This is a genomic window from uncultured Tateyamaria sp., assembly GCF_947503705.1.
Lineage (GTDB): Bacteria > Pseudomonadota > Alphaproteobacteria > Rhodobacterales > Rhodobacteraceae > Tateyamaria.
This window is the reverse complement of sequence record NZ_CANNES010000003.1, coordinates 1-57,240: the sequence shown is the minus strand read 5'-3', so window position 1 is coordinate 57,240 and position 57,240 is coordinate 1. Positions and strand designations below refer to the sequence as shown.

Below are 57,240 nucleotides of genomic sequence, written 5' to 3'. Positions count from 1 at the left end.
AAGCGTGAGGCGGCTTTGCCCGCCCGCGCCTGCGCCCCATCTTTCAATGCAACGTCCCTTGCAAGCAAAGAGGTTACCATGACGGATAAAACGTTCACTCGGCGCACTCTTTTGGCCGCAACCGGCGCGGGCCTTGTCACCGGTGTGACGGGGCTCAAACTGCCCGCACGGGCCGCTGGGCTGGCCCCCACGCCATCCATGCGGGGCGGCTCCAACAACTACCGGCCCGGCGCGCCCATCGTTGACCGCATCGGCGGCGGCGGCTTTTGGATGACCGGCACCGTGCGGCGCGCGGGCGACGGCGCGCCCCTGCCCGGCCAACGCATCCAGATCTGGGCCCACACGACCGAGGGGCACGAGCGCGACGCGCGCAGCCACGGCGCCACGCTCACCGACGCCAATGGCGCATTCCGGCTGGAAATGCCGCAAATCGTCCCCGCCTTTGGCCAGGCTCACGGGCATCTGGCCTATGATGACGACGCGTTCGACACCGTGTTCCTGCGCCCGGTCATGGCCCGCTCCAGCGACACGACGCTGGAGGCGCATTTCGTCCTGCAACCGGCCTAGAGGGCGCCGATGCGGGCCCTTCTCACCTGGGCTGCATTGATCACGGCCATTGCCGTGCCACTGGCCGTGGCCGCCACCAGCCCGCTTCTGGCCTGGCGGCAGCCCATCTATATCGCGGCTGGCTTTGCCGGGGTGATTGCGCTGGCCTTGCTCCTCATCCAACCGCTCTTGGCCGCGGGGCACCTTCCCGGCCCCAATCCACGCAGGGCGCGAAAAATCCACCGCTGGGTCGGTGCCACTCTTGTTGCGGCGGTCCTCGTACATGTCGGCGGGCTCTGGATCACCAGCCCCGGCGATGTGATCGACGCGCTCACTTTCACCTCGCCTACGCCGTTTTCGGCCTGGGGCGTGATTGCCATGTGGGCCGTCTTTGCCGCCGCAGTCCTCGCGATATTCCGCAAAAAACTGCGCCTCCCGCTCTGGCGCGCTTTGCACGGTATACTCGCGCTTATCACGGTCCTTGGCACAATCGCCCATGCCCTGCTGATTGAAGGGACGATGGGCACCTGGTCCAAGACCATTCTTTGCGCCCTCGTCCTCATCGTCACCGCCAAAGTGCTCAGGGATCTCCGCGTTTTTGCCATCCTCAAACGCGGTTGACTTGACAGCATCACCGATCACACCACTCTCCCAGCCATGCGCCTGAACGACCGCCTTCCCAATCGCCGGACCGCCCTCAAGTGGCTGCACTGGATCATGGTCCCGCTGTTTGTCTGGTTCCTGCTGGTCCAACCAAAGGACGTGACGCCCTTCGGACCAACGGCCTTCCAAATCCACTCGATCCTCGCCCTGATCTTCGTCTCGCTCAGCCTTGCATGGTTTGCCGACCTGATGCGGCGCGGGCTGGCCAGCAAACCCGGTCCCAAGCTCAAGGGCAAACTCCGTCCCCTGCACCGCTGGCTGCACCTCACGCTGATCTGGGGGCTGTTCTTCGTGGCGCTCACGGGGTTCCTCTTGGGACTGACCTCGGCGGTGCTGCTCAAGGCCGGGGGCTTTTTGCCCATCGCGCCGCCCATGGGCTGGCGACACGCCAACGAGATCGTGGGCCAGATCCACATCATCGAGTTCTACGCACTCGGCGTCGTCGCGGGCGGGCACGCAGTGTTTCACATCTGGCGACACTACCGGCTCAAGGACAATGCGCTGCGCATAATGGTGCCAAAACGACTGCATAAGTACCTTTAGGCCAAAGGTTTATAGCGGCACGGACCGTCCATGGCTACGTGATCCACCACCCAAGCCAAAGGATGGATCATGACACGCCGCACCACACTCAAAGCCTTGCACTGGCTCAGTTTTCTGCTCATCGCCTATCTGGGACTGGTCGAACCACAAGACGTCGAGGGCCTCGGCGGCGCGGCCCTTGCCACACATGCAGGCATGGGGACGCTGCTGGCCCTTCTGACGACGGGCTGGATCACGATGTACCTGCGCAAAGGACTGGCCAGCCGCCCCGGCCCCAAACTGCCCGCGTGGGCCAAGTGGGCACATCCCGTTTTGCACAAAGTCATGATGTGGGGCTTGCCCGCCATGGTGCTGTCTGGCGCGCTGGCTGGCTTTGCCGCCCCTTATGCGATCAGCGCCTTTGGGGTGATCCCCCTCTTTCCCGGGATCGGAGCAGAGGGGATTCACGACCTGCTGACCAACCTGCACGAGGTCGCCTTTAACGGATTGCTCATCGCCCTTGGCGCACATGTCGCCTTTCACCTCTGGCGGCACTATGGTCTGCGCGACAACGCGCTGCGGATCATGGCCCCCAAGGCGCTGCACAAATACCTGTAAGGAGGCGACATGCGCCGGACCATCACGATCACATTGCACTGGCTCACGCTTGTCCTGCTGCTCTTGCTGATCGCCGGTGGTCCGACGCCCATCCTCGCCTGGGCCTTTGCACTGGCGGGACTGGCACAATGCGCCATGGCACTGGCCATGGGACTGATGAACGGGCCCGGCCCCAAGCTCACGGGCACGCTGCGCAACGCCCACCCGTGGATGTCGCGGGCGATGTATCTGGCGCTCGGCATCGTCTCTGCCGCCACGCTCGCGCAGCTACTGGGATACACGGCCCCCGGCCCCACATTGCCCGAGCTGTACTTTTACCTCTTGTCCGCCTCGGCCCTGCACGGCATCTTTCACCTGTGGCGCCACACGGCGCTGGGGGACGGCGCGCTGCGCCGGATCACGCCGAAATCCATGCACGGGATGTTATGAGCGACCAAACCGCACCACCGCCCATCGCCGAACACCGCTTTCCTTGCGACAACTGCGGGGCGGATTTCCGGTTCGACCCGGGCCAGGGCGGGCTGGTCTGCGACCATTGCGGCAACACCGGCACGCTTGAGGGCACCGGCCCCGCCCCGGTGCGCGGCATTGCCGAGCTGGACTTTCGCACCGCTCTTAACGCCGAACTGCCCCAATCCGAGATCGAGGAAACCCGCGTCTCCAAATGCCCCAATTGCGCAGCCCAGGTGGAGTTTGACAAAGACGTGCACGCCACCGAATGCCCGTTCTGCGCCACGCCCGTGGTCACGGATACCGGCGCGCACCGGCATATCAAACCGCGCGGCGTTTTGCCTTTCGCACTGGCCGAACCTGAAGCGCGCGACGCCATGACCAAATGGCTAGGCAGCCTGTGGTTTGCACCAAACGGGCTACAGGATTATGCCCGAAAGGGTCGCGCCATGCAGGGGATTTACGTGCCCTACTGGACATTCGATGCCGACACGCGCAGCGCCTATACCGGCGAACGCGGCACGGTTTACTATGAAACGCTCACCGTCATGCGCGACGGCAAACGCCAAACCGTCCAGGTGCCAAAAGTTCGCTGGCGCAGTACACGGGGCAAGGTCGCGCGTTTTTTTGATGATGTGCTGGTGCTGGCTTCCACCTCGCTGCCCAAACGGTTCACCGACGCGTTGGAGCCGTGGGACCTCAGCGAGATGGAGCCCTACACCCCCGAATTCCTCGCCGGTTTCCGGGCCGAAGGCTACGCGGTCGAGCTTGAAGACGGCTTCAAAGAGGCGCGCAGCTATATGGACCGTATCATCGCCCGCGACATCAAGTTCGACATCGGCGGCGACCGCCAGCGCATTCACAGCGTCGACACACAACTGGGGGCCATCACCTTCAAACACGTGCTGCTGCCGGTTTGGCTCGCCGCCTACAAATACCGGGGCGATACCTACCGCTTTGTGGTCAACGGGCGCACCGGCCGGGTTCAGGGCGAACGCCCCTATTCCAAGGCCAAGATCGCCATCGCCGTCCTTGTGAGCCTGATCATCGCTGCCGCCATCGGCTTTGTCATGGCAACACAGCAATGACGCAGGACCTTGATGCGCTCCTTGACGCCCGCTTTTCCTGCCGCGCGTTTTTGGCAAACCCCGTGCCCCAGACCACCGTGGCCCAGATCGTCACCACCGCCCAAAAGGTGCCCAGTTGGTGCAACGCCCAACCCTGGCAACTGATCGTGACGGCAGGGGCCGAGACGGACCGCTTTCGTGACGCTCTGTATGACGTCGCCAGCACCACGCCACCCGCGCCCGATCTTGAATGGCCCAAGGGCTATCCGGGCGTATACGGCAGCCGCCGCCGCGCCTGCGGCTTTCAGCTTTATGACGCCGTGGGCGTGGGCAAGGGTGACCGCGCCGCGGGCGCCGCGCAGATGATGGAAAACTACCGTCTCTTCGGCGCACCGCACGTGGCCATCGTCACCTCGCCTGCTGATCTGGGGGCTTACGGCGCCATGGACACCGGCGGCTTTGTCACCGCCTTTTGCCTGGCTGCGGCCTCCCACGGCGTGGCCACAATCCCCCAGGCGGCCATTGCGGCCCAGGCCCCGTTCGTGCGCGCGCATTTCGACATCCCCAGCGACCGGCTGATCCTCTGCGCGATCTCCTTTGGTTACGCAGACAATGACCATCCGGCCAACAGCTTCCGCACCGCGCGGGCAAAAGTCGATGACGTGATGGACTGGCGGTCATGAGGGCGCTCTTGCAACGGGTGACGCAAGCCTCCGTCTCGGTCGAGGGCAAGGTCGTCGGCCAATGCGGCCCCGGCCTCCTGATCCTCGTCTGCGCCATGCCCGGCGATGACGAGGGCACGGCCGAGGCCCTCGCCCTCAAAATCTCCAAACTTCGGCTCTTCAAAGACGGGCAGGGCAAAATGAACCTCAGCCTCGCGCAAACGGAGGGCGAGGCGCTGGTCGTCAGCCAATTCACACTCGCCGCCGACACATCACGCGGCAACCGTCCCGGCTTCTCGGGTGCCGCCAAACCGGACGAGGCCAAGCACCTCTACGAACACTTCGCAGCCGCCCTCAAGAACCTGAACATCCCCACCCAAACGGGCACGTTCGGCGCGGAGATGGCAGTGAGCCTTACAAACGAAGGCCCCGTCACGATCTGGCTGGATACGGATCGAGTTTGAGGCAAGACTGTCGGCTTTGCGGACTTTGCCGACATTGTGCTGACGCAGCAATTTTCCAAACGAAAGGTGTACACGCGCAACACTGCTCGACGGTCAGCATTTGAACCCTGTACCTTAAAACACGCTCTTCGCCAGACAGAGCCAGCCGTGACAATCTCTGAGATGACCGTCCTCCTCTGTGGATCATCGCAGACCCACCTTCCCACATCGGTGCCGTCGGGGGTTGGTATACCATGAAAGCAACGGCGAACCTGAAGCAGATATTCAATCAAATGGAGTTGCTTTCAGCGTAGTCTGCGAGGTCTTGCATCAGGCCATTGAAAGGAGCATTTTGGGTTGGTCCATCGCTATAGCTTCGTCTATTGCAGTGAAGATAGGTAAGTATGCAAAGGCAAATGGCCAAAGGGGGAAGCATGGACATTGAATTAATCAAGGCTCGTCTTCTCCTTCATGAAAACGACCTACTAGACGAACGAGACCGCGACTTGTTGACAAAACTGGTAGAGGCAAGACTGGAAGTTAAGCTGTTGGAACGCTTTGCACGTTCTAGTGACCCGACATCGCTTGCAAGCCAAGTCGACAAACGATTTGAAAATTACCTAAAACAGGTTGCGGTACTCGAGCCTGAGCTTGTTGAACATCTAATAAAGCAAACGATATTTGAAGCCCAGAACAGCCTACGGGAACAAGAAAAATACGAGCGTTCGGCAGCCAGACTCTTTCCGAGGCAGTCTTTCTCTTTTGTATCGCGCACTAGCTATTTGTTAGATGATTTACTTACTTTTATTGTACCTTCTGCGCTGCTAGCGCTGGTGGCTATTGGATGCATCGCCTTTGCAAAATTCGTTCAGTTTGAACCCATTTCGATCACCGCAAACATTTCAATGACAAACATTCCTGCGTATATCGCATTGGGATCATCAGCTGTTACCCTGTTTGTCGGAGCAATATGGCTCTTTGGGGACGACTAAGATGGAGCAGATACTTGCCTACTACGTTGGCATCACAACTTTGCTATTATTTTTGTTCGTCTTCCTAACCATCTTTTTGCTGCGCAAAGACAAGTGTTTCACGCTTGCGCTGTTATTTGCCGAGTTTGCTGGATATGTTGCCATTGCATCTTTCGGCCAGGGAACACTTGTTCGCTTGTCTGTAACGATCCTTGGACTGGACGCTTCATCTGTCTTTGAGACCGGGGCGGAAACTGACCTTAGTATGGCAACCCTGACCATAGCTATTTGCGGCAGCCTCTCCATCGCATCGATGGTCGTGCGTATATTTTCAAGATAGAGATTAACGGCGTCCCAGACTGAGCACTTACAGAAATTTTTGTGCTGCGTGCGCGCGCAGCACAAAATCGCAATGACCGCCTCGGGCTCATTCCAGTCATAGCCCTAATCCGTCCCTAAGGCTCCCGGAACGCCTCGCGCGACTTGTTCAGCGGCTTCATCAGGTACTGCAACACCGTCTTTTCGCCGGTGTGCAACTCCACCTCCGCCTGCATCCCGGGGCGGAAAGCCACATCGCGCTGGCGCTCGGTCAGGTTCGACCGGTCCACGCTCAGCGTCACCTTGTAATGCGGATCGCCATCCGCCGCCCGGGCCCGCTCGTCTTTGAACGTGTCCGCCGAAATCAACCGCACCTGGCCCTTCAACGAGCCATAGATCGTATAATCATAAGCGCTCAGCTTGATGGTCGCCTCCTGGCCCGCGCGCACGCCGGCAATGTCCTTGGGGGCCACGCGCGCCTCTACAAACAGTTCCTCATCCAGCGGGATGATCTGCAATATCTCTTCACCCGGGCGCACAACGCCGCCAATGGTCGTCACGCTCAGGTTGTTCACGATCCCGCGCATGGGGCTCAACAGCACAGTCCGCCGCAACTGGTCCTGCGCGGCTTTGAAATTCTGGCGAAGGGTGCCCAATTCTTTGAGTGTGTCTGAATACGCCTGCGCGCGCTCCAGTTCCGTCTGGGTGATGATCTCGTCCAGCTTGATGCGCGCATCCGCATGGGCCTTGCGGGCGCGGGTCACTTCGATGAGGGCCACGATCTTGCGATCCAAAAGGTCCTCCAACAGGTCCTTTTCCTTGGCCGCCTGATCCAGAACCCGCTGCGCGCCTTCGCGGCGGCTCACGAAATCCAACTGACGGGCCTGCAACAGCGCCCGTTCGCTGGCCACCAGACCGCCCAAACGGCCCACCAAGCCCTGCGGCACGGCAAAATCAAACTGCCCGGCCAGTTCCGCCTCAAGGCGCAATTGGCGCACGGCCAGCGCGGTGATCTGGTCCTGCAAATCGTCGACCTGGCTCTGGAATTTCGTGTCATGCAGGCGGGCCAACACGGCCCCCTGCTCGACCACGTCGCCTTCGGCCACGGCCAGTTCGGCCAGAATGCCGCCCTCAAGGTTCTGAATGATCTGCGGGCGCGACGACGAAATCATCTCGCCTTGCGCGCGCACAATCTCGTCCACCCAGGCAAAGGCCGCCCAAAGGACAAAGACAAACACCGCACCGACGCTCAACCAAATGACCCAGGACGGGCCGCGCATTTCACCTTCAAGCTGGGCACCCAGATTGGTGGGGGCCACGCTCATGCGATTTTACCGCGCACGGGCACAGGCGCGCCGGTCTTGCCGATATGGGCCAGAACCTCGTCGCGGGGGCCGTCAATGGTCATGCGCCCGTTTTGCAGGATCAGCGTGCGGTTGGTCAGCGACAGGATCGGCACGCGGTGGGTGGCAATGATGGCCGTGCGGCCCTCCATCCAGGTCTGTAAACGGCTGACCAGCGTGCTTTCCAGCGTCTGGTCCAACGCCGCGGTCGGTTCATCCAAAAGGCAGATCTTGGGGTCTTGCAGCCACAGCCGCGCCCAGCCAATGGATTGACGCTGGCCGATGCTCAACCCTTGACCGCCATCCAGAATGTCCAGATCAAGGCCCTTGTGATGCCCTTTCACAAACGGCCCCAGCCCCGCAAAATCCAGCGCGGCATAAAGGCGGTCATCATCCCGCTCCAGCATCGTCAGGTTCAGGTTGTCGCGCAGCGTGCCCGAAAAGAGGCGCACATCCTGGCCCAGATAACCGACAAGGCGGCGCAGGTCGCGCGGTTCGATCTGGCTCATCTCGGTGCCGTCAATCAGGATGCGCCCCTTGGTCGGCGCATAGACGCCCGACAGCAGCTTGAGCAGCGAGGATTTGCCCGCCCCGTTCGCCCCCAGAACCGCAACGCGCTGGCCGGGCATGATCTGCACGGCAGGAATATCCAGCGTCGGCGCGCCGTCCTCATCATATTGAAACTGCACCTCGCGCAGCTCGAAATGCCCTTCCAGCTTTTCGCGGCGCAAATAGGTACGACCCGCCTCAACATCCTGCGGGGCAAGGGCCACCGCATCCAGGCCATCCAGCGCCGCCTTGACGTTCCCCCACCGCGCCATCGTGCCCGCCAACTGGGTCAGCGGTGCCAGGGTGCGCGAGGTCAGAATACCCACGGCAATGATCGACCCCACGGTGAACTGCCCGGCAAAAACAAGGTATGTGCCCGCGATCACCGCCGCCACATAGGTCATCTGCTGCATCCCCTGCGACCAGAAGGTCAGGACAGAGGCCAGCCGCCGCTGCTCTGACGACTTCATTGCCGACAGGGTGGTCAACTCTTGCCACAGGCGCATCACCCGGTCCTCGGCGCGCTGGGTTTTCACGGTGTCACGCTCAAATATCGCCTCATGCAGCAAGCGCGAGGACTTGGCCGACGCCCCTTGGGTTTCCTGCGTCAGGCGCAACATCTTCTTTTGCAAAAAGAACCCCGGCACCAGCATCAGAATACCGCCCAGGATCAACACCCAGACCACAGGCCCGGCAATGGACGCCACCAGCAACAGGAAGACAAAGATAAACGGAATGTCGGCAATGGTCCCGATGGTCGAGGCGGTGAAAAATTCGCGGACCGACCCAAATTCGCGCATGGCCGAGAACGTCATCGAGGGCGAATGCCCCCGCAAATCGCTGCGCATCCCGATTACGCGTTGCATCAACAGCGACAGCACCGACAACTCGACCTGTCGCCCGGCCCCGTCCATCAGACGGGCGCGCGCGATCTTGAGGAACGCCTCCATCAACAGCGCCAGGCAGGCGCCTGCGGCCAGAACCCAAAGGGTCGCTTCTGACTGATGCGGGATCACGCGGTCATAGACCTGCAAGGAAAACAGGGCCACGGCGACGGCCAGCAAGTTGGCCACGAACGAGCCCAACGCAATCTCGCCCAAGGCCCGGCGAAAACGGTAAAACTCGCCCCAGAACCAGTGGGCCGGTTTGCTCTCGGTCTTGTGCGTCTCGGCCACACGCGCCAAAGGGGCCTCCGCCTGCACCACAAGACCCGCAAAGAAGGGCGCGAATTCCTGCACAGACACATGGGCGCGGTTGTCCGTGCAGGTCTTGTCGTAAATCACCAGATCGCCGCGCGACTGGTCCAGCACCAAAACCACCTGCCCACTGGTCATATAGGCCAGGGCGGGCCACAGATCGGGGGTCAGATGGGGCACATGGGTGACCTCGGCCAACAGGCCCTGCGCCTTGAGGCCCGACGCAATGGCATTTGCCTCAACCGCGTTGCTGGCACCTTTGCTGGTGGCTCCGTGCAGAGTGTCGAAAATGTCCGTCCGCGCGGTCTCCACCCCCAGAATGCCCGCATAGGTCACCGACAGATCGGCGCGGGCGCGCAGGCGGTCCTCAAAGAGGTTCGAGTTGTCCGCCGTCGGCGTGTCCTTGACGGTCGCGGCAGTGATCTGGGCGCGATTGCCGTTGGTGATGGTCAGGGTAAAGGGGCGTTTCTGGGTCAAATCTGATCTCCATCCGCCAGCACGCCCTGCACGCGGGCCAATTCCACCTGCAAACGCAATGCCTCAAATTTCAGTGTCGTTTCAGCCTCTTGGCGGGCGGCAAAGGTCTCGTAGACGCCGACCACATCCATCACCTGACGGCGGCCCGCATCATATTGTTCCTGAAACAGGTCCAGGTTCGCCTTGGCCTGCTGGGTCATGCCGCGCGCTTCTGCCGCCTGACGGCCTTTGGCGGCCACCTGGCCCTCCAGCTTGCGCAGGGTCCGGTTCGCATCCTCATTCGCCTGGGCCACGTTGCGGCCTGCGACTTCCTTGGCGGCCTCAATGGATTGCAACTGTGCCCGGGTGCCAAGGCCAAGGCCAGGACCACCGGCGGTCAGCCCCGCACCGCCATTTTCACCGATGGTGGCCTGGGCGCTGATGCCGGGCAACTGGCTGGCGCGCGAAATCTGCGCCTGCGCGATGGTGCGCTCTTTCTCCGCCTCCGCCCGGGACACGGTCAGGGGCTGGGCGGCAGAGGCGCTGATGGCCAGGGTTTCAAGACCGCGCACATCGTCCAGAGGGGCAATGGACATGGCATTCAACTCGGCCAGGGCCGTCTGCTCCATCTCGGTGCTGGCCGCAACGGCAGCACGAATTTCGGCCAGCTTTTGGTTGATCACGTTGAGGTCGGACATGTCCGACACGCCACCCTTTACGCGCTCGCCCATGATATAGGCGAAATGCTCCATGTCGCGCAGGGTCGCGCGGTGCAGGCGGCGGGTTTCGCGGCCTTCGGCGGCAGTCAGATACAGATCAAGGCCCGTCGCGGCCCGGTCATTGGTGTCCTCGGCCAGGGCCACGGCGGCCACTTCGACATCGGCCTTGGCAAAAGCACGTTCACCCTTTTTGCGGCCGTTGTCATAGATCACCTGATCCACAACGATCTGCGAGATGATATCGCCCAATGAATTCAATGAGATGCTGGGGCCGATGGTCGGCAACCAGTTTTTCGAGGCAGCCTCCGCCCGCAGTCGGGCGGCGCGCAACTCGGTCTCTGCCGAACGGGCATTGGCCGCCAGCACGGCGGTGGCCACCTCATCATAAGCGCTGCCTTCCGGCAGGACAGAGCGGCGGGCCAACAGGCCCTGAATGACCGGGCTCTGCGCGTTCAATTCGATATCGTTTGATGTGGGCTGCGCCGACAATGCGGGTCCGCCCAGATCGGCATTGATGCCTGTGTTCATGCGCGCGACGACGCCGCGTTCGCCCAGATCCGCCAGACATCCCGCCTGAAATGTCACCGCGACGCACAGTGTCGCAACCTTGTAACCGCCTTGCCCCATAGTCCGTTCCCGTTTCGGGTTATCGTTTTTGGTGTGGGCGCGGTTGCGGGTATCCGGTCCGCGCCTCAATCCTTCTGGTATATGCTCGATTGTTTTTGTTGTTGGTCTTGCCCAGTGATTGTTTCGTTTTTATTCAGCCTGTTAGCCGATGGCCGTGTTAACGACGATGTCATCATCCAACACCACGACACCCTCGGTGCCGAGGCTGTAGATGTCATAGGTCTGGCCGTCGACCGTGGTGCTGCCCGTCTGGATGGCACCGGCGATGGTCACCGTATCGTCACTGCCGCCGTGGATGGTCAGGGTGTTGCTGTCATCCGACAAGGCCACCAGCTCGGCTTGGGTGATTGTCAGGTTGGCCTCTTCGGCGAATTGCAGATCGACGGTGTCGATATTGTAATTGCCAAGGCCCGCATTGCCCAAATCGATGGTGGAATTGGCGCTCTCGTCGTCCAGAACCACATAGGTGCCACGGCTGTTGCCCGCTGCATCCTCGGCCGTCACGATCAGGTGCGACCCATCCGGCACATCGGTCTGGAAGGCAAAGTTGGTTTCGCCCAGCGCATCAATCTCGACCTGGGTGCCCAGCACTTCGGTGATAGAGCCATCGGCATTGACCTGCGACACGCTCAACTCGCCATCGCTCTGCTCGGTCGAGATGCCGCGCACGCCGTCGCCATCGCGGGTATAGCTGGCAATGACGGGGCCTTCGGGGGCCTCGGTGTCAATGCTCAGCGTGTCGCTGATGGTTTCGGTGTTGCCGACGGCGTCGGTGGCCATGACGGTGATTTCCGCGTCATAGGTGCCATCCGGGATCAGGGTCGGCGGAATATCCAGCGACCAGTTGCCGCTCGCATCCACCACAGCCGCCAGAACCGTGCCGTTGAAATCGACCATCACGGTCGAACCCGCCTCGACCTGACCGCCCAGATTGATGCCCTCGCGGGCCTCGGCGGCATTGGCTACGCCATCGCTTGCGGTCTCGGCAATGTCGAGCTGGTTGACCAGCGTATCGACCTGCACCGTGTCGGTGACAGTGGCCACATTGCCTGCCAAATCGGTGGCAGTGACCGACACTTCGGTCATGTATTCGCCGCCCGGCACCTGTTCGGGCGTGTATGGGGCCTGCCAGTTGCCATTGGCATCCACGATGGCCTGCACCGTGACACCGCCCAGGGTGACAAAGACGGTCGAACCGGGTTCGGTCGTGCCTGTGACAATCACGCCATCGGTGGCCTCGGCCCCCGAAATGACGTTGTCGCCTTCAATGATATCGGCAGAAACCGAAAGGTTGTCCACATGGGTGTCGACCATCACCGTGTCAGTGGCCGTGGCCGTGTTGCCTGCGGCATCGGTCGTCGTGGCCACGATATCGGCCTGATAGGTGCCGGGCGCAATCTCATTGGCGCTGTAAAAGGCCTGCCAGACACCGGCCGAATTGGCCACGGCCTGATGGGTTACGCCGCCCATGGTCACGCTGACCAGGGCGCCGGGATCGGCATTGCCCGACAACAGGACACCATCCGCCGCCTCTTCGGCGTTGATCAGGTCGTCGCCCTCGATGGGGCCATTGATGGTCAGGATGCTGGCCTGGGTGTCGACGCTGACCGATTGGGTCACGCTGCTGGTGTTGCCCGCAGCGTCCGTCGCCGTGGCCACCATGTCAGTGGCATAGGTGCCCGATGGGATCTGATCGCCCGCAAAGGTCGCCGTCCACGACCCGTCGGCGGCGACTGTGGCCATCGCTGTGGCCCCGCCCAGTTGCACAAGCACGCTCGATCCGGGCTCAACCACGCCGGTCACAACCAGACCTGCGGCTTGTTCGCCTTGGTTGATGGTGCCGTCCACGCCGCCCGCAGACGAGGTAAAGCCCAGCGCATTGACCAATGTGTCCACTTCGACAGTGCCGGTGGCGGTCGAGGTATTGCCCGCGACATCTGTCGCCGTGGCGGTCACGGTCGCATCATATTCACCCGATGGAAGTTCCGAGGCGAGGAAGGTCACGCTCCACGATCCATCCGCAGCCACGGTTGCCGCATGGGTGACCGTGCCAAAGGTGACCATGACACTCGATCCGGGATCGGCAGAACCGGTGAGGGTCACGCCATCGGCGGCCTCGGCCCCATTGATCACACCATCGGTTTCAACGGTGTCGGTGTTGATCGACACATTCGCATCGGTGTCCACGTCCACTGTTTGAGTGGTGGACAGGGTGTTGCCCGCCGCATCGGTGGCAGTGGCCACGATCTCGGTGGAATAGGTGCCCGCCGCGATGTCGCTTGCGGCAAAGGTGGCGCTCCAGCTGCCATCGGCGGCCACGGTTGCGGTGGTTGTGGCCCCGCCCATAGTGACAACAACGGTCGATCCCGCTTCGGCCAGGCCAGTGACAACCAGACCGTCGGTGATTTCCGCGCTGCTGATGATGCCGTCGCTGCCGCCCGAGGTCGATGTGATCTCAAGGGCATTCACAAAGGTGTCGACGGTCACGGTGCCGGTCGCGGTGGTCGTGTTGCCTGCCGCATCGGTGGCCACAGCCGTCACTTCGGCGTCATATTCGCCCGCCGCAATCTCGCTGGCCGCGAAATCCACGCTCCAGTTGCCATCGGCATCCACAACCGCGTCATGGGTGACGCCAGCCAGGGTGACAACAACGGTCGATCCGGCCTGCGCCGTCCCGGTCAGGGTCACGCCATCGCTGGCCTCTTCGCCATTGATGATGCCGTCGATTTCCACGGTGCTGGTGTTGATGGTCACGTCCACGACGGTGTCGATGACAACGGTGTCGGTGACAGTGGTCGTGTTGCCAAAGCTGTCCGAAGCCACAATCGTCACGGTCGATGAATATTCGCCCTCGGCCAGGGTGCCCGGCTGCCATGTGGCGGTCCAGGTGCCGTCCTCGCCCACGGTTGTGGTGCGGGTGATGCCTTCGATGGTGATCTCAAGGGTCGCGCCCACTTCGCCCGTGCCGGTCAGGGTCAGGCCCCCTTCCAACTCGGTGCCGCCCACGACATGACCAAAGCTGTCCGTGCCGCTGGTAAAGGCAACCTCGGGGCCAACCGTGTCGATAACGACGCCCGGGCCATCCAGGGTGGTTGTTTCCCCATCGGGATGGGTCACAACGACAACGCTTTCATACGTGCCATCATCGGGGAAGGTGTCACCCTCAAGGGTCACACCCCAGGTGCCATCCTCGCCGATCACGGTGGTGACCACAGAGGTGCCAACCGTCACTTCGACCGTATCGCCGGTCTCGCCGGTGCCGGTCACAGTGATCACATGGGTGCTGACATCGTCGCCGCCGATGTCGCTCGTGGTATCAGGATCATCGACGGTCGGCACTGCCGGGGTGCCGCCGCCGCCATCGTCCAGCAGTGTCACACCGCCGACAACAGCCGCCGCACCGCCCAGGCCCAACAGGCTCCCGCCGCCCAGAATGGCAGCACCCAGCATCGACACTTCTTCATCCGCGCCGGTGGCGGCTTGGGCCACCTCGGTGCGTCCCAGGTAAATCAGGTCATCCGAAGGGCTCCACTTGCCCCACTGTTCGGTCGGGCCGAACTGGGCATAAAGCTCGCCCTCGGTGGTCTCAACAAAGGCCACCTCGTTGAGATAGCCATCAGACGAGATAAAGAGGCGGTTCGCCTCTCCCACATCATTGAAATAGTTTTCCAGGGTGATCGTGCGACCATCCACCAGGGTGAGGATCAGATCGTCACCGCTGCGGTTCTGAGACGACAAATCCGTCTGCCGCACATTCAGGGAAATTTCTTGTCCAGAAGAAAGCGTGACCGTCGTGTTGCCCTCTTCGGGCACGACTCCACGCTGCAATGCGCCCGCATCATTGCGGACGACGAAATCAATCGCCTTCATAACACCACCACTCTCGCCTCAGGGCCGCTTATCTGCGGCTCCCTTTGTTTATACGTTTACCGTGTCGCCGGCATTATTCGCCGTGCTGACCAAACTCTACGGGCCTAAGGTAATCCAAACGCGAATCAAGGGATAGAGTCTTTTTTGCTCCGAAATACTATTTCCAGCAACCACAGGTAGGTATTGTGCCCAAAATGACTCAATTTACGACAAAACAGGCCGAAAAGGACCCGAACAGAATGAACAAAGACGCACTTTTGGGCTTGTGGCAGGCCGGTGTCGCGGCTGTTGGCGGGTCAACTGCGGTCGAGACCGCGTTGAAAACGCACGCAATTGCGCGGCCTGACCGGATTGTCGCGGTGGGAAAGGCGGCTGCGGCCATGGCCGCACCGGCCGCCGCACGCTGGCCGGATGTGCCCTGCCTGATCGTGACGAAATACGACCATATCGACGGGGTTCCGACCCATGCGGAAGTGATCGAGGCGGCCCATCCGGTGCCCGATGATGCCTCTCTCAAGGCCGGGCGTGCCATGCAAAAGGCCATCGCGGATTGCGGGCCCGAGACCCATCTTCTGGTGCTGGTTTCGGGCGGGGCCTCCGCCTTGGCCGAAGTGCCGGCGGAGGGCCTCGACCTCGCAGGGCTGCGGGACGAGACAAACGCGCTTCTGGCCTCTGGCGCGGATATTGGTGCCATGAACGTGCACCGCACGGGCCGGTCCCAGATCAAGGGGGGCAAGCTGCTCGCCGGGTTCGGGGGCGCTCAGGTCACAACGCTGGCCCTCTCGGATGTCGAGGGGGACGCGCTGGCCACCATTGGCTCGGGCATCGGCGACGCCCCAGACGAACGCAGCTTCGACTTTACCGCCCATATCGTGGCGAGCAATGCCATCGCCCGCGCCGCCGTCGCCAAGGCGAGCCCCGTGCCGATCCGGACCAATGCCGAAACGCTCTACGACAACGTCACAACACTGGCCCCCCGGATCGCGGAACAGCTCAAGGGTGCCCAACCGGGGCTACACATCCTCGGCGGAGAACCTGTGGTGCATCTGCCCGAAAACCCGGGCAAAGGTGGGCGAAACATGGCGCTGGCGCTGACGCTGGCGCGCGAAATCGCGGGGACGCAGGGGCTGCGCATTCTGGTGGCAGGCACGGACGGGACGGATGGGCCCACCGACGGCGCGGGCGCCATCGTGGATGGCAGCACCTGGACGCCGGATGGGCAAACCGCCCTCGACACCGCCAACGCCTACCCATGGCTCGCCGCCCGCGACGCGCTGGTGATCACCGGCCCCACCGGCACCAATGTCATGGACCTGCTGATTGCGCACAAAACCTGAGCGCCAGGGCCCGCCTGTGGGCCACTTGCATTCTCTGTTCCAAAAACTCCCGGGTGTGAGGCCGAAATGCCGAGGGGGCCGCCCCCCTTTCCCCGCTTGACAGACCGCGCCACAGCCCCAACCGTGGCGCTATGAAAAACACACTCCGCGACATTGAAGAACTGCCCGACCTCGGGATCACGCTCAGCGACGGCACGCGCCTCTCGGCGCGGGTCTGGCGGCCCACCGACGCCAGCAGCGATCCGGTGCCGGTGATCCTGGAATACCTTCCTTACCGCAAACGCGACGGCACCTGCGCGCGCGACGCGCTCACCCATCCTTACTTTGCCGAACGGGGCTATGCCTGCCTGCGGGTGGACATGCGCGGCAATGGCGACAGCCACGGGCTGATGGAAGACGAATACACCCAACAGGAACTCGACGATGCGGTCGAGGTGATCGACTGGGCCGCCTCCCAACCCTGGTGCAGCGGCACGGTCGGCATGATGGGGATAAGCTGGGGCGGCTTCAACGGGTTGCAGGTGGCCGCGATGACGCCTGATCCGCTCAAGGCGGTGATCACGCTCTGCTCGACCGTGGATCGCTTTGCCGACGACATCCATTACAAGGGCGGATGCCTGCTGAACGAAAATCTGGGCTGGGGGGCGACCATGTGGTCCTATTCCTCTCGCGCGCCCGACCCGGCCCTGCGCCCTGACTGGCGCGAGATATGGATGGACCGTCTCGAGAATGAGCCCTTCCTGCCCGCCACATGGCTGCGCCACCAGACCCGCGACGCATACTGGAAACACGGCTCGGTCATCGAAAGCTATGACACGATCAAGGCCAAGGTCCTGGCCGTTGGCGGCTGGGGCGACGCCTACAAGAACGCGGTGCCGCAACTGGTCGACGCGCTGCCCGGCGCCAAGGGGATCATCGGGCCCTGGGTCCACAAATACCCGCACTTTGCCGTGCCCGAACCGCGCATCGGCTTTCTGCAAGAGGCGCTGCGTTGGTGGGATCGCTGGCTCAAATGCGTCGAGACAGGGGTGGAGGAAGACCCAGACCTGCGCACATATCTCATGGATGGGGTGCGCCCCGCCACCTGGTACAGCGACCGGCCCGGCCACTGGATTGGTCAAAAGGCAGGTGATCTGCACCGGGGCGGAGATCACAGTGTCTATCATATGGGCGCAGGCACTCTGAGCCTTGAGGCGGCGGACACCCATGTCACTGTCGCCTCCCCCGCCGACACCGGTGCCGATGCGGGCGAGTATTGCGCTATCTGGCTGGGCCCCGAATTGCCCGGTGATCAGCGCCGCGATGATGCGCTCTCTGCCTGCTGGACAAGCGCCCCGCTGGCCAACGACACCGAAATCTCGGGCGCACCACAGGTACACCTCACGGGGATCACGGATCAGCCGCAGGGTCAGATTGCCGTGCGCCTCAACCATGTCCATCCCGACGGGGCCAGCACGCGGATCACCTTTGGCGTGCTGAACCTTTCACACCGCCATTCGGCATCCGACCCCACGCCCATGACACCCGGCACCCCCGAAGAGATCAGCATCGTCCTCGATCACGCAGGCTACACCGTGCCCAAGGGTCACCGGATTCGCGTCGCCATCAGCACTGCCTATTGGCCGCTGATCTGGCCCGCGCCGTCGCCCGTTCAATTGACCGTGACCAAAGGCCGCCTCGCCCTGCCCCATCCCGGCCCCGTCACCGGCGCGGTCCGCTTTGAGCCGCCCGCCGCTGCCGCCGCCTGGGAGACCGAAGAGCTGCGCCCAGAAAACCACATCCGCCGCCAGGAGGTTGATCAGGTCACCGGCCTCACCTCGCTGGTGATCGAGGATGATTTTGGCAAGGTCCGCGATGCCGATCACGGGCTGATCAACGGCTCTGTCGCCCGCGAACGCTGGGACATCCACCCGGACGATCCCCTGTCGGCCCGGGGCACCTGCCATTGGACGGACGAGCTTGAACGCGACGACATCAGCCTGCGCACCGAAACCCACTGTGCCATGTGGGCCGACGCCACCCATTTCCACCTCAGCGCGAGCATCGAGGCCTTCGAGAATGACGTGCAGGTCCATCACCGGACGATCACCGATACAATTCCAAGAAACGAAATGTAGCAAAACCGCCCAAAACCGACGCTTTGAAAACGGCATTACCCCTTGCGGGGCCACTTCAAATGCTTAGGCTTGAACCAGTCAACATATCTACCCGCGCAAAAGACGCGGGATTTTCAACCGGGAGACTTCAATGTCTAAACAACTTCAAAAACTGTCGTCGGAAGTGGCGGCTGGTAACCTGACGCGCCGCGAGTTCATGAGCCGCGCCGCAGCCCTCGGCGTCAGCGCCGCTGTGGCCTCGTCGATCTTTGCCGATGCGGCACGGGCCGACACACCCGTGGCGGGCGGCACCTTCAAGATGGGCGTCCAGGGTGGCGAATCCACCAACAGCCAGGACCCCGCCACATGGGCCTCCGACGTGCCGATTGCCGGCGGCCAGCTCTGGGGCGAAGGCCTCGTTGAGGTCGAAGCCGACGGCTCGCTGACCGGCCTTGTCGCCGAAAGCTGGGAAGGCTCTTCAGACGCCAAGACTTGGCGCTTCAAGATCCGCCAGGGGATCACATTCTCCAACGGCAAGACCGTCACCTCCGAAGACGTCATGCAGACCATGGCGCGCCACTCGAACGAAGATTCCAAATCCGGCGCCCTGGGCATCGTCCAAGGGATCGAAAGCATGCGCACCGATGGCGACGTGTTCGAGGTTACACTGGGCGTCGGCAACGCCGACCTGCCCTACCTGATGGCCGACTACCACCTGATGATCCAGCCAAATGGCGGCTTTGACGACCCGGCCGCAGCCATCGGCACCGGTGCCTACACGCTCGAAACGGACGAGCCCGGCGTGCGCATGGTCGGCAAGCGCCGCAGCGACTATTGGGGCGGCGACCAGACGGTCACAGCCCACTATGACACGGTCGAGGTTATCGTTCTGAACGACGCGACGGCCCGGACCGCAGCCCTGCAATCGGGCCAGGTCGACACGATCAACCGGGTTGAACCCAAGATCGCCAAACTGCTCGACCGCGCCCCCACCATCGACGTGCTGTCGACGGCTGGCCGGGGCCACTATGTGTTCATCGCGCATATCGACACGGCCCCGTTTGACAACAACGAATTGCGGCTCGCGCTGAAACACGCGCTCAACCGCGAGGAAATGGTCGAGAAAATCCTGCAGGGCTATGGGTCCATCGGGAACGACATGCCGATCAACGCGGCCTATCCGCTCTTTGACGACACGATCCCCCAGCGGGACTTCGATCTGGAAAAAGCGGCCGAGCACTACAAGAAATCCGGCCACGATGGCTCGCCCATCATCCTGCGGACAGCCGATGGCGCCTTCCCCGGTGCGGTCGATGCCGCGGCGCTCTTCCAGCAATCAGCCCAAGCCGCTGGTATTCCACTGGAAATCAAGCGTGAGCCCAACGATGGCTACTGGTCCGAAGTCTGGAACGTGCAACCTTTCTGCTGCTCCTATTGGGGTGGTCGTCCGGTGCAGGACCAGATGTACACCACGGCCTACCTCTCGACCGCGGACTGGAACGACACGCGCTGGAAACGGCCCGAGTTCGACGAGATGCTGCTGGCGGCGCGTGCCGAATTGGACGAGGCCAAGCGCAAGGAAATCTACTCGAAAATGGGTCGTATGCTGAACGAAGAGGGTGGCCTGATGGTGCCCATGTTCAACGACTTCGTCGACGCGGTCTCCACCAAGGTCAAAGGCTGGACCAGCGATCCAAACGGGCCGCAAATGAACTGGTACGCCTTCAAGAAGACCTGGAAAGCGTAAGACAGGATCATGCATCCCGTTGTAAAACTGGTGGCTCAGCGCTTAGCGCTGGGCGCCCTTCTCCTCCTCGCAGCCTCCGCTCTGATCTTTGGTCTGACCGAAGTGCTGCCCGGCGACGCCGCCCAAGCCATCCTTGGGCAATCCGCCACCCCTGAAAGCCTTGCCAACCTGCGCGAAGAAATGGGGCTGAACCGGCCCGCGCTGACGCGCTATGTCGAATGGTTGGGCGGTATCTTTACCGGCGATCTGGGCAACGCGCTGACAAACAAGCTGCCGATCGCCGATCAGGTCTCGTCGCGCATGTCCAACACGCTGTTTCTGGCCTTCTGGGCCGCGATCATCTCGGTGCCGCTGGCGCTGATCCTCGGCCTCATCGCCGTACGTTACCAAAACCGCTGGCCGGACAAGATCATCTCGGGGATCACCCTTGCCTCGATCTCTCTGCCCGAGTTCATGATCGCCTATCTGCTGATCTTCTTCTTTGCGGTGCAACTCTTCTGGGCCCCCTCCTTTGCCTCGATCAACGACAGCATGTCGCTGTTGGAACAGCTGCACGCGATCTCGCTGCCCGTGGCGGTGCTGACGCTGGTGGTGCTGGCACACATGATGCGCATGACCCGCGCCGCCATCCTCAACGTGATGCAATCGGCCTATATTGAAACGGCGGAACTCAAGGGCCTGAACGCCTTTTCGGTGATCCGCAAACACGCCTTCCCCAACGCCATCGCGCCCATCGTGAACGTGGTGATGATCAACCTGGCCTATCTGGTTGTGGGCGTCGTGGTGGTCGAAGTGGTCTTTGCCTATCCCGGCATGGGACAATACCTGGTGGACGCGGTTGTGAAACGCGACGTGCCCGTGGTGCTGGCCTGCGGCGTGATCTTTGCTGCCGTCTACATCATCCTGAACATTGTGGCCGATGTCGTCTCTATCCTGGCAAACCCACGTTTGAGGCATCCAAAATGACACATCAGCTGCGCCCCTTGTTTTCACACGTTGGCAGTTTTCTGGGCGGTCTCACCGTGATGACACTCGTGGCAACCCCCGTGGCTATCTTGATCTGGCTTCAGACATCTATCGTTGAAAACATGCACCGAAAGTTCATCGGAACACCCAACAGTGAACTGATGAGTAAATTCAAAAAAATGGGCTTCTATGTGGTTTCGCTAGAAGCCGCGAAGTGGAACCATCCCAATGGATTGAACCTGACACCCGTGGTTTTCTTCAAGGCAAAAGAGCACTTGGTTTCGACATGCCCAGAGCCACACTGCAGGTTTCACGCGGCCAGAAAAACCACCCCTTACCTTAGCTTGTTTAAGAAAGTGGAACGTGCGGCATGGGCGACACGTGATGGAGAGATCGTTGGGGTGTTTGGCGAACATCATCCAATGGTTGGCAATCTGTAGTGCGGGAACTTAAAAAATGCTGAAAAACATCCCCCTCTCCGCCGCCATCGGCCTGATCATCACAGGCACCTATTTCCTCGCCGCCATATTCGCTGACGTCATCGCCCCCTACGGCATGGCCGAAGCCGTGGGCGACGTGTGGGAGCCCTCCTCATCCGAACACTGGCTCGGCACCGACCAGATCGGGCGGGACCTGCTGACGCGGATGATCTATGGCGGGCAAACCACGATCCTGATCGCCACACTGGCCACCATCCTCAGCTTCGCGACAGGCTCCGTCCTGGGCTTCATCGCCGCCGTCTCGGGGGGCTGGATCGACCAGATCATGAGCCGCCTTGTCGACCTGTTCATGTCGATCCCCTCACTGATCCTGGCGCTCGTAATCCTCAGCTCCATCGAGGCGACAGTGGTGACACTTGTGGTGATCATGGGACTGCTCGATTCAACCCGGGTCTACCGGCTGGCCCGCGCCGTCGCCGTGGACATCACCGTGATGGACTACGTGGAGGCCGCACGGCTCCGGGGCGAAAAGCTGCAATGGATCATCTTCCGCGAGATTCTGCCCAACGCGCTCTCCCCTCTTGTTGCGGAAATGGGGCTGCGGTTCATCTTCATGGTGCTCTTCATCTCGACGCTGTCCTTCCTCGGCATCGGGGTCCAGCCACCACTGGCCGACTGGGGCGGGATCGTGAAAGAGAACAAGGAAGGGATCAACTTCGGCATCGGGGCCGCGCTCTATCCTGCCGTGGCCATCGCCACACTGGCGATCAGCGTGAACCTCATCGCCGACTGGATCCTGAACCGCACCACCTCACTCAAAGGGGGACGCGGATAATGACAACGCCCTGCTTCTTCTCTTTCCAAATACTCCGGGGGTCCGGGGGCAGCGCCCCCGGGTGTAGACACCAATGACAAAACCTCTCCTGCAAGTGCGCGGCCTCAAGATCGGGGCCACCGTCTACCCACCGGGTGAAAAGCCACACGACATTGAAATCGTGCACGGCGTCGATTTTGACGTCGAGGCGGGCAAGGTGCTGGGGCTGATCGGCGAATCCGGGGCGGGCAAATCCACCATCGGCCTTGCGGCCATGGCCTATGGGCGCGGCGGCGTGGAACTGACGGGGGGCACCGTCCACGTCAACGGGCGTGACGTGCTGCAATCAAGCGTGCGGGACGTGCGGCGTCTGCGCGGCGCCGAGGTCACCTATGTCAGCCAGTCGGCAGCGGCGTCGTTCAACCCGGCCAAACAGATCATGGAACAGGTGATCGAGGCGGCGGTGCTGCAAGGCAAATTCAACAAAACCGATGCCGAACAACGGGCCCGCGACCTTTTTGCCAAGCTGGGCCTGCCCGACCCCGACAATATCGGCAACCGCTACCCCCACCAGGTCTCCGGTGGCCAACTGCAACGCTGCATGACGGCGCTGGCGCTTTGCCCCGAACCCGATCTGGTGGTGTTTGACGAGCCGACAACAGCGCTCGACGTGACCACACAGATCGACGTGCTCAAGGCGATCAAGGACGCGATCCGAGACACCGGCGTCGCCGCCCTCTACATCACCCACGACCTGGCCGTGGTGGCCCAGGTCAGCGACCACATCATGGTGCTGCGCATGGGCGAAATGGTCGAATACGGCACCACGGACGCGATCATCAACCACCCGCAAGAGGACTACACCAAGGCGCTCGTCTCCGTCCGCTCGATCGAGCACGAGGAAAAGCAGCCCACCGAACCGGTCCTGCGGGTCGAGAACATCACCGCCCGCTACAAGGGCACCAATTTCGACGTGCTGCACAATGTCTCCGTCGACCTCAGCCCCGGGCAGACGCTCGCTGTGGTGGGGGAATCCGGCTCTGGCAAATCCACGCTGGCGCGGGTGATCACCGGCCTTCTGCCCCCCCGTGACGGCACGATTACCTTCGCCGGGCGCACGTTAACGCCCGATCAACCCAGCCGCAGCCTCGAAGACCTGCGCGAGCTGCAAATGATCTACCAGATGGCCGACACGGCCATGAACCCGCGCCAAACCGTGGGCACGATCATCGGACGGCCCCTCGAATTCTATTTCGGGCTCAAGGGGGACGAAAAACAAAAGCGGATACAGGAACTGCTGGACGAGATTGAACTGGGTTCCGGCTTCCAGGATCGGTATCCGGCGGAACTGTCGGGCGGGCAAAAACAACGGGTCTGTATCGCACGGGCCCTGGCGGCCAAGCCCAAACTGATCATCTGTGACGAAGTGACAAGCGCGCTTGACCCGCTGGTTGCCGACGGCATCCTCAAATTGCTCTTGAACCTGCAAAAGATCGAAGATGTGGCCTATCTCTTCATCACGCACGATCTGGCGACGGTCCGGGCCATCGCCGACAGCATCGCGGTGATGTATCAGGGCAAGGTCCAGCGCTACGGCACCAAATCCGAAGTGCTCACACCGCCCTTTGACGACTACACCGACTTGCTGCTCAGCTCCGTGCCCGAGATGAAACTGGGCTGGCTCGAAGACGTGATCGCAAACCGCAAAATGGAAAGCGCCGGCAACTGATTGCCGAGCCATCGGCAAGGTTTCGAGCATGTCAAAATTTGTGCGACGAAACCCCGTGGCCGTCCGTAAAACTGTCTCCATTCACAACGGAGACAAACAGATGACCCAACGGTTTACACCTCTGACGCTGATCGCGTTCGTGGCCCTGCCCACATTTGCATTTGCCCAAAACACCGCGCCCGATGTGGCGAAAATGGCCAACGCACTGAATATCACCCAGGCCGAAGCCCAAAGCTGCCTGCCCGCGAGTTTGGCAGCAGGCAAGCGCCCCTCACGCAGCGAGCGGACCGCGACAATGGCATGTTTCAAGACAGCCAATCCAAACCTGACAGATGGCGAAATCCGGTCGATCCTGCGCGATATGCGCCCCTGACCACCAAGGCCAACGGGTCCGGACTTCGACGCGAAGTCCGGCTGCTTTCCGACACGGAAAGCGGCGCTCCCTCAACCGCTGCGCCCAGCAAATGTAAAACCTTCGTTGCGGAAATGATGGCTCGCGTAAATACGCGGGCTTGGATATGTGTGTCATGACCAAATGGATATCAGTCTTATGAACACCAAACTCCTCCTGATCATCCTCGATGGCGTGCCCTACCGCAATTGGCGCCGCCTTTTCGGCAATCTCGAAGGGTGGGTCGACAGCGGCGATGCCCGCATCTGGAAAATCCGCTCGGTCCTGCCGTCGATCTCGGCCTCCTGCTATGCGTCCATCCACACCGGGGTGACCCCCGCCGAACATGGCTGCACCGGCAACGGAAACGTCTTTCGCCTCAGCCACCCGGATGTCTTTTCCCAGACCCGCGCCGCGGGTGGCATCACCGGGGCCGTCGCCCATTCGTTCTGGTCCGAGTTCTTCAACCGCCACCCCTTCGATTTCGTGCGCGACATCGAATATGACGAACCCGGCAGCGAAACCATCAACCATGGCCGCTTTCACACCATGACGGGCTACGGCCAGACCAACCAGATGACGCCCTCAGACGTGGACCTCTTTGGAACACTCACCAACCTCTGTCTGCGGTTCGGACTGAACTACGGGATGCTGCACACCTGCACCCTCGACAGCATGGGCCACCGGTTCTTCCACGAAAGTCAGGAGATGGACCACGCCTGCTTCGTCATGGACGAAATGCTGGCCCCCTTCATTCCGCGCTGGCGGGAAATGGGCTATGAGGTGATTGTGACAGCAGATCACGGCCAAGACGCGCGCGGCCATCACGGCGGGCGCGACCCGCTGCAACAAGAGGCAGCACTTTACTATTTCGGGGACGCACAAGGCCCCGACGCAGACACGGTCATTGACCAGCTGCAACTGGCCCCCACCATCCTGCACCGCCTTGGCGCGCCCATCCCCGACACGATGAAGGCCAAGCCGTTTCTGACCTAGGCCGTCGCCTTCAGCGTCGCAAAGATGCCTGCCAGTTGCTCCGATTGCGTCATGCCGCGCACGGTCTCCTGCAATTCCCCTGCCCCATCAAACAGCAGCAGCGTCACATGCGGCACCGCATATTGCCGGGCAAAGGCCGCGCCTTTGTCGGTCTTGATATCGGCCACGAGGTACACCATCCCGCAATCGTCCATATCGCTCAGGGCCTGACGGGTTTCCCGCTGCAACGAGGTGCAGACGGGGCATTGCGGGTCATGGATCTGCACGATGGTCGGATGGCCTTGGCCCACCTTGCTCAGGTCATGTTCCGCTGCATAGGCGCGAAACGATCCCACGCCCCAAAGGCCCAGACCACCCACCGCAGCGGTGGCGGCAGCCCCCCCACCCAAGAGGGTCCGGCGCGACATCCCGGGGCCCGCCGCCGGTTTGGCCGACGATTTTACGCGTTTCTTTGATTTGGGCATCCGCGCCTCCTGCTATCCGATATGCGCCGACACTAGCGGCCAATCGGAAGGGTCGGTCTCACGATCCCGTCATCACTTTGTGAACGTTTCGTTAACGGCGGCGGTCAAAGGTTAACGCCTGCCCAAGCCTGAACGACAGGTTAATGATCGCGCAGCTTCCAAAACGTACGGTTTGCCCATGAAACTGCTCATTTTTGCGAAAACTGGCCAAATCGGGCCCAATTCACCAGGTTCAAAACGTGCAAAAGGCGGGCCAAACTGTACGTTTTGGCCCGCCTTGTTCCGTCAATCCACAGCGCGCGCTGCGTTAACCTTTAAGCCGCTGCCGCTTCCGCATCGGCCTTTTCCCAGGGCCGGACAAAATCGCCCAGCACCGTCTGGATCGCTTGATCACCCGTCCCGTTTGGTTCCACCTGCGCGACAAGTCCGCGCTTTTTGTCATCCACAACAGACACCACGCGCGCATCCAGTTCGGCCGCTGACAGGGCCGCGTTAAAGACGCGGGTGATCGCCTCTTTGCGCAGGTCGGGCTTGAACACTTTGCCCACCGCCGTCTTGGGCAGTTCGTCCAGAATGGTCATGTGTTTGGGTTGCGCCGCGCGCTCGTGCACATGCGCCTTGCAATGGGCCAAAAGCTCATCGGGCGTCACCGACGCGCCCTCGACCAGCTCGACATAGGCGCAAGGCAGCTCGCCTGAATGCGCGTCGGGCTGGCCAATGGCACCGGCAAAGGCCACCGCCGGATGGCCCATCAGCGCCTCCTCGATCTCGGCCGGATCAATGTTGTGGCCCCCGCGAATGATCAGGTCCTTGGCCCGGCCCGTAATCCACAGATACCCGTCGCTGTCAAAGCGGCCCAAGTCACCTGTACGCAGGTATTTGTCCTTATAATACAGATCTTTATTCTTTTCGGCCTCGGTATATGTGTTGCCCGGCCAGACACCCGGATTGCTGACGCAAATCTCGCCGATCTCATCGGTTCCGGCCTCGACCGGGCCTTCGGGCGTGCCCTTGTAAATCTTGACCTCAGTATAGGGAAACGGAATGCCGACAGAGCCGATTTTCTTCTCCCCATCCACCGGGTTGCCGGACACAAGGCACGTGGCCTCGGTCATGCCATAGCCTTCAATAATGTCCACTCCGGCCGCTTTTTCGTATCGCTTGAACAGCTCTTGAGGCAGCGGGGCCGACCCGGAAAACGTTGATTTCACAGTGCTGATATCGGCATCAATCCCGCGCTGCATCATCGCGGCAATGGCCGTGGGGACGGAGGCGATAAAGGTGATCTTCCACCGCTCAGTCAGTTTCCAGATGTTGTCGAACACGCCCTCGCCCCGGTATCCCTGCGGCGTGGGAAAGACGCAATGCGCCCCTGACGCAATCGATCCCATCAGCAGAACCTGCGCCGCCATCACGTGAAAAAGGGGCAGCGGGGCCAGCACATTGTCCTCTGCCGACAAGAGCAGGTTCGCCCCGAGCCAGCCGTTGTAGACGATGCCCGAATACTTGTGCTGCGCGACCTTGGGCATGCCCGTCGTGCCGCCGGTGTGGAAGTAGCACGCGACGCGATCTTCTTGCACGTCCTCAAAGTCCAAGCTCTTGGAATGTTTGGAAACTTCCGCGCCAAAGGCCTTGTAGGCGACGCCAGGCGCCCGTTCGGATTTGGGCCGGATAAGGGGAATGATCAACGATTTGATCCCGCCCACATGGGTCAGCAGATCAACCTCCAGCACGGTCTTGACGTTGGGCGCGAGGCTCACCGCCTTGGCCATCTTCTGGGCCACGTCGGTCTTGGGGAACGGGCGCAGGGTCACGACAACCTTGGCATCCACCTCGCGCAGGATCGACCCGATCTGCTGCGGATCCAACAGCGGGTTGATCGGGGCCACGATCCCCGCCACCGCACCGCCCAGCAGGGTCAAAACCGTTTCCGTACAATTGGGCAGGACAAAAGCCACGACATCCTTGGGGCCGATGCCCATGGCGCGAAACATGTTCGCCGTCTGTGCGGTGCGTTCGCGCAAGGTTGTCCAAGTCAGCGTTTCCGCTTTTGAACTTGGGGCAGAGAACATCTGGAAACTGACCGCATTATGGGTCGGATACTTTTCCGCTGTGTCGCTCAGCATACCAAAGAGGGTCGTGGCGACGTCGCGATCCTCCCACGGCATTTCGTTCTCATATGCGACGCAATCCGCGATTCCGGCAAACGGCATGACAATCCTCCCTAACGCGCCCTTGGTTTTTATGAGGGCGCTGTTCCCTTTACTCAGAAGGATGCGGTGGATCGTCGCAATGATCAAGCATTGCGGGCCTTTACGGCCATCAGCGAACGCGGCGTCAAGCGCCGCACGCTGTCAAACGGGACGGGCGGCACCGGTCAAACCCATGCCGCCCGCGCGTAGATTTCAGTCTTGGGGAATGCGCAGAACCTGGCCCGGATAGATCTTGTCCGGATGGCTCAGCATGGGCTTGTTGGCCTCAAAGATTTCCTCGTAGCGCGCACCATTTCCCAGCGTCGCCGCCGAAATGCCCCACAGCGTGTCACCCGGCACAACGGTGTGAAACACGGGGTCCGTCGCACTTGGAACGTCGTCCTCAACCGCAGCGACGCCCTCGACGTTGCCCACGGCCAGGATCACCTTTTCCTTCATCTCTTGGCTGACCGCCGCGCCGGCCACCTTGACGGTATCGCCCTCGACGCTGATCTGCATGCCTGACGCATCCAGCCCCAGTTCGGCGATCTCGTCCTCAAGTGCGGTACTGTTAAGCGCAGGCGCATCACCACCACCCAAGAGGCTCTTGCCCTTGCCTTTCACAAAACTCCACAAACCCATAACCATCCCTTTCAAAAATGAACCTAGGGTGGTTGTCGCATGCGGTCATGCAGTTGATTAAGGGGAATTATTCCGCCGCGATGCCATCGGTGAATTGCAGCCGAGCGAGGCGCGCATAAAGGCCACCTTCCGCCACCAGCGTGTCATGCGGGCCTTGGGCCACGACGCGGCCCTGATCCAGAACCACAATGCGATCCGCCTTTTTCACGGTAGCCAAACGGTGCGCCACGATCAGCGTCGTGCGCCCTTCAGCCAGCCGGTCAACCGCATCCTGCACGAACCGCTCGCTCTCGGCATCCAGCGCACTTGTCGCCTCGTCCAAGAGCAGCACGGGCGCATCCCTAAGAATGGCGCGCGCAATGGCAATCCGCTGTTTCTGGCCACCAGACAGCATCACGCCCCGCTCGCCCAGCGGGCTGTCATAGCCCTGTGGCAAGTCCATGATAAAATCATGAGCGGCGGCGGCGCGGGCAGCCTCCTCAATCTCAGCCTGGGTGGCCTCCGGGCGGCCAAAGCCGATATTTTCTGCCGCCGAGGCGGCAAAGATCATCGGATCTTGGGGCACGAGCGCGATATGGCGGCGGAACGCTTCACGCTCCATCTGGGCGACGTCCACACCGTCTAGGGTAATGCGCCCCGATTGCGGGTCGTAAAAGCGTTGGATCATCTGGATGATCGTCGTCTTGCCTGCCCCCGAGGGGCCAACAAAGGCCACGGTTTCACCGGGTTGGATGTCCAACGAAACACCGTTGAGCGCCTGTATGTCAGGACGGCTCGGATAGGCGAAAGTCACGTCCTCAAAGCCAATGCGCCCCCGCACAGGGGTGGGCAGCGTCACGGGGGCGGCCACGTCCTGCACCGTGTCGATGGTGTGCAGCAACTCGACCAGACGTTCGGTGGCACCTGCGGCGCGCTGCAATTCACCAATGATCTCTGACAGGGCGGCCACGCCCCCTGCGACCATCACCGCATAGATCACAAACTGGATCAGCGCGCCCACGGTCATGTTGCCTGCGCGGACATCGTTGGCCCCGATCCACAACACGCCGACAATGCCCACGAAAACGAGAAAAATCACGATGGCCGTCATCAACGCCCGCGTCGTGATCCGCCGTTTGGCAGAGCCATAGCTGGCCTCGGTCACGTCCGAAAACATCGAGCGACTGGCAGTTTCGTGGGTGAAGGCTTGGACAGTTTGCACGGCAGAAAGCTGTTCCGACGCACGGCCCGAAGAGGCGGCAATCCAGTCCTGGTTTTCGCGGCTCAGCACCCGCAGCTTGCGGCCCAGAACAAGGATCGGAACGACGACGGCCGGCACGATCAGTAGGACAAGACCCGTCAACTTGGCCGAGGTCAGCAGCATCAAAACAAGCCCGCCGGTAAAGATAAGAACGTTACGGAGCGCGATGGAGATGGATGAGCCGATCACACTGAGGATCAAGGTCGTGTCGGTTGTGATCCGGCTGAGAACTTCGCCGGTCATGATGTTTTCGTAAAAGCTGGGCGACATGCCGATCACGCGGTTGAACACCGCCTTGCGGATGTCGGCCACAACCCGTTCGCCCAGCCGGGTGACCAGCGCATAGCGCAGCGCCGTGCCGATGGCCAAAAGGCCCGCAACGCCGATGGCCGCGATGAAATAGAGATCCAGCAGCGCGGCATCTTCGGTCTCGAAATTATCGACGACGCGGCGCACGGCCAAAGGCAAAGTCAGCGAAACAATTGCCGTTCCCACCAGGGCCGCGATGGCCGCAATCATCAGCTTCCAGTACGGCAGCACGAAAGGCCACAGCGCACGCAACGTCCCGATATTCTTGGATTTTGCCCGCTCTTCATTCGCGGATTTGGGGGGTGTTGGATCGGCCATGCAGGCTCCGGCAGGTTGCTTGTGGTCCGCAGATGGCCCCAAGCCGACGAGAGCGTCAAGAGGACAGATTGCCCGCGCCCGTTTTCACGTCTCAGAATAAGGGAAAAGAGGTGGAGCGGGCGGCGGGAATCGAACCCGCGTCATTAGCTTGGAAGGCTAAGGTCTTACCACTACACAACGCCCGCGCACTGGACCCGTGTGGTAGGGCATCGCCCTGGCAGCGTCAAGACCACAGCACGCGGTTTCAGGGCGTTTGCACCCCGCTTCGGTTCAGCGCAATGGCATAAAGACTGGTCGTCGCAGTGATATAAAGCACATGCTTGCCCCGCCCCCCGAAACACACGTTCGAGACCAGTTCCGGCACCAGGATCTTGCCCCGCAGCGTGCCGTCCGGCCCGATGCAATGCACCCCATCCGCAGCCGAGGACCACAGGTTGCCCTCGGTGTCGAAACGGAACCCGTCGGCCATGCCGGGATTGATCTCGTGAAACACCTCACCGCCGCTCAACCTGCCATCCACGCCCACGTCAAAGGCGCGGATATGGGTGGGATCGCCTTTGAACATCCGGCCCGTATCAGCCATCATCAACCGCGTCTCATCTGGCGTAAAGGCCAGCCCGTTGGGGCAGTTGCCATCCGTGACCATCGCCTGCATCGCCCCATCGCTCGGGTCTATACGGTAGACGTGGCACGGCAGTTCCTGCGCGCTCTGAAACCCTTCGTAATTCGTCATGATCCCGTAATGGGGGTCAGTGAACCAAATGGTGCCATCGGATTTGACCACCACATCATTGGGCGAATTCAACCGCTTGCCCTCAAAGCTGTCGGCAATGACGGTGATTGTGCCGTCATGCTCCGTGCGCGTCACCCGGCGCGTCCCATGTTCGCACGAAATGAGCCGACCCTCGCGGTCGCGCGTGTGCCCGTTGGCAAAATTGGATGGCAACCGGTACGTCGATATGCCTTCCCCCGGCGTCCAACGCATGATCCGGTTGTTGGGAATGTCCGAGAAAAGCAGGCAATTGGCGTCCCCAAACCACACCGGTCCTTCGGTCCAGTCAAAACCGGTGGCCAGCTGTTTCACGGGCGCGTTGCCCAGCACGTAGGTGTCAAAAACGGGATCGTAGCTTTGGTAAAACGACATGGTGTCCCCTGCTATTCAGCTTTCATTGCGCATGGCCCAAAGGTACCGTCATCGCCAGCGTTAGGATAGGATGCACATGATGGATCATACCGATCAAACCACTGTTTTGACCCATGCGGGCGTGATGGCGATGTTGGCCGCCGCCATCGCGGAGGCCGAGGCCACAGGCCAGCCACAATGCATCGTGATCGTGGACGGCTCGGGCGAGCTTTTGGGCGAGGTGCGGATGACCGGCGCAAAGTACCTCAGCCGCAAAAGCGCGCGGTCCAAGGCACGCACTGCCGCCTCGATTGGAGCGCCGACAACGGCCATTCCCGACGCGGTGCGCGCGCCCATCGGCGCTGCGACAGGGGGCGAGATGACGGCCCTGCCCGGCGGATTGCCAATCAAAGTCGGTGGCGTTTTGCTCGGTGGGATCGGGGTCGGCTCTGGCAGCGGCGATCAGGACGTTGCAGTGGGCTTGGCCGCTTTGCGGGCGATCGGGGCGGCGACCGAATTTTGAAGACTCGGGCATCACTTTGAAACCGTCCGCACGCCCAGCCCAATAGGCTTGCGCCGGTTGCCCGGCAGGTTCGGGTCAGTGCCCCAGATCGCCTGATAGGTGTCCACTGTCCGGCCTTGCCGTTGCAACCAGACAAAGGCCACGCACAGGTTCAGTACCCAGAGCCCAAGGCCCAGCCACATCCAGACCGGCGCGTTCGCCTGCCAAAGCCCGCTAAAGGTCGTGACCACGGCCAAGAGCCACGCGACATAGCCCAAGGCCTTGTGCAGATACTCAAACGCAAGCCGCCGAGGCGTCATGTCATAGTGATCTCCGCGCAATTGCACATCCGTCGGCCCGCCCTTGGTCCCGCGCAGAACACCGCCCAGGATTTGCACCCCCGCCATGGCCAGTACCGTCCAGCCCATCAATGCATGGGGCCCTGGCAGCACCGCAACCAAGGGTGGGGCCGACAGGACCAGACCCAAGCCCGCAACCATCAGCACTGCCGCCCCGTATTGGCAGACCCGGTGCGTGACCCACCACGCTTGATTGTCCAGCTCACGTGGCCAATCCTGACCCGGGGCCACCTTGAAATACCGTGCCGCAAGGATGCCCAGGGGGACCATGACGATCCAGGCCAGCACCATAAGCCGCGCATGCCATGACAGGTAAAACCCGACCTCATGGGCGCGGCTTGGATCAACAGGCGACAGCAGCCACTCCCACATGGGGCCTAGCCCTTGACCGCGCCTGCGGTCATGCCGGTGATGATCTGGCGCGACGCAAACAGGGTAAAGACGATGGGCGGGATGGCGAGCAACATGCCGGTGGCCATGATGACCCCCCATTCGACGTTGAACTCGGACATGTTGTTCACAATCAGGATCGGCACGGTTTTGGTATCGCGATCCGACAGGGCCGAGGCCAGCAGATATTCGTTCCATGCAATGCGGAAGGTAAAGATGGCCGCCGCCGCGAGGCCCGGTTTGATCAGGGGCAAGACCACGAGGAAGAAGACCTGAAACGGCCCGGCCCCGTCCATGCGCGCGGCTTCCTCAAGCTGGCGGGGAACCTGAACGATAAAGCTTTGCAGGATCCAGATCACAAAGGGCAGGTTCATCGCCACATAGATCAGGATAATCCCCGAATGGGTGCCCGCAAGGCACACGTCCCCGCGCCCGCCAAACGTATCACGGATCGCCCCACCCAAAAGGCCATCGCGGTCCAGACAGAACTCGTTGTTCCACAGCCCAAAGACAGGGACGAGCAGCACCGCGGGCGGCACCATCCGCAGCATCAGCGTGCTGACCGACGCCACATCCCGTCCCATGAACCGGAACCGCACAAGCGCATAGGCGGCCATGCAGCCGATGATCAGTGTCAGCAGGGTCGAAACCAGCGCGATGATCAGCGAATTGACAAAAGCGCCCCCGAATTTCAGAGCACAGAAATCCAGGTGATCCAGCTCGTAAGGCAGCACATCGCAAAGCGCCGTTTCATAGTTCTGAATCGTGGGCAGGAACAAAAGCCCACCCGTGCCAGAAATAATATCCACGTCCAGCTTGAACGAGTTGATCAGCATCAGAACAATCGGTCCGACGGCCATGAAAATCAGCATCACCAGAATGGCATAAAAGGCCGGGTGCTGGCGGGTATGGGTTTGTGCAGCCATCAGTCGTCCGCCTCTACGGCCATACGCAGCCGATTGGCGCGGGCCTCTTGCAGTTTGGTATAGGTGAACATTGCAGCTGTCAGCAGCATAAGCAGGATCAACAGGTAGTTTGACATTGCCGCCGCCACCCCAAGTTCGCGGAACTCGGTTGCCGTGCGGCTGATCCGCAAGGCCAGGATTTCGGTCGACAAACCCGGCCCACCTTCGGTCATCACCAGGATCACTTCGAGGACCTTGAAGGCGTCAATCAGGCGCAAGAGGCATGTCACGATCAGCACGGGCATCATCAGCGGTATCTTGATGTGCCAGATCTGTTGCCAGCCGGTGGCCCCATCAATGCGGGACGCTTCCAGCGCGGATTGCGGTAACGATTGCAAGGCTGCCAGCGACAGAATGAAGATAAAGGGTGTCCATTGCCAGATATCGGCGATGATGACGGACATCAGGGCGTTCTGGCCCAGCCAGTCCACCCTTTCTACGCCGATAGTGTCGAGAAAGCGGTTAAAGGTGCCGATGGTCGGGTGGTAAATATAACGCCACATCAGGCCGACGACGACGGGCGCGATCATCATCGGTAGGATGAAGAGAGTGCGCAGCACGGACATGCCACGAATGTTGCGGTCGAGCAGCAAGGCCAGGCCCACACCCAGCAGCATTTCGATGGTCACGACGCTGACTGCGAATTTCAGGGTGACGCCCATGCTTTCGGCAAAATTGGGATCGTTCCACAGGCTGATGTAGTTGCGCAGGCCCACAAACTCGGTCTCGCCGATCTGTTGGCTGGGCGACCAGCGCCGAAAACTGCCCCAGATCATGTAAAGCAGCGGGTAAAAGAGCGCGATGATCATAATCACCGCCGCGGGCATGAAAAAGACGTAAGGCGTCAAACGATTGAGCGTTGATTTCACCGGGACGACCTTTTCATCTGAGGGTTGGTGAGGCCCGGCACCTAACAGCGCCGGACCTCGGGAGGTGACTTACTGCCAGGTGTAGTACCCGGCTTCGTCCATCACGGCACGGGTGCGTTCGGCGACACCATCAAGCGCTTCCTGGATGTCCAGCCCTTCGGTCAGAACCTTGGACATTGTGGTGCCGATGTCGGCGTTGATCTTGCCCCAGACGGGGATGATCGGGCGCCAGTCGGGATCGGCATATTTCAATGCTTCACCAAAGGTGGCCGAGAAGGGGTATTTCTCGTTCAGGCCCGCATCCTGATAGGTCGAGAAGCGCGACGGGTTACCGCCATTCATCGCCACCATCAGGTCACCCTCTTTCGAGGTCAGCCACTGCATCAAAAGGAACGCCGCCTCTTTGTTCTCGGCGTTCTTGGGGATGCCGATACCGAAACCACCCGTTTGGCTGCCGCGACGCACGCCCATGGGGTGCATGGCATAGCCAACCTTGCCCACAACGCTCGACCGCTCGGGATTCTCGAAGCCGGGCATAAAGGCGATACTATCGAGGAACATCGCCGCGTCGCCGTTGGAAAACGCGTTGGCCGCCTCGGAAGGACCAAAGGACAGCGAGCCTTCGGGGCCACAGTCCACGATGGTTTTCAGCGCATTGGCCGCCTCAACGCCAGCGGCGTTGTTGATGATCGGGTTCCATGCGTCGTCAAAGACGCGACCGCCCAAGGGTGCAAGGTGCAGCAGGAACGCGTGGCTGGCCTGGTGGCCAGAGGCCGCGCGCGAGGCCATCCCGCCCATACCGGGCTCAAGCTCTGGAATGGCGCAGGCCGCATCCAGCAGTTGCTCATATGTCTCAGGCTCGGCAATACCATGCTTTTCAAAGATGTCCTTGCGGTAGGCCAAAACCGACGTCTCGGAGCCAAAGGGAATACCAAAAAGCGAACCCGTGGGACCAGGCAGATACCCCTTGGTGCCGCCCGCAACGCCGATGTTCTGGACATAGCCGTCGATCAGGTCATCCGCATCATAGCTGGGGTCGGCCAGTTTGGGGTTCATGAAGAACTTGGCCAGGTTTTCCAATTGATCGGCATAGACATAGTCCGCCTTGGAAAACACGACGTAGGAGATCAGGTCATATTCACCCTCATCCTGTGCCAGCTCCAGTGTCTGCCGCTCGCGCATTTTGAGGTAGGGCAGTTGGTCCACCTCAACCTCGATGCCGGTCTGTTTGGTGAACTCGGGCAGCGCCTTGATCGCCGCGTTATAGTGCGGATGTGCCGGAAAGTTCACGATCAGTGTGGTGCCTTCGTATTCCGCATAAGGGTTCGCCAAAAGCGCGGTTGCCGAAACGGCTAGCCCCGCAATCGCGCCCGTCAGGCCATATTTCATAAATGTCATTACAGTTTCCTCCCTGTTGTCGTGTCGTTCAAAGCCGCAGACCGGTCGACCGGTCAAACAGCATGATTTCGTCGGTGTTCACCCCAAAGCTTTGGGTGACGCCGGATTTGAATGGGGCTGTACTTTGGGTTTCGACCAGCAATTCGGTCTTGCCCAGTTTGGTAACCAGAACCGATTGCGCGCCCAGATACTCCGCCACAATCACCCGCAGCTCGACCGTGGCGCCGCTGGTGTCTGTGGTGAAAGACGAGGGGCGGATGCCCACCGTCACATTGCGGTCAGTAGCCGTATCCAGACGGGTGCGCGTCGTAGCGTCCAGCGGCAGGTCAAAGCCCGCACCCTGCACGTGCATCTCACCGCCGATATCGACCAGAGCACCCTCCATGAAATTCATCGAAGGGCTGCCTATGAACCCGGCTACAAACAGGTTGCGGGGTTCCTTGAAGAGTTCCTCGGGTGTGCCCTGCTGTTGCACAACGCCTTCGTTCATCACCACAATCCGGTCGCCCAGCGTCATCGCCTCGACCTGGTCATGGGTCACGTAGACCATGTTCTTTTCGATACTGTCGCGCATCTCGGCCAGTTCGGTGCGCATCTTGCCGCGCAGTTTGGCATCAAGGTTCGACAGGGGTTCATCAAACAGGAACGTGCCCGCATCGCGGACGAGGGCGCGGCCCATCGCAACGCGTTGGCGTTGACCCCCCGACAGTTCCGCAGGCTTGCGGGCGAGCAGATGGCCGATGTTCAGCATGTCGGCGACGCGCTGGACCTTTGCATCAATCTCGGCCTTGGGGGTCTTGGCCAGCCTTAGGGCAAAGGACATGTTGCGAGCGATGTTCATATGTGGATAAAGCGCGTAGTCCTGAAACACCATTGCGATGTCGCGCTCTTTGGGTTCGAGCGCGCTAATGGGTTTGCCGTCGAAATAGATCTCTCCGCCCGACAGGGTTTCGAGGCCCGCGAGAATGCGCAAGGTCGTGGATTTGCCGCAACCGGACGGGCCCACCAGCACGGTGAATTCCCCGTCATGCAGCGTAAGATCAAGCGGCGGCAGCACCCGAACCGAGCCATAACTCTTTTCGACACCGTCAAAGACGATTTCTGGCACAGAAGTCCTCCCCAGAACTTGGCGTTCGCGACGCGATTGCACGCATTCGTGTCCAGAAAGCTTTGCATGCGAAACGTGATCGACAAAGGCCGCTTGCGCCAATTCAACGTTAACGTTAACGTATGCAAACCAGCAAACGCATGAAAATAAACATGCTTTTTCGACCATTGGGGCCATTCTCATGCGCAAACGCCAATCCGACTCTGGCCCCGTCCTGAAGGATATCGCAGTGGCCGCAGGCGTCAGTATCATGACAGCTTCGCGCGCATTGCGCGGCGTCGAAGGCGTGTCAGAGGCCAAGAGGCACGAGATTCTGCGCATCGCCCGCCGCCTCAAATATACCCCCAACAGCAGTGCGCGGTCGCTGGTCACCATGAACTCTGACCTGTTGGGGATCTCCGTGCCCAACCTGTTCAACGACGTTTTTGCCGAGATGTTGGCCGGCATGCGCCGTACCTTTGACATGGCGGGCTTTTCCAGCGTCGTGGACACGACGGAATACAGCCTCGAAGTCGAACTTGCCTGGGCCGAGCGGCTGTTGTCCTGGCGCCCTGCCGGTTTCATTCTGACCGGGACAAAACACCACCCCAAGCTAAGCCAGACCCTGCGCCGTTCTGAAATCCCGACACTTCAGATGTGGGATGTAACCGACGATCCCATTGACGTGTGCGTCGGAATCGATCACGTGGCTGCCGGCCGTCTGGTCGCAGAGCGGTGCATCGCGCTCGGGTACCGTCGCCCCGGCTTTGTCGGCGTGAGCGAGGGGCGCGACCCCCGGGCCGAGGGAAGAATGGCAGGCTTTCAAGCAGCCTTTGCCGAGGTGTCGGACGCGGCCCCCCTTTGTCTGACCCGCTCCGGCGACCCCAACAGCTTTGTTGCCGGGCGCGATGGCACGGCTGAGATGCTGGCCTGCCACCAGCCCGATGTGCTGTTCTACGTGACGGATCACCAGGCCTTTGGCGGTCTGTCGGCCTGTGTGGCAGCGGGGCTTTCGGTGCCAGATGATATCGGGGTGATCGGTTTCAACGCGCTTGACCTGACCACCGTTCTGCCCACGCCCCTGACCACGGTACGCACCCCGCGCAAACTGATCGGAACAACGGGTGCCCGCCACCTTCTTGCCCGGATCAACCGGATTGACGTGCCCCGCCTGGTGACCTTGCCCGTTGAGTTTGTGCCGGGGGCCACGATCCGCGCGCAATAGGCTCGTTTGGGCGATCGACAATCGGTCCCGGCGCGTTCTACGCCTTTCAAATTCGGCATCTGGGGCGAAAACCAAGGGCGGAACACCGACCTGCAAATGGCACATCGGGCGCAAATCCAACCCGCTGGGGTGTTTTTCCCGTTTTTTGCAAAAATAATTTTCTTAGCCTGATGGCGCTAACAGCGAACAAAAATTTCCCCTGTGCCCACCTTGTGCGTTGGGATATTGCGCACCCCCTCATCTACTTTTTGCAATCGGATTCAGCACATTAGAGTTTTTCACGCTGCTTTTTCGGGCACCCGGAAAATCGTCATTACCGTTGCCGGTCAATGATGTATCGCCGCGTTGGGCCATACACGCATAAAGGGCACCCCTTTTGTTCCTCTTGCCAGTGCTATCCCGCATCCTACGATTTGATTGGGTTACGTGTCGGTAACTGTATGAATGTATGCGTCAATGACGCGAGATGATGCAGAAACCTGGCACCAGAACCCAAACAAAACGAACGGCTGGGCGTGACTTTTGGCGCTCAACGCACGAATTCCTTGGGAGGAAACATGACAGACACACTCAACCGCAGAAAGTTTCTGCGCGGTTCCGCCGTTGTCGGCGCGGCCGCCCTGGCCACGCCTGCAATTGCAGACGGCCACGGCACAACCCTCAAGATGCAAGCGGCCTGGGGCGGCGGTATCTTTCTGGAGAACGCACAATCCTTTGCTGCACGCGTCAACGAGATGTCGGGCGGTTCGCTGACCATCGAAGTGCTTTCGGTCGACGCGGTTGTGAAAACCAGCCAGATGCAAGACGCGGTTCACCGCGGCGTTCTGGACGCCGCTCACTATGTGCCTGCTTACTGGTACGGCAAATCCAAGGCGGCTTCGCTCTTTGGCACTGGCCCCTGCTTTGGCTGGTCGAGCCAGGAAGTGCTGGGTTGGGTCCACGCGGGCGGCGGTCAGGAGCTTTTTGACGAGCTAATGAGCGAACTGCGCCTGAACGTCGTGTCCTTCTTCAACTCGCCCATGCCTGCGCAGCCTCTGGGCTGGTTCCAGGAACAGATCACGGATGCAAGCCAGATGGACGGCCTGAAGTACCGGACTGTTGGTCTGGCTGCTGACGTTCTGCTGGAAATGGGCATGTCGGTTGTGCAGCTGCCCGGTGGCGAAATTCAGCCCGCGATGAAATCGGGCCTGATCGACGCGGCCGAGTTCAACAACCCAACCTCTGACCGCGACTTTGGTATGCAGGACGTGTCCAAGCATTACCACTTGGCCTCCTATCACCAGAGCCAGGAATTCTTTGAGGTCACGATCAACAAGGACAAGTTCAACGCTCTGTCGGACGAACACAAGGCAATCATCAAGAACGCGTCCATGGCCGAAAACTCCGGCTTTTACTGGGGCAACACCAAGCGCTATTCCGACGACCTGCTGAAACTGCAGGAATCGGATGGCGTGAATGTGTACCGCACGCCTGACAGCGTGATGGCGGCCCAACTTGAAGCCTGGGACAAGGTCACCGCGCGCATCGCCGAGGATGACCCCTTCTTTGCCAAGGTGATGGAATCGCAAAAGGCCTATGCCAAAGACGTGATGAACTATCTGAACCTGAACCAGCCTGACTATAAGCTGGCATACAACCACTACTTCGGTTGATAGTGGCAAGGTAAGACATCAGCCCGGGCGCACGCTGCGCCCGGGCACCTGCGCCAAAAAGGGAAAGCACTCAGACATCCCGGCGCCATCAGGGGGGACACTGGTCACATGAAATTCGTTCACGCCATCGAAGGACTCAGCCTTTGGGTCGGACGCGCCTTTGGGTGGTGCATCCTGATCCTGACGCTGTCAGTGTCCTACGAGGTTTTTGTCCGCTATGTGCTGAACGCGCCAACTGTCTGGGCCTTTGACATGATGGTTCAGATGTATGGCGCATTGTTCCTGATGTGCGGCGCCTATGCGCTGGCCCAGGACACCCATGTGCGCGCCGACGTGCTTTATCGCCTGTTTCCCGTCCGGGCGCAGGCGGCCCTGGATTTCCTGCTGTATTTCCTGTTTTTCTTTCCCGGCATCGCCGCAATGGTCTGGTTTGGCTATGAAATCGCCTCCGACAGCTGGCGCTGGAAAGAGGTCAGCTTTAACAGCCCCGCCAGCATTCAGGTCTATTTCTTCAAGTCGCTGATCCCCATCGCGGGATCGCTATTGATGATCCAGGGGCTGGCCGAACTGGTGCGCTGCGTCATGGCGTTTCGCACCGGCGTCTGGCCCGAACGGCTCGCTGACGTGAAAGAGACCGAAGACCTGTTGAGCGAAGCGGATCTGAGCGAAATCCGGTCCATCCACCCCGGTAATTCCTGACGCCCAGCCAGCAGCAAGAAAGAATACAAGATGACAAATCCCGAAGTCGCCCTGCTGATGCTTGGGCTGTTCATTGTCCTGGTTTTGCTGGGCTTTCCCATTGCCTTTACCTTGCTCGCGATGGGTGTGGCCTTTGGCTATTACGCCTATCACCAGGGCGGCCCGATCGACAGTTTCAGCGACATCCTGAACAACAACATCTTCTACCTGCTGAACCAGAACACCTATTCGGTGATGGAGAACCCGACGCTGGTCGCCATCCCGCTGTTCCTCTTTATGGGCTACGTGGTTGAGCGGGCCAATATCGTCGACAAGCTGTTCTTTTCGCTCTATCAGGCTGCGCGCAATCTGCCCGGCTCGCTGGCCATTGCGGCCCTGTTGACCTGTGCCGTTTTTTCGACCGCCTCGGGCATCGTGGGCGCGGTTGTGACGCTGATGGGCCTCTTGGCCTTTCCGGCGATGGCCAATGCAAACTACAATAAAAGCTTTGCCTCGGGCGTGATATGTGCCGGCGGCACGCTGGGCATTCTGATCCCGCCCTCAATCATGCTGATCGTCTATTCCGCCATTGCGGACCTGTCGCCCCTGCGCCTCTATGCGGCGGCGGTGTTCCCCGGCATTCTGCTGGCGGGCCTCTATATCGTTTATGTGATCGTGCGCGTCTGGTTCAATCCGGCGTTGGCCCCAAAACCGCAGATGGACGACGTCCCACCCCCACGCCAGATCTACTGGAACCTGCTGGTCAGCTTTGTGCCCCTCACGGTGCTGATCGCGCTGGTGCTCGGCTCCATCCTGGGCGGGCTGGCAACCCCGGCCGAGGCGGCGGCCATGGGTGCGCTTGGTGGTATGATCCTGGCGGTGCTCTACCGCTCGATGACCTGGACCAAGCTCAAGGAAAGCGTGTTTCTGACGGCCAAGGCCACGGCCATGGTATGCTGGCTCTTTGTCGGGTCATGGACGTTTGCATCGGTGTTCTCCTACCTCGGCGGTCACGACCTGATCAGCGACTGGGTCATCGGGATGAACCTGACCACGATTCAGTTCCTTATCATGGCACAGCTCATAATCTTTGTGCTGGGATGGCCGCTGGAATGGTCAGAGATCCTGATCATCTTTGTGCCGATCTTCCTGCCTTTGCTCGAACCTTTCGGCGTGAACCCCTACTTTTTTGCGATGCTGGTGGCGCTGAACTTGCAAACCTCGTTCCTGACCCCGCCCATGGCCATGTCGGCCTATTACCTAAAAGGCGTGCTCAAGAAACAGATCGAGCTGATGGAAATCTTCCGGGGGATCATGCCCTATCTTGGTATCGTGATCTTTACCATGTTCCTGATGTACATGTTCCCGGGGATCGCCCTGTGGTTCCCTGACTACCTCTTTGGACCTTACATCCCGTGATCAAAGACGCCTTTAAACTCAGCGCGACCGAGGCTTTGGCCGCCATGGCCTCGGGTCGTTTGACATCTGTTCAACTGGTGCAATCCTGTCTGGACCAGATCAAGGCGACCGATGGTGCGATCAAGGCCTGGGCCTTTCTGGACCCGGACGCGGCCCTTGCGCAGGCCGGCGAATGCGACCGGCTGCGCAAAGCAGGCATGGCGCTCGGGCCGCTCCACGGCATTCCCGTGGGCCTCAAAGACATCATCGACACCGCCAAAATGCCGACCGAGCGGGGCTCGCCCGTCTTTGCCGGCCGCCAAACCAAGGATGTTGCCCGCCTGGTCGAACATCTGCGCGAGGCGGGCGCGGTGATCATGGGCAAAACGGTCACAACCGAACTGGCCTTTGTGCATGCGAACGAGACGCGCAACCCCCACAACCCGGATCACAGCCCCGGTGGGTCGTCCAGCGGGTCGGCCGCTGCGGTGGCCGCGATGCACGTGCCATTGGCGGTGGGGACGCAAACGAACGGGTCAGTGATCCGGCCCGCGTCTTTTTGTGGCACGTTCGGGTTCAAACCGACGCGCGGGGTAATCTCTCGTAAAGGTCTGTTGCAAACCTCCGTGTCGCTCGATCAAGTCGGCTGCTTTGGTCGGACATTGGCCGACGTTGCACTGCTGACCGATGCCATCGGCAGCTATGACCAGCACGACGCCACCAGTTTTGCCCGGCCCCGCCCCGACATGTCGGCAGGGGCCACCGCAGATGCGCCGGTGACCCCCGACCTGGCGTGGTTTGACCTGCCTTTCAACGACCGGCTTTCGGATGCGGCTAAGGATGGGCTGGATGCGGTGCTGGACATCCTGGGCGATCAGGTCACCCGGATGGAGCCTGCCGACACCCTGTCCAATCTGGTGGCGGTCCAGGCGCGGATCCACGAATACGAGATTTGCCAGCATCAGGCAGAGGTGTTTGACCAGCATTGGGACAAGATTAGCGACACGCTGAAACCCGTCGTTGAACGGGGTCGCCAGATCACACGCGCCGAATACGAGGACGCGCTGGCCGTCAAAGCGTCGGCAGAAGCCTTCTTTGCCGACTTCTTTGTCGAGTTTGATGCCATCGTCGCACCCTCGGCGGCGGGCGAGGCACCCAAGTTCGGCAATGGCACCGGAGACCCGATCTTTTGCACGCTCTGGACGCTTGCTGGCCTGCCTTGCGTGACGCTGCCCCTTCTGGTGGGCGATACCGGCCTGCCCATCGGGGTGCAGTTGATTGGCCCCGCTGAAAAAGACGACCGCTTGCTGCGCACCGCGCGCTGGCTACAAACACACCTCGCTTCGGCGACGGAATAACAGGAAGGAAACATAATGGGTTACCTGACCAAAGCCATCATGGGGCTGATCGGAACCGGCCTGCTGATCGGATTTGTCGGTGGGTTATCGCACAGCATCTCCACCGGCTTTGCAGGCTTTTCCGGCGGCGCGCCCTTCATGGTCATCGCGATCATCGTCTGCGGTCTGGCGCTCTATGACTATTTCGACGAGTGCATTCGCAAGAAATGACGAAACCGCGCCTCTGGATCACCCGCCGCCTGTCTGACGCCACGCTGGAACGTGCGGCGCGGGACTATGACGTGGTGATCAACCACGCCGACACGCCCGGCACCGCGGACGAGATCATCGCCGCCAGTGCGGATTTTGACGCGATCATCCCCTGCCATTCCGAACATTTCAGCGCCGAGGTGGTGGCTCAACTGGCCCCCCGCCTGCGCATCGTGGCCAACCATTCCGTTGGCGTCGATCACTGTGACCTGCCTGCCCTCAAGGCGCGTGGCATTGCGGTGACCAACACCCCTGACGTGCTTTCAGACGCCACCGCCGAATTGGCCATGCTGCTGATGCTGGGCGCCGCCCGCCACGCCGTCACAGGCGACCGGATCGTTCGCAGCGGCAAATGGGACAGCTGGTCGCCGGCTTTCATGGTGGGCAAACAGGTGACTGGCGCGCGGCTGGGGATAATTGGCATGGGCCGCGTGGGCCAGGCCTTTGCCGCCAAGGCGCGCGGGTTCGACATGGACGTCCACTATTTCAACCGATCCGAACTGTCGGCCGACAAGGCTCATGGCGCGACCTATCACAGCAGTGTGGAGAGCCTGCTGGGTGTGGCGGATTTCCTGTCGCTGCATTGTCCGGCCACGCCGGAAACACTGAACCTAATGAATGCCGAACGCTTTGCGATGCTGCCCAAAGGGGCCGTGATCGTGAACTCCGCACGCGGCGCTTTGGTGGACGAAGACGCCCTGCTCGGCGCGCTTGAAAGCGATCAGATCGCAGCCGCAGGCCTCGATTGCTTTCAGGTGGAACCGGGCGGAAACCCCGCATTCGCTGCCCATGACAACATCTTTATGTTGCCCCATATCGGCAGTGCAACGCGCAAAACGCGGGATGCGATGGGCTTCCGGGCGCTCGACAATCTCGACGCGTTCTTTGCCGGGGAAACCCCTGGCGACCTGCTTTAGGCCTCAAAAAAGGGCCGGAACGTCCGCTCCGGCCCAATCTCAATCTACTTACAGGTTCTCAGCGCCGTTTCAGCGTCGGCAGCCCGAACATGCCTGAGAACGAGAAACCCTCGCCGCCCTTGCTCTCGCCATGCTTGATGACAAGCGGCAGGATCGCGTTTGCCATCCGTCCATGGCGCGGCACGATGGAGCCTGTGAAGGGCTTGCGTTTGCTCAGAAGCGAAATGGGGAAATTGGCCATGCGCGCGTGACGCGGAAAGGCGAACTTGTCCTTGGGCTTGCGCTTGCTCAGCAGGCTGATCGGGAAGTTGGCCATGCGGGGGCCGCCCGGGATCAACGCATTCGTACCGGCCTCGCCATCAATGAGATGGGGGAAGGGCCAGTTGGCCATGTGGTTGTGCTTGCCAATCAGCGTTCCGGTAAAGGGCTTGCGCCGCGAAATCAGGCCGATCGGGAAATTGGCCATGCGCGCGTGGCGTGGAAAGGCAAACTTGTCCGACGGCTTGCGCCTGGAAATCAGTCCAATCGGGAAATTGGCCATGCGCGCGTGCCGTGGAAAGGCGAATTTGTCGCGCGGCTTGCGGCGACTGATCAGGGGAATGGGGAAATTGGCCATCCGACCGTGGCGCGGAATAGCAAACGCATCCACCGGCTTGCGACGGCTGAGCAGAGGAATGGGCCAATCCGCCATGTAGTTGCCGGCCGACGAATAATCCCGGGCCCTGCTCAGGAACAGGGGATGATCAGGCAAGATGCTGCGCGCTTCGCGCGGCTGGAAAGGAACCGTGACCTCTTCGACCAGGTCGCCCATGTCCACGGCACCCATGTCCGCGGCCACCTCGCGGGTCAGACGCGCCACGCCAAGGGGTTTGTAGGTGGCTTTTGCCACCAAAACGGCACCACCCTCTGACAGACGCTTTTCATAGGCGGCAGCGGTTGCGGGCTCCACGTGCTCTGCCTCAAGTGCCGCCTCCAAACCGTCAGGGCCTGTGAAAATCATCAAATCCTTGCGCGGAAACCCTGCAAACTGGAGCGTCCGCTTGACCGTATACGCCTTGGTTTCGCTTTCAAAATATCGCGTGATGACTTGGGTCATGATACCTCCATCGGGTTTGAATGAGGCTCTGGCGCGTTCATTCTAGGGGTTTCCGCCACGGACGGATCGGGTGTTTTGTTTCGGCCGGTGAGAAACGGCAAAGTCGCAAGCAAGGCCAGCGCCAGAAACACGATCTCGACCGAGAACACAAAATTGTAGGGCGTTTGCGGGGCATTTCCAGTCAGATGGCCAAGCCCAACGATGATATCGCGCACGATGCCTGCAAGGGCCACGCCAATACCTGCCGCGGTAGCCTGCACAGCACCCCAGGCACCCAGAGCCAGGCCGATCTGGTTGGCGGGGGCCGCCCGAATGGTGGCCGTGAGCGTCGCATGCCCAAAAAGGCCCGTGCCCACACCAATGGCAAGGGTGCCAATCAGGAACAGGGCGATGCCAATGGACAGCGAGGACAGGATAATCGCGAGAAAACCGGGCATACCGATGGCCGCTCCGATAATCGCATAGCGTACCGGCGAAGCTCCCTGCCCCAAGACCTTCGAGGCCAGGCCAAAGCCCACCAGCGTGCCAAGGGCGAACAGGGCCGTCAGCTTGGTCGTGCTGGCCACCGACAGGCCCAGCACCTGGCCACCATAGGGTTCAAGCAGGACATCGGCCATGCCATATCCGAAGGTGCCCAAGCCGATGACGATCAACAGGCGCAGCATTCCGGGGCGCTGTACCAGTGACGTCCAGGCCTCTGAAAACTGCATTGGACGGGCCGCTTTCATCGCGCGGGCGCGGTCGCGGCTGCGTGCCTCTTGCTGCCACATGGCAACCATGTTCAGAGTGACGGTGATCACCGCAGCACCTTGAATAACCTGGATCAGGCGGCCCGGCGTATAGTTTTCCAGCAAGGTGCCAAAAACCAGCGCGCTGAACACCATGCCAAGCAGCAGCATGACATACATCAGACCAACAACCTTGGGCTGGTCCTCTTGCTCCACCAGATCCGTGGCCAAGGCCAGGCCAACCGTTTGCACGATGTGCACACCGGCGCCAACCAAGAGAAAGGACAAGGCGGCAGAGCCATAGCCCAGCCAGATCGGTGCATCCTTTGCCTCGCCATAACCAGACAGAACCAGCAGGGCAAAAGGCATGATGGCAAAGCCACCGAATTGATAAAGCGTGCCCTTCCAGATGTAGGGGACACGGCGCAGACCTAGGGCCGAGACATGCACATCCGATTTGAACCCGATCAGCGTGCGAAACGGCGCAAAGAGCAACGGCAACGCCAACATGCCCGCCACAAGGGTCGCAGGCACCGACAGCTCGACAATCATCACGCGGTTGAGAATGCCCACCAATAGGACAAGCGCCATACCGACCGTGATTTGAAACAGGGAAAGCCGCAAAAGGCGCGACAAGGGCACGTCATCGCTCGCCACATCTGCGAATGGCAGGTACTCCGGGCCAAGGCCTGACAGTTTCTGCGTTGCAAATGCGCGGTAGTTGAACATGTCTCACGCCATCTTTGGGCGACACCACGAGATCAAACGCGGCCCGCCTGCGGTGAAGGAGAAAAGGGCCCGCAAACTCGTCCGCGGGCCCGTTTTTCTATTGTGTGATGACCGAGTAGGTCTCGGTTGCGCTGGCATGCACCTCTGACGGCTGCAGGATCGCCTTTACGGGCGTTCCGTCCGACATGATGATGGTCACTTCGCGCGCGCCGTCTGTCGACGGCATCACATAGGATGCCTTGGCCGTCTGTGGGTTGTCCAGCAGCTGCGTCGCGGCCATCTCATCGCCCGATCCCAGCTCTTTGCCGGACAGGAAATCAGACACCCACGAGGTGTTGCTGAGAACGGCCACATGGACCGCGAATGATCCAACAGCCACCGCGCTCAGAAAAAGCGGGACGCCCACGGTTGGCTTAACAACAAGCCACATCTTTGCATTGTTCATGATGTGCCTCCTTTATCCAAGCCACGGGGTCGATGCTGCGACCAGCAGGTGCGCCAAAAGCGCGATCGCGCCAAACACGCGTGTTCCGTCGATGAGATAGCTGTGCACCTCTTCGGCCTCTTCCAGAGTCAAGCCTGTTGGCCAGACCTTTGCCTCGTCGTCCGCCATATTCGGTCCTCCGTTTTGACGTACATGATAGTGTCCAGACTTCATGCCACGTCTGGCCAACACGATAAGCGCACTGTCTCGAAAATGTGTCAGCTTTTACTGACAATCTCAAGTGTAAATATTATCTGACACATTGCTGGAATGGCCACACACCCCGTTCAGGATGCAGTAAAGGGCATAAGGATTTGTGCAATTTCATGCAGCTTTCTGCAGATTCCTAACGCGTTTTCAGGGGGCTAGACCCGGAAACACCGATCTGAACCGACGCGAGAACAGCCGGAAAGCATCGGCATGAACGGCGTTGCGCAAAATGAAAGCAATGCAAGACAGCACGGCTTTCCCTGCATATTGCGTCATAAATGCAAGAATCATAAAGCCAAGCCGGTCTAACGGCCCTGAAACGGCTCCGCGCAACCGCCACAGAATAGAGGCTTGTTTGAAACGGATTTCACCGGCACGCTGCACCTCCGACATTTTATTCAGCGGACACTCCATTGCATCCATTGGCTGAGTTGAATTTCAAGACAAGAACACAGGACCTATCAATGAAATACTCCAAACCTATTCTGGCCGCCGCAACGGCCTTCTTGACGGCAACCACGGGCCAGTTTGCATCCGCTGACGAGATTTGGGACAGCGCCACAGGCCTCATCATCTATGAGGTCGACAGCTTCGGCGATGCTGTGTTCAGCTTTACCTCCTACAACGGAGCCAAGGCCAACCTGATCATCGAAGGGTTTGCCTCTCAGCTTGATGACCGGGGCACAAACCAAGGCTATTGGATCGGCGAGGATGGTCTGGACTGCAAGGCCACGCTTAGCCATCCGGGCGGCTATAGCGGCACCAAATGGGGCCGGGCCGTCGTCGTGTGGGACAAAAAGACATTTCCATCCGCATTTACCATGACAACGGGCGATTGCTTTGGTGAACCACAGGTGTCGCTGGAGGCAGAACCGACAGTGCGCAAACTCAGCGACTGATCCCGTAAAACGACAAAGGGGCCCGCGTTTTGGCAGGCCCCTTCTTGCGTGCCTCGCGGATGCGTTACAGCAAGCCGTCCGGCATCTTCTGTTCAGCCGCCGTGTTGGCGCGCCGGAACACAAAGGTGACCAGCGTCGACGTCATCACGATGAACAGCGAATAGAGTGCTGGCACCGCCATGATGGCCTGCTGCTGCTCGGCCGGGAACGTGAACACCACGATGGCAATCGCGAGCGGCCCGTTCTGGATGCCCGTCTCAAGCGCCACAGTGCGCGCATTGCGCGGGTGCAACTTGAGCGTGGTGGCAAAGAAGTAGCCGATGGTAATCCCCACGACCCCCAGACCGATGGCCGCCACATAGGTCGACCCGCTGGTGGACAGCAGGAACTGCCAGTTCTGCGGCACCCAAGTGACCGCGATGAACACGATGAAAAACGCGCCAAGGATCGAGCCCAGAAACTCCATCACCGCACCCACATTGGGGTTCAACTTGCGCAGAGTCATCCCGATGGCCACGGGGACCAAGAGGACGATCAGAACCGCAATGATATCTTCGCGCGGAATCTCCAGATCAAGAGCGGCCGCATAGACCAGCAGGATCAGCGGGATCAGGATCACGCCGAACACGGTCGAGGTGACCGTCATCAGCACCGACAACGCCAGGTTCCCCTTGGAGAAATAGGTAAAAATGTTCGAGGTCGTGCCGCCCGGCATACAGGCCATGATCAGAATGCCAATGGCAATGGTTTCGGGCACCGCCAGGAACATCGCGAGCAAAAAACCAAGCAAGGGCATGATGCCATATTGGCTGACCACCCCGATGGCCAACCCGTAAGGGCGGCGCAGCGCAAGGTAGAAGTCGCGGGGTGTAAGCGAAGCTCCCATGCCCAGCATGATGATCGCGACCATAACGCCCAAGAGCGTCTGTGTGAACTCATCAACCATGCGCTCTACTCCGCTGCGATCTGCGCAAGCTCTTCGGCGCGCAGATCTTTTCTGAGGATTTTACCGACATTGGATTTCGGCAGCTCATCGCGGAATTCCACGCGTTTGGGCACCTTGTAGCTGGTCAGGTGTTCCTTGCAATACGCGCGCAGCGCTTCTGCCGTCAGGCCCGTATCTGCGGTCACGATAAACGCCTTGACGGCTTCTCCCGTGGCGCCATCCGGCACGCCGATCACGGCCGCCTCGACCACCGCAGGATGGGCGGCCAGCACGTCCTCGATCTCGTTGGGATAGACGTTAAACCCTGACACAACGACCATGTCCTTCTTGCGGTCCACAATACGGACATAGCCGTCCGGCTCCATTACGCCGATATCGCCGGTGAGGAACCAATCGTCGATCATGACCTCGGCGGTCGCATCTGGCTTTTTCCAATAGCCCTTCATGATCTGCGGGCCTCGGGCACCGATCTCTCCTGTTTCACCGATGGGCAGGCGCTTGCCCTCCTCGTCAAAGCAGGCCACGTCCGTGCCCGGCAGCGGAATGCCGATGGTGCCCTCGCGGGTCTTGCCCGGCGGCTCGAATGTCAGCGCAGGCGAGGTTTCGGTCAGGCCATAGCCCTGGATCACTTCAGTTCCGGTGATCTCGCGCCAACGTGCCGCAACAGAGGACTGCAAGGCCATGCCGCCGGCACCTGCAAATTTCATGTGCTTGGGTGGGCTATCGAGGAACCATTGTTCATTGCACAGCCCGTTAAACAACGTGTTCACACCACTCATCCAGGTGATCTTGTAGTTCTCAAAGGCGCGCTTGACGTTGGACAGGGGGCGCGGGTTCGGGATCAGGATGTTGCGGGCCCCCATCCAGTAAAAGGACAGCATGTTCACTGTGAACGCAAAGATGTGATAAAGTGGCAGGGCCGTCAAAACGACCTCTTCGCCCTTGTTCAGATTAGTGGCCAACATACCCATGGCCTGTTCCATGTTCATGATCAGGTTGCCATGGGTCAGCATCGCGCCTTTGGCCACACCTGTAGTACCGCCGGTATATTGCAGCACGGCCACGTCGTCGGCGCCGATGTTCTGGTGGTAGGCGTCAACCTCCACATGATCCTTGCCAATATGGCTGCGCCCGGCGTCAAGGGCGGCAGGCAGACGGATATGTGGAACTTCAACGGATTTGACGGACTTGTCCCAATACTTCTGGACCAGACCCACAATGCCGCGTGGCATGGCAGGCAAGAACTCGGCCACGCGGGTTACGATCACATTCGGGATCGGGTGGCCCTTGGTCGCAGCGGGGATCTTGTCGGCGAACATGTCGATGATGACCAGGGCGTGCGGCTCCGCGTCCTCGAATTGCTTGGCCATCTCGTCCGCAGTATAAAGCGGGTTCACATTGACCAGCGTACAGCCTGCCTTGAACACACCAAATGCGACGACGGGAAAGCTGAGGCAATTGGGCATTTGCACGGCCACACGGTCGCCCGCATTCAGGCCAGCCACCTCGCGCAGGTAAGCAGCAAAGGCGTCCGACATCTCGTCCACCTGGGTGAAGGTCAGCGTGCCATTCATGCCGTTGGGCAAACAACAGGTAAATGCCTTGCCGCCCTTATAGGTCTCGGCGACGGAACGGATCAGTTCTGGCAGATTACGATAAGACGGCGCGTCAAACTGCGCGCGCACCTCGGGTCCGTAGTAAGCCGTCCACGGACGATCAGGATGTGCCATGCGCCTCCCCTTTTTTTGCACAAGTCAGCGGAAATCGTATCTGACAGTTGCGCTGTGGGAAATGCCTGCATGACTTTACGCAGCGTCCGCAGCACCGTGATGCGCCCGGGACGCCACGTCAAACCAGATAACGCCCCATTCAGGTCCGTATGGAAGCTGGGCTCAACACACCTCGCCATTCACATAGGCGCGTGTCGTCTCTTGCCGGGGATGGTTCATGATCTGGTCAGTCGGCCCGAGTTCCATCAACCTGCCCGAGCCGTCTTCGGAGAAGAAAAAAGCACAGTGATCTGAAATTCGGGCCGCCTGAGCCAGGTTATGCGTCACAATCACGATAGAGCGTTCCGTTTTCAGCTCTGAAATCAGCTCTTCGACTGCGGTGGAGGAAATCGGGTCCAGCGCACTGCATGGCTCGTCAAACAGGACCACATCGGGACCCGACAACAGGGCGCGCGCGATGCACAGGCGTTGCTGCTCGCCCCCCGACAGGCTGGTCGCCGTGTCGTTCAAACGATCCTTCAAGGCATCCCACAGGTTCACCGCCCTCAGGTTCTTCTCGATCTTGTCGGGATAACTGGCCTTGTCGCGATCGCCAGCGGCCTTGAGGGCAAATTCCATGTTCATGCGGATCGAAAAGGGGAAAGGATTGGGGCGCTGGAAAATCATCGCGATCCTGCAGCGCAGATCGGCCGGGTTTTCATCCGATGGAAAGACCCGCCGCCCATTCAGGACGATATCGCCCTCGACTGTGGCCGCAGGCAAGGTGTGGTGGATCATCCGGTTCAGTGTGGTCAAAAATGTCGTCTTGCCACAGCCCGAGGGGCCGATGATGGCCATGATCTCATTGGGTTGCACCGACAGGCTCACGTCTCTGAGCAGCTTGCGACCATTCAGGCTGACGGTGATCCCATTGGCTTGCAATGCCGGATCGGGACGCGCCGTCGCCGGTTCAGACATCTGTTCGGTAATGGTGCGTTCAACCAACATGGTACGAAACTCCCTTTAGGTTTTTGCTTTTCTGGAAAAGAAAATGCCAACCGAACTGATGATCAAAAACAGCCCGATCAATAATATGGCCGAAGCAGAGGCCATGCGGTCCCCGCCCGGAATACCCATCGACAGGTCATAAATGTGGATCGACAGGACGCGCCCGGGGTCAAAAATGCTCTCTGGCATCCGGTCGGAATAGCCGCTGGTGAAAAGCAGCGCGGCCGTCTCGGCCAAGGCCCGTCCGGTGCCCAGCAAAACGACCGTGATGATGTCGGTCGCACTTGCGGGGATCAGAATGAAAAAGATGAACCGTGCCTTGCGCGCACCCAAGGCAAACGCCCCGTTGCGGTAGCCCGTGGGCAGCAGGCGAAACACTTCTTCAAAGGCAAAGGCACAGATCGGGATCACCATGATCGCAAGCGTCAGCCCCCCCGTCAGGATCGACGTGCCAAAACCCAGATACTGCGCAAAGAACGTCGCCCCAAAAAGGCCAAAGGCAATCGACGGAACGCTGGCGAGGATCAGCATGCTCAGCCGAAAAATGCGCGACAAAGTCGAGAATGGCGACAAATATTCAGTCACGAAAATCGCAATGGCCAGACTGATCGGCACCGCCACAACGACCGCGATGGACAGCACCCAAAGGGTCGACACGATAATGGGAAACACGCCGCCTGCCCGACCTGACATGCGCGGATCCTCGGTCAGGTATCCCCAATCAACAAAGCCAATGCCCTTCATCACGATATCAAAGACGATCTTGCCATAGGTCAGAAAGACCAATGCAAGCGCCGCCAACAGAATACCGTAGACAATAATATCTGTTCCCGACATCCGTTCGCGGGTGATCCGCGCCCCATAGCCCATCAAACATCCACCTGCGTATTGTCGTTGAAATTGAGCTTGTAGACCAAGAGCGCAAGGCCCGTCGCAATCATGAACAGGATCAGGATGCTCAGAAACAGGGTCGCGGTGTGCAACGGTGCGGCATAGCCGATCTCAAGCGTGACATTGGCCGTCAGCGTGCGAATGGGGTCAAATATGCTGGTGGGAAGGGCGGCCTTGTTGCCCGTCACCATGACCACCACGATGGTTTCGCCCAAGGCCCGGCCCAACCCCAAAAGGGCGGCCGAGAATATCGCGCGTCGCACCACCACGCAGGCCATGGTGAAACAGGTCTGCGCCCGGCTGGCCCCCAGCGCGTAGGCCCCGTTGAGCAATTGGCGCGGCAGTTTGGAAAAGGCCACGTCAATCAGCAACGCGGTGGTGGGGATGATCATCAGTGCGAGGATCAGTACACCGGCCAAAAGCGACACGCCCGGTGCCTTGATCTGGCCCAGAAAGGGAACAACCTCGGTCAGCCCCCAAAAGCCAAAGATTACAGTCGGCATGGCCGCCATCACAAACAGGATGCGGCGATAAATCGAAGCCGCCAGAGGATTGAGGTAGAAATTGCACGCCGCCGCAATGGCGAGGCTCACCGGCGTGGCCAAGACCAGCGCTCCGATCGAGGTCAGCACACTGCCCACCAGCATCGGGGTCATGTTGTACATCTCGACCATGGGATGCCAATCCGGGTCGGTCAGAAAGCGGGCCCAGGAAATCTGGGCCAGGGCCGGGGCCGCGCCCTGCAAAATGACAAAGGCGACGACCAATACGATGATACAGGCAAAACCAAAGGCAATCGCCAGCGCCACGCGCAGCACCCCGTCAAAGGTCACGCCGGACCCGAGGGGCCGATGTGCCCTGCTCAAGGCCGGTGCAGCACTGACCTGCGGGTTGGTCATTGCGTGACCGGCGTATAGGACAGATCGGTGATGATCTCGCTTACGGCGGCTGATTTGCTGAAATCAATCAGATCGGCGACGCCCGCAGACATTTCGCCCATGGTCACAAGGCTCAGCGGACGCGTCGCCTGATAAGACCCGTTGGCCACATTTTCGAGGGTCGCTGGCACATCGCCCAGGGCCAGCAGTTTGATGGGTGTGCCAAACTCGATATCCACGATGGCCGCCCCGATGGACACATAGCCAATGCTCCCCGGTGTCACTGATACGGTTTTGATCATCTGGGCGTTTTCGGCAGCCACGATATCGCCTTCGATCTTGTCCGCAGTCAGGCCAAGGAACGTGTTGAATACCACCGAAGTCGCGCTGCCCTCCCCTTTTGAGATGACGACAACGGCCTGATCCGGCCCGCCCAGTTCGGACCAGTTGTCGACCGTCCCGGTGAAAATCGCACGCAGTTGATCGGGGCTTAGCACATCAAGGGGCACATCCGAATGGGCCAGCGCCGCGATCCCGTCACGGGCGATGGTATGCGCGGTCAACTCGGTCTCGCTCTCCGCCAATGCGCGCGAAATCATCGCCACATTGGACAGGCCCTTGCGCAAATCGTTGATCCCCTTGCTGCTACCACCGGTCTCGACAAAGGTGCGCACATCGCGCCCATCCTCGAACATCTTGGTGATTTCCTGCATCACCGGGGCCACAGTGCTGGACCCGGTCAATCGCAACCGCTCTTCGGCGGACGCCTTGTTCGCAGCATTGAATGTAAAGGCGAGGCAGATTGCAAAAACGGTTGTGAGTGGTCGCAAAGGTCGTGTCATGAGTATTCCTGGCTAAAAAAAGCGGTCAATATGGTCATCCGCGCACCCAAAAACACGCGTCAGACATTCGAAAAAGCGATACCGTCGCAAAACTCAAAACTTCGCCAAACGAAGTCGTCACCAAATCTGCCCGCAAATTCCGCAGACATGCTGCGCCGCAAACCGACGCAGACCCAAAATCCTTGAGAGACTGAACCCGCGCCCCAGCTCATCTGCGTTACCGCAGGTCTTGCAACTTCGCGGGTACAAAGCTCCTTACCCTAACGTAAAGCATAATCCCTCATAAGTTGATTTTACAATACACTTTTGTCGTGAAACCGTTACATTTTCTACGGTTAGACCGCGCCTGATGCCTACTTTGACGTGTTTGATACGAGAACGCTTAGGGAATAGGCTGTTTAAAAACAGCAAGATGCGCGCACCAGCGACGGCTTCGGCCAATACCGCCCAGGCGGCCAAGACCAAAGCCTAGTCAAATCCGCGGCCAAGCCGCCGCCAGGCCAATGCAGCCAAAACCACGACACCACCCGCCGCCACAAAGAACGGCACTGTCAAAGCCGTTTCGCGGCTCCAGATGGCCCCCGCCCCGTTCACGATCACACCAGAGGCCACAAGGCCGAGCGGCATCATCCCCCAGGCAAAAAGCCGGTACACACTGTTGACCCGACCTCGGATATCGTCGGGCACGATCCGCTGACGGTAAGAGATCGAAATCGTATTCCAGACGATCCCGGTCAGGTAGAACACGAACATCGCCGCTGCGACCGTCATCGGACCGGGCGCCAGAGCGATCATCACAAAGGTGGGCGCCGACGCCACCGTCATCCACTGCGCAAGCTTGGCCGAAGACAACCGCCGCAACAACGGCGTGACGACGATGCCGCCCACCACACCGCCCACCGCACCAACCGCCAGGATCAACCCATAGGTCGTGGCCCCGGCGCCAAGGTTTTCTTGCACATGCAGCACCAGCGCGATCAGCGCCATCTCGGCAAAAAAGTTCCAAAAGCCGGTGACCAGGGCCAGCGTCCGCAACATCGGATGCCCGATGACGAACCGAAATCCCTCGCCCCATGCCGACACCCACCCTTGCGACGCATCGGTATCGACGGCGGGCTCTGCCTTGAATTGACCTGTTATCGTCGTGGTCAGCAGGGCTGCCAGCAAAAGCGCCACAGCAATGATCAAAAACGGGGCAGGCAGGAAAAGTGCGATCAGAAAAGCACCCAAAGCCGGGCCCGCCATTTCATTGCCGACCGTCTCGATACTGCCCAAAAACCCGTTCGCACGCTCAAGCTCTTGGCCGGGCACAATCGCGGGCAACATGGATTGTGCTGCATTGTCACGGGCCACCTCGGCACATCCGATCATAACGCCAAGCCCCAGCAAAGTGCCATACAGCGTTGCATTCTGCACACCCATCACAGAGGGCGCGCCAAGCGGCAAGTTCACCAACAGGGCAACACCCGCAGTGCAATAAGCCAGCGCGCGGACCAGGTCGCACAGCATGATCAACCGTCGCCTGTCGACCCGATCAGCGAGGATGCCGGAGGGAAGAGCAAAGAAGATCCACGGCAGGCGCAACGTGGCAGGCAGGATCGCAATCCAGAGCGGATCCCGCGTCAACAAGGACGCCGTCCAGGCCCAGGCCACAACCGCGATCCCGTCGGCAAGGTTGGCCAATCCCACAGCCGCCGCAAAGCGCCGGAAGGCGGGTTTGTGATGTGCCGGGGCGTCTGTCATCCGATGCTCCTTTAGGCACATGATTCGAGACTGTGATACGACTTCAAGTAGGGTTCAGGTCAAGCCGGTTCCTCGTCGTCCCTTACCGGCGCTGCATTGGCCCGTGATCGTTTGTCTGCTTGGCTGGTTTATCCTGCGAGTGATGGGAGCCACAGGACGATTGCGGGGAAGGCGACCAGGAGGGCGATGGTGACGCCGTCGGCGAT

At 60.5% G+C, this 57,240-nt stretch carries 55 protein-coding genes and 1 tRNA gene; 29 read left to right on the top strand and 27 right to left on the bottom strand.

Annotated features, from left to right (window positions below; translation table 11 throughout):
• Positions 1-78 precede the first annotated feature (78 nt).
• The 10 genes from Q1A44_RS08835 (at position 79) to Q1A44_RS08790 (ending at position 6,282) form a co-directional block, all read left to right on the top strand.
• The gene (locus Q1A44_RS08835; RefSeq protein ID WP_299623090.1) at positions 79-567 is read left to right on the top strand and encodes a twin-arginine translocation pathway signal; all 489 of its coding nucleotides are present in this window, start codon (positions 79-81) and stop codon (positions 565-567) included.
• A gap of 9 nt (positions 568-576) precedes the next feature.
• Positions 577-1,167 carry a ferric reductase-like transmembrane domain-containing protein gene (locus Q1A44_RS08830; RefSeq protein ID WP_299623087.1) on the top strand — a complete coding sequence of 197 codons (591 nt, stop codon included), beginning with the start codon at positions 577-579 and terminating at the stop codon, positions 1,165-1,167.
• Between the two features lie 36 nt (positions 1,168-1,203).
• The gene (locus tag Q1A44_RS08825) at positions 1,204-1,752 is read left to right on the top strand and encodes a cytochrome b/b6 domain-containing protein (RefSeq protein WP_299623082.1); all 549 of its coding nucleotides are present in this window, start codon (positions 1,204-1,206) and stop codon (positions 1,750-1,752) included.
• 69 nt (positions 1,753-1,821) lie between these two features.
• A complete protein-coding gene (locus Q1A44_RS08820) occupies positions 1,822-2,349 on the top strand; it encodes a cytochrome b/b6 domain-containing protein (protein ID WP_299623079.1) in 528 nt (175 codons plus the stop codon).
• 9 nt (positions 2,350-2,358) lie between these two features.
• Positions 2,359-2,778, top strand: coding sequence for a hypothetical protein (locus Q1A44_RS08815; RefSeq protein WP_299623075.1), 420 nt, complete (start codon positions 2,359-2,361; stop codon positions 2,776-2,778).
• Complete coding sequence (locus tag Q1A44_RS08810; RefSeq protein ID WP_299623072.1) at positions 2,775-3,887, top strand: TFIIB-type zinc finger domain-containing protein; 1,113 nt, start codon at positions 2,775-2,777, stop codon at positions 3,885-3,887. The genes Q1A44_RS08815 and Q1A44_RS08810 overlap by 4 nt, the downstream gene beginning before the upstream one ends.
• Positions 3,884-4,549, top strand: a complete 666-nt coding sequence (locus Q1A44_RS08805; RefSeq protein WP_299623069.1) for a nitroreductase family protein — start codon at positions 3,884-3,886, stop codon at positions 4,547-4,549. The genes Q1A44_RS08810 and Q1A44_RS08805 overlap by 4 nt, the downstream gene beginning before the upstream one ends.
• Positions 4,546-4,992, top strand: a complete 447-nt coding sequence (gene dtd / locus Q1A44_RS08800; RefSeq protein ID WP_299623064.1) for a D-aminoacyl-tRNA deacylase — start codon at positions 4,546-4,548, stop codon at positions 4,990-4,992. Before Q1A44_RS08805 ends, dtd begins: the two co-directional genes overlap by 4 nt.
• 413 nt (positions 4,993-5,405) lie before the next feature.
• The gene (locus tag Q1A44_RS08795; RefSeq protein ID WP_299623061.1) at positions 5,406-5,963 is read left to right on the top strand and encodes a hypothetical protein; all 558 of its coding nucleotides are present in this window, start codon (positions 5,406-5,408) and stop codon (positions 5,961-5,963) included.
• 1 nt (position 5,964) lies between these two features.
• Positions 5,965-6,282, top strand: a complete 318-nt coding sequence (locus Q1A44_RS08790; protein WP_299623057.1) for a hypothetical protein — start codon at positions 5,965-5,967, stop codon at positions 6,280-6,282.
• A gap of 115 nt (positions 6,283-6,397) precedes the next feature.
• Here Q1A44_RS08790 and Q1A44_RS08785 read toward each other — a convergent pair whose 3' ends face one another.
• The 4 genes from Q1A44_RS08785 to Q1A44_RS08770 form a co-directional block, all read right to left on the bottom strand.
• Positions 6,398-7,585: an HlyD family type I secretion periplasmic adaptor subunit gene (locus Q1A44_RS08785; protein ID WP_299623053.1), complete on the bottom strand. Its 1,188-nt coding sequence runs from the start codon at positions 7,583-7,585 to the stop codon at positions 6,398-6,400.
• Positions 7,582-9,825 (bottom strand): ATP-binding cassette domain-containing protein, encoded by a 2,244-nt coding sequence (locus tag Q1A44_RS08780; RefSeq protein ID WP_299623050.1) that lies wholly within the window; start codon positions 9,823-9,825, stop codon positions 7,582-7,584. Before Q1A44_RS08780 ends, Q1A44_RS08785 begins: the two co-directional genes overlap by 4 nt.
• Positions 9,822-11,150 carry a TolC family protein gene (locus Q1A44_RS08775; RefSeq protein WP_299623046.1) on the bottom strand — a complete coding sequence of 443 codons (1,329 nt, stop codon included), beginning with the start codon at positions 11,148-11,150 and terminating at the stop codon, positions 9,822-9,824. The genes Q1A44_RS08780 and Q1A44_RS08775 overlap by 4 nt, the downstream gene beginning before the upstream one ends.
• 141 nt (positions 11,151-11,291) lie before the next feature.
• A complete protein-coding gene (locus Q1A44_RS08770) occupies positions 11,292-15,020 on the bottom strand; it encodes an Ig-like domain-containing protein (RefSeq protein ID WP_299623043.1) in 3,729 nt (1,242 codons plus the stop codon).
• 239 nt (positions 15,021-15,259) lie between these two features.
• Between Q1A44_RS08770 and Q1A44_RS08765 the strand changes: the two genes are divergently transcribed.
• The 9 genes from Q1A44_RS08765 to Q1A44_RS08725 all read left to right on the top strand — a co-directional run bounded on the left by Q1A44_RS08765 (position 15,260) and on the right by Q1A44_RS08725 (position 25,536).
• On the top strand, positions 15,260-16,357 hold the full coding sequence (locus Q1A44_RS08765) for a DUF4147 domain-containing protein (RefSeq protein ID WP_299623040.1): 1,098 nt from the start codon (positions 15,260-15,262) through the stop codon (positions 16,355-16,357).
• 131 nt (positions 16,358-16,488) lie between these two features.
• Entirely contained in the window at positions 16,489-18,474 is a 1,986-nt protein-coding gene (locus Q1A44_RS08760; RefSeq protein WP_299623037.1) for a CocE/NonD family hydrolase, read from the top strand.
• Positions 18,475-18,604: 130 nt separating this feature from the next.
• Positions 18,605-20,200: an ABC transporter substrate-binding protein gene (locus Q1A44_RS08755; RefSeq protein WP_299623034.1), complete on the top strand. Its 1,596-nt coding sequence runs from the start codon at positions 18,605-18,607 to the stop codon at positions 20,198-20,200.
• A gap of 9 nt (positions 20,201-20,209) precedes the next feature.
• Positions 20,210-21,166 carry an ABC transporter permease gene (locus tag Q1A44_RS08750; RefSeq protein ID WP_299623030.1) on the top strand — a complete coding sequence of 319 codons (957 nt, stop codon included), beginning with the start codon at positions 20,210-20,212 and terminating at the stop codon, positions 21,164-21,166.
• Positions 21,163-21,606 (top strand): hypothetical protein, encoded by a 444-nt coding sequence (locus tag Q1A44_RS08745; protein WP_299623026.1) that lies wholly within the window; start codon positions 21,163-21,165, stop codon positions 21,604-21,606. Before Q1A44_RS08750 ends, Q1A44_RS08745 begins: the two co-directional genes overlap by 4 nt.
• 19 nt (positions 21,607-21,625) lie before the next feature.
• Positions 21,626-22,441: an ABC transporter permease gene (locus Q1A44_RS08740; protein ID WP_299624190.1), complete on the top strand. Its 816-nt coding sequence runs from the start codon at positions 21,626-21,628 to the stop codon at positions 22,439-22,441.
• 73 nt (positions 22,442-22,514) lie between these two features.
• Entirely contained in the window at positions 22,515-24,149 is a 1,635-nt protein-coding gene (locus tag Q1A44_RS08735; RefSeq protein ID WP_299623022.1) for an ABC transporter ATP-binding protein, read from the top strand.
• A gap of 100 nt (positions 24,150-24,249) precedes the next feature.
• Entirely contained in the window at positions 24,250-24,522 is a 273-nt protein-coding gene (locus tag Q1A44_RS08730; RefSeq protein ID WP_299623019.1) for a hypothetical protein, read from the top strand.
• 177 nt (positions 24,523-24,699) lie between these two features.
• Positions 24,700-25,536 (top strand): alkaline phosphatase family protein, encoded by an 837-nt coding sequence (locus Q1A44_RS08725; protein ID WP_299623015.1) that lies wholly within the window; start codon positions 24,700-24,702, stop codon positions 25,534-25,536.
• Here Q1A44_RS08725 and Q1A44_RS08720 read toward each other — a convergent pair.
• Together Q1A44_RS08720 and Q1A44_RS08715 are read right to left on the bottom strand one after the other, a co-directional pair.
• The gene (locus tag Q1A44_RS08720) at positions 25,533-26,000 is read right to left on the bottom strand and encodes a hypothetical protein (protein ID WP_299623011.1); all 468 of its coding nucleotides are present in this window, start codon (positions 25,998-26,000) and stop codon (positions 25,533-25,535) included. The two genes, Q1A44_RS08725 and Q1A44_RS08720, sit on opposite strands and share 4 nt — an antisense overlap.
• A gap of 314 nt (positions 26,001-26,314) precedes the next feature.
• Positions 26,315-28,213: an acyl-CoA synthetase gene (locus tag Q1A44_RS08715; RefSeq protein ID WP_299623008.1), complete on the bottom strand. Its 1,899-nt coding sequence runs from the start codon at positions 28,211-28,213 to the stop codon at positions 26,315-26,317.
• 66 nt (positions 28,214-28,279) lie between these two features.
• Here Q1A44_RS08715 and Q1A44_RS08710 point away from each other — a divergent pair, with 66 nt between their 5' ends.
• On the top strand, positions 28,280-28,402 hold the full coding sequence (locus tag Q1A44_RS08710) for a hypothetical protein (protein ID WP_299623004.1): 123 nt from the start codon (positions 28,280-28,282) through the stop codon (positions 28,400-28,402).
• 3 nt (positions 28,403-28,405) lie between these two features.
• Here Q1A44_RS08710 and lysM read toward each other — a convergent pair whose 3' ends face one another.
• The 4 genes from lysM to Q1A44_RS08690 form a co-directional block, all read right to left on the bottom strand.
• Entirely contained in the window at positions 28,406-28,834 is a 429-nt protein-coding gene (gene lysM / locus Q1A44_RS08705; RefSeq protein ID WP_299624187.1) for a peptidoglycan-binding protein LysM, read from the bottom strand.
• A gap of 67 nt (positions 28,835-28,901) precedes the next feature.
• Positions 28,902-30,701: an ABC transporter transmembrane domain-containing protein gene (locus tag Q1A44_RS08700; RefSeq protein WP_299623000.1), complete on the bottom strand. Its 1,800-nt coding sequence runs from the start codon at positions 30,699-30,701 to the stop codon at positions 28,902-28,904.
• 111 nt (positions 30,702-30,812) lie between these two features.
• A tRNA-Gly gene (locus tag Q1A44_RS08695) sits at positions 30,813-30,886 on the bottom strand.
• A 59-nt stretch (positions 30,887-30,945) separates the two neighbouring features.
• A complete protein-coding gene (locus Q1A44_RS08690) occupies positions 30,946-31,845 on the bottom strand; it encodes an SMP-30/gluconolactonase/LRE family protein (RefSeq protein WP_299622996.1) in 900 nt (299 codons plus the stop codon).
• Positions 31,846-31,921: 76 nt separating this feature from the next.
• On the opposite strand from Q1A44_RS08690, the gene Q1A44_RS08685 reads away from it, so the two are divergent.
• Positions 31,922-32,347, top strand: coding sequence for a heme-binding protein (locus Q1A44_RS08685; RefSeq protein ID WP_299622993.1), 426 nt, complete (start codon positions 31,922-31,924; stop codon positions 32,345-32,347).
• Positions 32,348-32,358: 11 nt separating this feature from the next.
• On the opposite strand, the gene Q1A44_RS08680 is transcribed toward Q1A44_RS08685, so the two are convergent.
• The 5 genes from Q1A44_RS08680 to ugpC form a co-directional block, all read right to left on the bottom strand.
• Positions 32,359-33,057, bottom strand: a complete 699-nt coding sequence (locus Q1A44_RS08680; RefSeq protein ID WP_299622989.1) for a cytochrome b561 domain-containing protein — start codon at positions 33,055-33,057, stop codon at positions 32,359-32,361.
• A gap of 5 nt (positions 33,058-33,062) precedes the next feature.
• Positions 33,063-34,001, bottom strand: a complete 939-nt coding sequence (locus tag Q1A44_RS08675) for a carbohydrate ABC transporter permease (protein WP_299622986.1) — start codon at positions 33,999-34,001, stop codon at positions 33,063-33,065.
• Positions 34,001-34,909, bottom strand: a complete 909-nt coding sequence (locus Q1A44_RS08670) for a carbohydrate ABC transporter permease (protein WP_299622981.1) — start codon at positions 34,907-34,909, stop codon at positions 34,001-34,003. Before Q1A44_RS08670 ends, Q1A44_RS08675 begins: the two co-directional genes overlap by 1 nt.
• 69 nt (positions 34,910-34,978) lie before the next feature.
• The gene (locus Q1A44_RS08665; protein WP_299622977.1) at positions 34,979-36,307 is read right to left on the bottom strand and encodes an extracellular solute-binding protein; all 1,329 of its coding nucleotides are present in this window, start codon (positions 36,305-36,307) and stop codon (positions 34,979-34,981) included.
• A 28-nt stretch (positions 36,308-36,335) separates the two neighbouring features.
• The gene (gene ugpC / locus Q1A44_RS08660; protein WP_299622974.1) at positions 36,336-37,415 is read right to left on the bottom strand and encodes a sn-glycerol-3-phosphate ABC transporter ATP-binding protein UgpC; all 1,080 of its coding nucleotides are present in this window, start codon (positions 37,413-37,415) and stop codon (positions 36,336-36,338) included.
• A gap of 181 nt (positions 37,416-37,596) precedes the next feature.
• Here ugpC and Q1A44_RS08655 point away from each other — a divergent pair, with 181 nt between their 5' ends.
• The 7 genes from Q1A44_RS08655 (at position 37,597) to Q1A44_RS08625 (ending at position 44,871) form a co-directional block, all read left to right on the top strand.
• A complete protein-coding gene (locus Q1A44_RS08655) occupies positions 37,597-38,619 on the top strand; it encodes a LacI family DNA-binding transcriptional regulator (protein ID WP_299622969.1) in 1,023 nt (340 codons plus the stop codon).
• Positions 38,620-39,176: 557 nt separating this feature from the next.
• Positions 39,177-40,271, top strand: coding sequence for a TRAP transporter substrate-binding protein (locus Q1A44_RS08650; RefSeq protein WP_299622966.1), 1,095 nt, complete (start codon positions 39,177-39,179; stop codon positions 40,269-40,271).
• Positions 40,272-40,379: 108 nt separating this feature from the next.
• Entirely contained in the window at positions 40,380-40,970 is a 591-nt protein-coding gene (locus Q1A44_RS08645; RefSeq protein WP_299622962.1) for a TRAP transporter small permease subunit, read from the top strand.
• 30 nt (positions 40,971-41,000) lie between these two features.
• Positions 41,001-42,368 (top strand): TRAP transporter large permease subunit, encoded by a 1,368-nt coding sequence (locus Q1A44_RS08640; protein ID WP_299622958.1) that lies wholly within the window; start codon positions 41,001-41,003, stop codon positions 42,366-42,368.
• Positions 42,365-43,705 (top strand): amidase, encoded by a 1,341-nt coding sequence (locus Q1A44_RS08635; protein WP_299622954.1) that lies wholly within the window; start codon positions 42,365-42,367, stop codon positions 43,703-43,705. The genes Q1A44_RS08640 and Q1A44_RS08635 overlap by 4 nt, the downstream gene beginning before the upstream one ends.
• Before the next feature lie 15 nt (positions 43,706-43,720).
• Positions 43,721-43,915 carry a hypothetical protein gene (locus Q1A44_RS08630; RefSeq protein WP_299622950.1) on the top strand — a complete coding sequence of 65 codons (195 nt, stop codon included), beginning with the start codon at positions 43,721-43,723 and terminating at the stop codon, positions 43,913-43,915.
• On the top strand, positions 43,912-44,871 hold the full coding sequence (locus tag Q1A44_RS08625; RefSeq protein ID WP_299622946.1) for a D-glycerate dehydrogenase: 960 nt from the start codon (positions 43,912-43,914) through the stop codon (positions 44,869-44,871). The genes Q1A44_RS08630 and Q1A44_RS08625 overlap by 4 nt, the downstream gene beginning before the upstream one ends.
• 58 nt (positions 44,872-44,929) lie before the next feature.
• Here Q1A44_RS08625 and Q1A44_RS08620 read toward each other — a convergent pair whose 3' ends face one another.
• From Q1A44_RS08620 to Q1A44_RS08600, 5 genes are all read right to left on the bottom strand, one after another.
• Positions 44,930-45,967, bottom strand: coding sequence for a PucR family transcriptional regulator (locus tag Q1A44_RS08620; RefSeq protein WP_299622943.1), 1,038 nt, complete (start codon positions 45,965-45,967; stop codon positions 44,930-44,932).
• Positions 45,964-47,424, bottom strand: coding sequence for a PucC family protein (locus Q1A44_RS08615; protein ID WP_299622939.1), 1,461 nt, complete (start codon positions 47,422-47,424; stop codon positions 45,964-45,966). The genes Q1A44_RS08620 and Q1A44_RS08615 overlap by 4 nt, the downstream gene beginning before the upstream one ends.
• A 97-nt stretch (positions 47,425-47,521) precedes the next feature.
• A complete protein-coding gene (locus Q1A44_RS08610; protein ID WP_299622936.1) occupies positions 47,522-47,869 on the bottom strand; it encodes a light-harvesting protein in 348 nt (115 codons plus the stop codon).
• A 12-nt stretch (positions 47,870-47,881) separates the two neighbouring features.
• Entirely contained in the window at positions 47,882-48,037 is a 156-nt protein-coding gene (gene pufB / locus Q1A44_RS08605) for a light-harvesting antenna LH1, beta subunit (RefSeq protein WP_299622931.1), read from the bottom strand.
• Positions 48,038-48,265: 228 nt separating this feature from the next.
• Entirely contained in the window at positions 48,266-48,541 is a 276-nt protein-coding gene (locus Q1A44_RS08600) for a hypothetical protein (protein ID WP_299622927.1), read from the bottom strand.
• Between the two features lie 41 nt (positions 48,542-48,582).
• Here Q1A44_RS08600 and Q1A44_RS08595 point away from each other — a divergent pair, with 41 nt between their 5' ends.
• Positions 48,583-49,017 (top strand): hypothetical protein, encoded by a 435-nt coding sequence (locus tag Q1A44_RS08595; RefSeq protein WP_299622923.1) that lies wholly within the window; start codon positions 48,583-48,585, stop codon positions 49,015-49,017.
• A 64-nt stretch (positions 49,018-49,081) separates the two neighbouring features.
• On the opposite strand, the gene Q1A44_RS08590 is transcribed toward Q1A44_RS08595, so the two are convergent.
• From Q1A44_RS08590 to Q1A44_RS08560, 7 genes are all read right to left on the bottom strand, one after another.
• Complete coding sequence (locus Q1A44_RS08590; RefSeq protein ID WP_299622920.1) at positions 49,082-49,963, bottom strand: bile acid:sodium symporter; 882 nt, start codon at positions 49,961-49,963, stop codon at positions 49,082-49,084.
• 5 nt (positions 49,964-49,968) lie between these two features.
• Entirely contained in the window at positions 49,969-51,693 is a 1,725-nt protein-coding gene (locus Q1A44_RS08585) for an AMP-binding protein (RefSeq protein ID WP_299622917.1), read from the bottom strand.
• Positions 51,694-51,855: 162 nt separating this feature from the next.
• A complete protein-coding gene (locus tag Q1A44_RS08580) occupies positions 51,856-52,680 on the bottom strand; it encodes a phosphate ABC transporter ATP-binding protein (protein WP_299622914.1) in 825 nt (274 codons plus the stop codon).
• Positions 52,681-52,695: 15 nt separating this feature from the next.
• Positions 52,696-53,550 (bottom strand): phosphate ABC transporter permease PstA, encoded by an 855-nt coding sequence (gene pstA, locus Q1A44_RS08575; RefSeq protein WP_299622911.1) that lies wholly within the window; start codon positions 53,548-53,550, stop codon positions 52,696-52,698.
• Positions 53,550-54,470, bottom strand: a complete 921-nt coding sequence (locus tag Q1A44_RS08570) for a PstC family ABC transporter permease (protein ID WP_299622907.1) — start codon at positions 54,468-54,470, stop codon at positions 53,550-53,552. The genes pstA and Q1A44_RS08570 overlap by 1 nt, the downstream gene beginning before the upstream one ends.
• Positions 54,467-55,291: a phosphate ABC transporter substrate-binding protein gene (locus Q1A44_RS08565; protein WP_299622904.1), complete on the bottom strand. Its 825-nt coding sequence runs from the start codon at positions 55,289-55,291 to the stop codon at positions 54,467-54,469. The genes Q1A44_RS08570 and Q1A44_RS08565 overlap by 4 nt, the downstream gene beginning before the upstream one ends.
• 468 nt (positions 55,292-55,759) lie before the next feature.
• Positions 55,760-57,034, bottom strand: a complete 1,275-nt coding sequence (locus tag Q1A44_RS08560; protein WP_299622900.1) for an MFS transporter — start codon at positions 57,032-57,034, stop codon at positions 55,760-55,762.
• Positions 57,035-57,240: the final 206 nt, after the last annotated feature.

Coding starts and splice junctions, on each gene's coding strand:
- Q1A44_RS08720 (WP_299623011.1), bottom strand. CDS start 26,000: ATGCCCAAATCAAAGAAACGCGTAAAATCGTCGGCCAAACCGGCGGCG.
- Q1A44_RS08685 (WP_299622993.1), top strand. CDS start 31,922: ATGATGGATCATACCGATCAAACCACTGTTTTGACCCATGCGGGCGTG.
- Q1A44_RS08745 (WP_299623026.1), top strand. CDS start 21,163: ATGACACATCAGCTGCGCCCCTTGTTTTCACACGTTGGCAGTTTTCTG.
- Q1A44_RS08760 (WP_299623037.1), top strand. CDS start 16,489: ATGAAAAACACACTCCGCGACATTGAAGAACTGCCCGACCTCGGGATC.
- Q1A44_RS08790 (WP_299623057.1), top strand. CDS start 5,965: ATGGAGCAGATACTTGCCTACTACGTTGGCATCACAACTTTGCTATTA.
- Q1A44_RS08815 (WP_299623075.1), top strand. CDS start 2,359: ATGCGCCGGACCATCACGATCACATTGCACTGGCTCACGCTTGTCCTG.
- Q1A44_RS08675 (WP_299622986.1), bottom strand. CDS start 34,001: ATGGCTGCACAAACCCATACCCGCCAGCACCCGGCCTTTTATGCCATT.
- pufB (WP_299622931.1), bottom strand. CDS start 48,037: ATGGCGGACGACGAGGCAAAGGTCTGGCCAACAGGCTTGACTCTGGAA.
- Q1A44_RS08570 (WP_299622907.1), bottom strand. CDS start 54,470: ATGACCAACCCGCAGGTCAGTGCTGCACCGGCCTTGAGCAGGGCACAT.
- Q1A44_RS08690 (WP_299622996.1), bottom strand. CDS start 31,845: ATGTCGTTTTACCAAAGCTACGATCCCGTTTTTGACACCTACGTGCTG.
- Q1A44_RS08830 (WP_299623087.1), top strand. CDS start 577: ATGCGGGCCCTTCTCACCTGGGCTGCATTGATCACGGCCATTGCCGTG.
- Q1A44_RS08805 (WP_299623069.1), top strand. CDS start 3,884: ATGACGCAGGACCTTGATGCGCTCCTTGACGCCCGCTTTTCCTGCCGC.
- Q1A44_RS08650 (WP_299622966.1), top strand. CDS start 39,177: ATGACAGACACACTCAACCGCAGAAAGTTTCTGCGCGGTTCCGCCGTT.
- Q1A44_RS08615 (WP_299622939.1), bottom strand. CDS start 47,424: ATGTTCAACTACCGCGCATTTGCAACGCAGAAACTGTCAGGCCTTGGC.
- Q1A44_RS08630 (WP_299622950.1), top strand. CDS start 43,721: ATGGGTTACCTGACCAAAGCCATCATGGGGCTGATCGGAACCGGCCTG.
- Q1A44_RS08770 (WP_299623043.1), bottom strand. CDS start 15,020: ATGAAGGCGATTGATTTCGTCGTCCGCAATGATGCGGGCGCATTGCAG.
- Q1A44_RS08810 (WP_299623072.1), top strand. CDS start 2,775: ATGAGCGACCAAACCGCACCACCGCCCATCGCCGAACACCGCTTTCCT.
- Q1A44_RS08835 (WP_299623090.1), top strand. CDS start 79: ATGACGGATAAAACGTTCACTCGGCGCACTCTTTTGGCCGCAACCGGC.
- Q1A44_RS08580 (WP_299622914.1), bottom strand. CDS start 52,680: ATGTTGGTTGAACGCACCATTACCGAACAGATGTCTGAACCGGCGACG.
- Q1A44_RS08765 (WP_299623040.1), top strand. CDS start 15,260: ATGAACAAAGACGCACTTTTGGGCTTGTGGCAGGCCGGTGTCGCGGCT.
- Q1A44_RS08730 (WP_299623019.1), top strand. CDS start 24,250: ATGACCCAACGGTTTACACCTCTGACGCTGATCGCGTTCGTGGCCCTG.
- Q1A44_RS08680 (WP_299622989.1), bottom strand. CDS start 33,057: ATGTGGGAGTGGCTGCTGTCGCCTGTTGATCCAAGCCGCGCCCATGAG.
- Q1A44_RS08700 (WP_299623000.1), bottom strand. CDS start 30,701: ATGGCCGATCCAACACCCCCCAAATCCGCGAATGAAGAGCGGGCAAAA.
- Q1A44_RS08785 (WP_299623053.1), bottom strand. CDS start 7,585: ATGAGCGTGGCCCCCACCAATCTGGGTGCCCAGCTTGAAGGTGAAATG.
- Q1A44_RS08565 (WP_299622904.1), bottom strand. CDS start 55,291: ATGACACGACCTTTGCGACCACTCACAACCGTTTTTGCAATCTGCCTC.
- Q1A44_RS08640 (WP_299622958.1), top strand. CDS start 41,001: ATGACAAATCCCGAAGTCGCCCTGCTGATGCTTGGGCTGTTCATTGTC.
- Q1A44_RS08590 (WP_299622920.1), bottom strand. CDS start 49,963: ATGGTTGATGAGTTCACACAGACGCTCTTGGGCGTTATGGTCGCGATC.
- Q1A44_RS08625 (WP_299622946.1), top strand. CDS start 43,912: ATGACGAAACCGCGCCTCTGGATCACCCGCCGCCTGTCTGACGCCACG.
- Q1A44_RS08585 (WP_299622917.1), bottom strand. CDS start 51,693: ATGGCACATCCTGATCGTCCGTGGACGGCTTACTACGGACCCGAGGTG.
- Q1A44_RS08715 (WP_299623008.1), bottom strand. CDS start 28,213: ATGCCGTTTGCCGGAATCGCGGATTGCGTCGCATATGAGAACGAAATG.
- Q1A44_RS08655 (WP_299622969.1), top strand. CDS start 37,597: ATGCGCAAACGCCAATCCGACTCTGGCCCCGTCCTGAAGGATATCGCA.
- Q1A44_RS08600 (WP_299622927.1), bottom strand. CDS start 48,541: ATGGATGCAATGGAGTGTCCGCTGAATAAAATGTCGGAGGTGCAGCGT.
- Q1A44_RS08750 (WP_299623030.1), top strand. CDS start 20,210: ATGCATCCCGTTGTAAAACTGGTGGCTCAGCGCTTAGCGCTGGGCGCC.
- Q1A44_RS08735 (WP_299623022.1), top strand. CDS start 22,515: ATGACAAAACCTCTCCTGCAAGTGCGCGGCCTCAAGATCGGGGCCACC.
- Q1A44_RS08610 (WP_299622936.1), bottom strand. CDS start 47,869: ATGAACAATGCAAAGATGTGGCTTGTTGTTAAGCCAACCGTGGGCGTC.
- lysM (WP_299624187.1), bottom strand. CDS start 28,834: ATGGGTTTGTGGAGTTTTGTGAAAGGCAAGGGCAAGAGCCTCTTGGGT.
- Q1A44_RS08775 (WP_299623046.1), bottom strand. CDS start 11,150: ATGGGGCAAGGCGGTTACAAGGTTGCGACACTGTGCGTCGCGGTGACA.
- Q1A44_RS08595 (WP_299622923.1), top strand. CDS start 48,583: ATGAAATACTCCAAACCTATTCTGGCCGCCGCAACGGCCTTCTTGACG.
- dtd (WP_299623064.1), top strand. CDS start 4,546: ATGAGGGCGCTCTTGCAACGGGTGACGCAAGCCTCCGTCTCGGTCGAG.
- Q1A44_RS08725 (WP_299623015.1), top strand. CDS start 24,700: ATGAACACCAAACTCCTCCTGATCATCCTCGATGGCGTGCCCTACCGC.
- Q1A44_RS08795 (WP_299623061.1), top strand. CDS start 5,406: ATGGACATTGAATTAATCAAGGCTCGTCTTCTCCTTCATGAAAACGAC.
- Q1A44_RS08560 (WP_299622900.1), bottom strand. CDS start 57,034: ATGACAGACGCCCCGGCACATCACAAACCCGCCTTCCGGCGCTTTGCG.
- Q1A44_RS08620 (WP_299622943.1), bottom strand. CDS start 45,967: ATGACCCAAGTCATCACGCGATATTTTGAAAGCGAAACCAAGGCGTAT.
- Q1A44_RS08820 (WP_299623079.1), top strand. CDS start 1,822: ATGACACGCCGCACCACACTCAAAGCCTTGCACTGGCTCAGTTTTCTG.
- Q1A44_RS08755 (WP_299623034.1), top strand. CDS start 18,605: ATGTCTAAACAACTTCAAAAACTGTCGTCGGAAGTGGCGGCTGGTAAC.
- pstA (WP_299622911.1), bottom strand. CDS start 53,550: ATGGGCTATGGGGCGCGGATCACCCGCGAACGGATGTCGGGAACAGAT.
- Q1A44_RS08645 (WP_299622962.1), top strand. CDS start 40,380: ATGAAATTCGTTCACGCCATCGAAGGACTCAGCCTTTGGGTCGGACGC.
- Q1A44_RS08665 (WP_299622977.1), bottom strand. CDS start 36,307: ATGACATTTATGAAATATGGCCTGACGGGCGCGATTGCGGGGCTAGCC.
- Q1A44_RS08825 (WP_299623082.1), top strand. CDS start 1,204: ATGCGCCTGAACGACCGCCTTCCCAATCGCCGGACCGCCCTCAAGTGG.